Here is a 54,844-nt window from a genome sequence, read left to right as displayed (position 1 = left end):
TGTGGGCGCATCCCGTGGCTGGTTGGCATGGGTTGGTGTTGGCGACATAAAAGCAAACCGCCTGCAACGAAGGTTGCAGGCGGTCTGGTTGCCCCGCGCACGGTCACTGCGGACAGTGCCGGGCGGGGCTGTTTGACGCAGACGGCAGGGTCGAGGTGCCGTGGGGTCGAACGCTTAGTGGAACTGTTCTTCTTCGGTGGAGCCGGTCAGCGCGGTCACCGAGGACTTGCCGCCCTGGATCACGGTGGTCACGTCATCGAAGTAGCCGGTGCCGACTTCCTGCTGGTGCGATACGAAGGTGTAGCCGCGGTCGCGGGCCGCGAATTCCGGCTCCTGCACCTTCTCCACGTAGGCGGACATGCCGCGTGCCACGTAGTCTTGTGCCAGATCGAACATGTTGTACCACATGGAGTGGATGCCGGCCAAAGTGATGAACTGGTACTTGTAGCCCATGGCGCCCAGCTCGCGCTGGAACTTGGCGATGGTGGCATCGTCCAGGTTCTTCTTCCAGTTGAAGGAAGGCGAGCAGTTGTAGGCGAGCAGTTTGCCAGGATGCTTGGCGTGCACGGCTTCGGCGAAGCGGCGGGCAAACTCCAGATCCGGGGTGCCGGTCTCGCACCATACCAGGTCGGCGTAGTCGGCGTAGGCCACGGCGCGGCTGATGGCTTGCTCCAGACCTTTCTTGGTCTTGTAGAAGCCCTCGGCGGTGCGCTCGCCGGTCAGGAACGGCTTGTCGTTCTCGTCGTAGTCGCTGGTCAACAGGTCGGCGGCTTCAGCGTCGGTGCGGGCGATCACCAGGGTTGGCACGCCGTAGACGTCGGCAGCCATACGGGCGGCGATCAGTTTCTGTACCGCTTCCTGGGTCGGAACCAGTACCTTGCCGCCCATGTGGCCGCATTTTTTCACGGAGGCCAGCTGGTCTTCGAAGTGCACGCCACCGGCGCCGGCGCGGATCATCGCCTTCATCAGTTCGTAGGCGTTCAGCACACCGCCGAAACCGGCTTCGGCGTCGGCCACGATAGGCGCGTAGTAGTCAACGAAACCGGCGTCGCCTTTTTCCAGACCCTTGGAGTGCTGGATTTCGTCGGCACGGGTGAAGGCGTTGTTGATGCGCTCAACCACCTTCGGCACCGAGTCCACCGGATACAGCGACTGGTCCGGGTACATGGCGGAGTATTCGTTGTTGTCGGCGGCAACCTGCCAGCCGGACAGGTAGATCGCCTTGATGCCGGCTTTCACCTGTTGCATCGCCTGACCGCCGGTCAGCGCGCCCAGACAGTTGATGTACGGCTCGTTGTTCACCAGATTCCACAGCTTCTCGGCACCGTTGCGGGCCAGGGTGTGCTCTACCTGTACGGAGCCGCGCAGGCGCTCAACGTCAGCAGCGGTGTAGCCACGTTTGATGCCTTTCCAACGCGGGTTGGTATCCCAGTCATGCTGGATGGCGGCGATGCGTTGTTCGCGAGTAGTCATGGTAAACCCTTCACTTGATAGTTTCGTTTTGCCGGATAAACCGGCGCTCCCAGTTTCTTTTGCTGCAGGCCGGTGGTTCCGGTCTTGGTGCGTTGCTACTCCGCCTGTTTCTGGTGGCGGGTCTGACTGCCGGAAACCGCCTCGGATCCAGGGCTGGCGGGCCTTGCAGTCGCGCTGTTGTGGAATCATTTAAGCATAAAAAAATCGCGTTGTGTGCACTGCAGCACAAAAAAATCCTTTGTTTTCAAAAGCTAACAAAGGTGCACAAAAGTGAATCTCGGGTGGGTACCGATTCTGGTCGTTAACGAAAATAAAAGTAAGGAAATGACCATTCACTTATTGTGGGGAAGATCTTGAAAACGGATGGCTTGGCCTAACTTACCAGTGGTCTTTGTGAATTCAGCCAAACGGAAGCGATCATGCAGGAAAATCAAAATCCCCAAGCGGAAGAAGTGCTTGAACAGGTTGCCAACCCGGCCGAAGGCGCCGTTGTCAGTGATGCGGAGCGTATCGCCCAGCTGGAAGTTGAACTTGCAGAAATGAAAGAGCAGTTTTTGCGCGCCAAGGCCGAAACTGAAAACCAGCGCCGCCGTGGCGTGGAAGAAGTGGCCAAGGCACAAAAGTTTGCCATCGAAAAATTCGCCTCCGAACTCATCGCGGTCAAGGACAGCCTGGAAATGGCGCTTCTGGACCAGTCCGGCCAGTTCGAAAACCTCAAATTCGGCGTCGACCTGACGCTGAAGCAGCTGCTGGCCGCTTTCGAGAAGAGCCAGATCAGCGAAATCAATCCGCTGGGCGAGAAGCTGGACCCGCATCGCCACCAGGCGATCAGCACCGAAGAATCCGACGCCGAGCCGAATTCGGTGGTGCGCGTGATGCAAAAAGGCTATCTGATTGCCGATCGCGTGCTGCGCCCGGCGATGGTGGTGGTCGCCAAGGCCAAGAGCTGAGATTGCGGCGACTAACCCTCTTGAAAACGCGGAAATAGCCAATATCTGGCAAGACAACCACCCGGCGCACCACAGGCTGCGACGGGCAAGCAAACAGATTAAATCGAGATCAAATCGAAAGGATTCAGCACTATGGGCAAAATTATCGGTATTGACCTGGGCACCACCAACTCCTGCGTGGCCGTTGTCGAGAACGGCAACCCGCTGGTCATCGAGAACGCCGAAGGCACGCGTACCACTCCGTCCATCATCGCTTACATGGAAGACGGCGAAATCCTGGTGGGCGCCCCGGCAAAACGCCAGGCGGTGACCAACCCGAAAAACACCCTGTACGCGGTGAAGCGCCTGATCGGCCGTCGTTTCGAAGACAAGGAAGTGCAGAAAGACATCGACCTGATGCCTTTCCAGATCAAGAAAGCCGGTAACGGCGATGCGTGGGTTCAGGTGCGCGACAAGGAAATGGCACCGCCGCAAATCTCCGCCGAAGTGCTGCGCAAGATGAAGAAAGCCGCCGAAGACTATCTGGGCGAAGAAGTGACCGAAGCGGTGATCACCGTGCCTGCCTACTTCAACGACAGCCAGCGTCAGGCCACCAAGGACGCCGGCCGCATCGCCGGTTTGGACGTGAAGCGCATCATCAACGAACCGACCGCTGCCGCGCTGGCCTTTGGCCTGGCCAAGCAGGAAGGCGACCGCAAGATTGCCGTGTATGACCTCGGCGGCGGTACCTTCGACGTGTCCATCATCGAAATCGCCGACGTGGACGGCGAGCACCAATTCGAAGTGCTGTCCACCAACGGTGACACCTTCCTGGGCGGTGAGGACTTCGACCAGCGTCTGATCGACTACATCGTGACCGAGTTCAAGAAAGACCAGGGCGTTGATCTGAAGAACGACGTGATGGCCCTGCAGCGTCTGAAGGAAGCCGCGGAAAAGGCCAAGATCGAGCTGTCGTCCGCGACCCAGACCGAAGTGAACCTGCCGTACATCACCATGGACGCCACCGGTCCGAAGCACCTGGCGATGAAGATCACCCGCGCCAAGTTCGAAAGCCTGGTCGACGATCTGGTTCAGCGCTCCATCGAGCCTTGCAAGGTGGCACTGAAAGACGCCGGCGTATCGCTGGCCGACATCACCGACGTGATCCTGGTGGGCGGTCAGACCCGTATGCCGAAAGTACAGGAAGCTGTGAAGGCCTTCTTCGGCAAGGAGCCACGCCGTGACGTGAACCCGGACGAAGCCGTGGCCGTGGGCGCCGCGATCCAGGGTTCGGTCCTGTCCGGCGATCGCAAGGACGTGCTGCTGCTGGACGTGACCCCGCTGTCGCTGGGTATCGAAACCATGGGCGGCATCATGACCAAGCTGATCCAGAAGAACACCACCATCCCGACCAAGGCGTCGCAGGTGTTCTCGACCGCCGAAGACAACCAGACCGCGGTAACCATCCACGTGCTGCAGGGCGAGCGCGAGAAGGCTTCCGCCAACAAGTCGCTGGGCCAGTTCAACCTGGGTGATATCCCTGCCGCCGCCCGTGGCGTGCCGCAGATCGAGGTGGAATTCAACATCGACGCCAACGGCATCCTGCACGTGTCGGCCAAGGACAAGGCCACCGGCAAGCAGGCCAACATCACCATCCAGGCGTCGTCCGGTCTGTCCGAAGACGAAATCCAGCAAATGGTGCGCGACGCCGAGCTGAACGCGGAAGAAGACAAGAAGCTGCACGAGCTGGTGCAGGCCCGCAACCAGGGTGAAGGCCTGATCCACAGCGTGAAAAAATCGCTGACCGAGCACGGCGACAAGATCTCCGCCGAAGAGAAGACCGCGATCGAAGCCGCGCTGAAAGAGGCGGAAGAAGTGGTCAAGGGCGACGACAAGGAAGCCATCGACGCCAAGATCGAAGTGCTGATGAAGGCATCGCACAAACTGGCCGAGCAGATGTACGCGGAGCAGGGTGCGGAAGGTGCCGCCAACACCGAAGCGGACGCAGGCAAGCAGGACGACGGCAACGTGGTCGACGCCGAGTTCGAAGAAGTGAAGAAAGACAAGTAATCGGCTGACGGAAGACAAGGCACAGGGCTCGCGCGCGGGCGCTGTGCTTTTTCATTGGTAAAACTTGCGGCCAACCTTTTGCGGTTGGGCGCACTGGTGAGACAGCATGGCTAAAAAGGACTTTTACGAGGTACTGGGCGTCAATCGCGATGCGTCGGACGACGACATCAAGAAGGCCTATCGCAAGCTGGCGATGAAGTACCACCCGGACCGTAATCCGGACAGCAAGGACGCCGAAGAAAAGTTCAAGGAGGTCAAGGCCGCGTATGAAATCCTGTCGGACGGCCAGAAACGTGCCGCCTACGACCAGTACGGCCACGCCGGGGTAGACCCGCAGGCTGGCATGGGCGGCGGCGGTGCCGGCTTCGGCGGCTTCGATTTCGGCGACATCTTCAGCGACATCTTCGGCGGCCAGCGTGGCGGCGGCGGTGGTCGTTCCAATGTGTATCGCGGTTCCGACCTGCGCTACAACATGGAGATCACGCTGGAAGAAGCGGCGCGCGGCTGCGAGAAGCAGATCCGTATCCCGTCGCACGAAAACTGCGACGTGTGCCACGGCTCCGGTGCCAAGCCGGGTACCCAGCCCAAGACCTGCACCACCTGCGGCGGTCACGGCCAGGTGCGCATGAGCCAGGGCTTCTTCTCCATCCAGCAGAGCTGCCCGACCTGCCACGGCAGCGGCAAGCAGATCACCGATCCGTGCCACAAGTGCCACGGTGCGGGCCAGGTGAAGACGCACAAGACGCTGAACGTGAAGATCCCGGCCGGCGTGGACGAGGGTGACCGCATCCGCCTGTCCGGCGAGGGCGAACCGGGGCAGAACGGCGGCCCGGCCGGCGACCTGTTCGTGGTCACTCACATCAAGAAGCACAGCGTGTTCGAGCGCGACGGCATGGATCTGCATTGTGAAATGCCGATCAGCTTCGCCACCGCGGCGCTGGGCGGCGAGGTGGAAATCCCGACCCTGGACGGCATGGTCAAGGTCAAGATCGCGGCGGAAACGCAGAGCGGCAAGGTCTACCGCGTGCGCGGCAAGGGCGTGAAATCGGTGCGCGGCCATGATGTCGGCGATCTGATGTGCCACGTCATCGTCGAAACGCCGGTCAATCTCACCGAGCGGCAGAAGGAATTGCTGCGCGAATTCGAGGCCATCAGCCAGGGCGATGTTGCGACGCACAACCCGCGTGCCAACTCGTTCATGGACAAACTGAAAGACTTTTTTGGCTGATTAGCATCGCTTTCAGTTGTTTCAAAGACACGCCGTCAAGCAAGTTTGACGGCGTGTTTTGTTTTCTGGCGCAAGGATGTGCCGTTATTTTGCGGATTGTCTGACAAATAATGGCTAATGTATCCAGGCTACTATTCACGCGGAACTTGTTTCAGTAATGTTCAGCTCTCGCGAAACAGGCACATGACCTGTGCGATAGCACGCTACGGCCTACTAGGCTGTGGCGGCCACAACACCGTCGGAGCGGGTACAGACCCTCCCTTGAAACTGAGGAGTAAACATGCAGGCAGCAGTTGATTTTCTGAATGGCTGGATCTGGAGCAAGGGATTGATCTTCCTTTGCCTGGGCGTTGGTTTGTTCTTTTCCATCCGCAGCCGTTTTGCGCAAGTACGCCATTTCGGCGAAATGATCCGTTTGATGTTTGACGGCAAGTCCAGCGACAGCGGCGTGTCGTCGTTCCAGGCGCTGGCCATGACCCTGGCTGGTCGTGTCGGTACCGGTAACATCGCCGGTGTGGCGACCGCGATCACCTTCGGCGGCCCGGGTGCCCTGTTCTGGATGTGGATGGTTGCCTTCCTGGGCGCCAGCTCGGCCTTCGTCGAGTCCACCCTCGGCCAGATCTACAAGGAAAAGATCAACGGCGAGTTCCGTGGCGGTCCGGCCTTCTACATCGAGAAGGGCCTGGGCATGAAGCCGTTCGCGATCGTGTTTGCCATTGCGACCGTGTTTGCCTGCGGCGTGCTGCTGCCGGGCACCCAGTCCAACTCCATCGGTGCCGGCCTGCAGAACGCGCTGGGCATCGACCCGAACGTGACGGCAGCCATCCTCGCGCTGATGCTGGGCTTCATCATCTTCGGTGGCGTGAAGCGTATCGCTTCCTTTGCCGAAATCGTGGTGCCGTTCATGGCACTGGCTTACATCATCGTGGCTTGCGTGATCGTGGCACTGAACATCCATCAGCTGCCTGGCGTACTGACGCTGATCTTCAAGAGCGCTTTCGGTCTTGATGCCGCCTTCGGTGCCATCTTGGGTCTGGCGATCCAGTGGGGCGTGAAGCGTGGCGTGTACTCCAACGAAGCTGGTCAGGGTACCGGCCCGCACGCATCGTCCGCCGCTGCGGTATCGCATCCTGCCAAGCAGGGTCTGGTACAGGCGTTCTCGGTCTACATCGACACCCTGTTCGTGTGCTCCGCTACCGCCTTCATGCTGCTGATTACCGGCCAGTACAACGTACAAGGTCCGGATGGTAATGCGCTGCATACCGGTATCGCCGGTGTAGCTGCTGGTCCTGGCTACGTGCAGACCGCGATGGAAAACATCATGCCTGGCTTCGGTTCCATCTTCGTGGCCGTGGCACTGTTCTTCTTCGCCTTCACCACCATCATCGCCTACTACTACATCGCTGAAACCAACATTGCCTACCTGAGCCGCAAGGTGAACCGTCCTTGGCTGACGCTGGTGCTGAAGATCGGCATCATGGCAACCGTGGTATACGGCACCGTGAAGACCGCCGATCTGGCATGGGGTCTGGGTGATATCGGTGTCGGCATGATGGCCTGGATGAACATCGCCGCCATCCTGCTGCTGCAGAAGCCGGCCTTCATCGCACTGCGCGACTACGAAGCACAGCTGGCCAAAGGCCTGGATCCGGTGTTCCACCCGGAAAAACTGGGCATCAAGGGCGCCGACTACTGGACCGGCCATCAGTCGGAAGACAATCTGGAAGAAGAGCGCAAGCACGGCGGTCAACCGGTCTACGACCGAGTTTGATAGACTTGCTGTCATCCGCATCATCATTGACGCCGGGGAAACCCGGCGTTTTTTCATTGCTGCGCCGCCACGCGGCGATGGCCCGGCAGCGTGCTGCCGGGCCGTGTTCTTTGGTGTGGCTACGTCGTGATGATTGCAGCGCCGCTACTGTTGCCGGGCGCAATCGGCAGTGCCATACGGGATGGTGGCCGCAGGCATCGGTATCGGTGGCGTCAAGCGTGCGGCGCATCCTGTGCCCGCGATTGTCTGCACACGCACAGGGAAAGCCATCCGGTAGCCGGCGCGTCTCGCAAGCTGCTTGCGGCCAACCTTGCTGCACGCTGGGCATCATCGCGGACGAAGTAGGGGGAAACGACGGATAGCGGTGACCCGGTAGGCACATGGAGCCGGGCTCCCCGTCAGACCGAACCCGTGCCGGTCTCTGCGTATTCGGCAGGTGCTGCCAGCGCGATGGGGCTGCCTGCGGCAAGGCAGGGATAGCCGCGAGCTTGCGGGTATGTGCGATAAAAAACGGCGACCTGGAGGGTCGCCGTTTCTGATTGCCGACAGTTCAGATCATGACTGATATGCCGGTTCTGCAGCATCGTCTGCCTGACGGTGGTAGCCCAGCAGGTAGTACAGGGCGACCAGCAGTACCAGCCAGCCCGGCCCGATGATCAGCGCGATGCGTGTCTCCGGGAAGTAGGCCATCAGGCCGATGACCAGCAGCAGGAAGGCCAGCGCGATGTAGGAGCCGTAAGGGAAGAACGGCATGCGGTGTTCCAGCTTGGCGACTTGTCCCGGTGTGAGCATGCGACGGAATTTCAGCTGCGATACCAGGATCACGGCCCAGGTCCAGACCGCGCCAAAGGTGGAAATGGCGGTCAGCCAGGTGAAGACTTCCTTGGGGGCGATGTAGTTCAGCAGCACGCCACCCAGCAACATCGCGACGGAAATCAGCACCGCCATGTTGGGCACGCCGTTCTTGCCGACCTTGCCGAACATCGGCAATGCCTGGCCTTGCTGGGCCAGGTTGTACAGCATGCGGCCAGTACTGAAAATGCCGCTGTTGCAGGAGGACAGCGCGGCAGTCAGCACCACGAAGTTGATGATGCCCGCGGCAGCCGGGATGCCCATTTTTTCAAAGGTCATGACGAAAGGACTGCCGGCGGTGCCGATCTGGTCCCACGGGTAAATCGACATCACGACAAATAGTGCACCGACATAAAAAATCAGAATACGCCAGAAAACGGAATCAACAGCCCTTGCCAGGGTTTTTTTCGGGTTTTTCGCTTCGCCTGCGGTCAGGCCGATCATCTCCACACCCAGATAGGCAAACATCACCATCTGCATCGACATCAGGATGCCCTTGACGCCATGCGGCATGAAGCCGCCGTGCGACCACAGGTTGGAAATGCCGGTGGCAATGCCGCCGTTGCCGATGCCGAAGGCGATCATGCCGACGCTGGACACGATCATCAGCACGATGGTGACGATCTTGATCAGTGCAAACCAGAATTCGAACTCGCCATAAGCCTTCACGGCAATGAAGTTGAGCGAACCCATCATCAGCAGTGCCGAGAGTGCCCAGATCCAGTGCGGCACATCGGGGAACCAGACGCCCATGTAGACGCCGACGGCGGTGATTTCCGCCATGCAGGTGACGATCCACAGGAACCAGTAATTCCAGCCGGTGAGATAACCGGCCAGCGGGCCGATGTAGTTCTGGGCGTAGCGGCTGAACGAGCCTGCTACCGGGTTGTGGATGGCCATTTCGCCCAGGGCGCGCATGATGAGAAAGATGGCCACGCCGCCCAGCGCATAGGAAATCATGATGGCGGGGCCGGCCATCTTGATCGCGCTGGCCGAGCCGAGGAACAGGCCGACGCCGATGGCGGCACCGAGGGCCATCAGGTTGATGTGGCGCTCCTCGAGTCCGCGCTGCAAGTTGTCTTGCTGAGGTTGCATAAAGTAGGGTCTCTCCAGGTTGTGCAAGGCGCAACATCCGGGCCGATCGGGCCTCGGCGTTGCATGCGGCAGGGGCCGGCTGCTTGTCGGTGCCAGTTCTCCCTGCCAGACGCTTCCGGACATTCCCCTGCTTGGGTGGCAGTGGCAATGCCCGAAAGCCGGGATAGTATAAAAATTATCGTTCCCGGTTTTTCACTGAATATTTTGTCTGAATTGACAAAATGCACTTAAATTTCGGTTTTTTCAGGAGCCAGCCGGTGTTTTTTCCGGAACGGGAACGAGGGATGGCTGGGGCGCTGCGCTGCGGGCGGGGGCGGTATTTGGTATCCTGTGGCCTTATCCGCATCAACATCGACGCTGGGTCTGCCCGGCGTTTTGCACTGGATTCCCACCATGGATTTACTGCACAGCACCTGGTTCTGGATCGTGATCATCGGCGCGCCGCTGGGCACCATCATCACCACGCTGGCGCGGCTGTCGCAAAAACAGCCGCCGATCGAGCTGCCGCCGGGTGTGGCGCCGGGCACCTACGCCCGCCGCGAACAGGCCGAACAGGATGAGGACGCGGCGTCGCGCTGACGCCGCGCGGCGTTGCGGCCAACCTTGCGCTGCCGCAAATGCCGCTGAACTTCTGCTGTGCCGGTTGTCCCAGTCTTGCTATCGTTAGCGCCTTCCTTCTGAACCGTTTGCCGCGAAAGACCCTCATGTTTGCCAATCGCTACTTCCCCGCGACCCGTCTGCGTCGCATGCGCCGTGACGACTTCTCCCGCCGCCTGATGCGTGAAAACGTGCTGACCACCAACGACCTGATCTATCCGGTATTCGTGCTGGAAGGCGAGGGGCGCGAGCAGGCGGTGACGTCGATGCCGGGCGTGGTGCGCCAGAGCCTGGACAAGCTGCTGTTTACCGCCGAAGACGCGCTGCAGCTGGGCATCCCGATGCTGTCCATCTTCCCGGTGATTGAAACCGGCAAGGACAACTCCGGCAAGGAAGCCTACAACCCGGACGGGCTGGTGCCGACCGTGGTGCGCGAGCTGAAGGCGCGCTTCCCCGAGCTTGGCATCATGACCGACCTCGCACTCGACCCGTACACCATCCACGGCCAGGACGGCCTGCTCGACGACAGCGGCTACGTGCTGAACGATGAAACCACCGAAGTGCTGGTGCAGCAGGCGCTGTGTCACGCCGAGGCCGGCGCCGACGTGCTCGGCCCGTCCGACATGATGGACGGCCGCATCGGCGCCATCCGCAGCGCGCTGGAAGAAGACGGCTACATCCACACCAAAATCCTGGCCTACAGCGCCAAGTACGCGTCGGCCTTCTACGGCCCGTTCCGCGATGCGGTCGGCTCTGCGGCCAACCTTGGCAAGGCCGACAAGTACACCTACCAGATGGACCCGGCCAACCTCGACGAGGCGATCCAGGAGGTGGCGATGGATCTGGAAGAGGGCGCCGACATGGTGATGATCAAGCCGGGCATGCCCTATCTGGACGTGATCCGTCGCATCAAGGACACCTTCAAGGTGCCGACCTACGCCTACCAGGTGTCCGGCGAATACGCGATGCTGAAGGCGGCGTTCCAGAACGGCTGGCTGGACGAAGAGAAGTGCATGATGGAAAGCCTGCTCGCCTTTAAGCGCGCCGGCGCCGACGGCATCCTCACCTACTTCGCGCTGGACGCGGCACGGCTGCTGCGTCGCTGATACGCGCAGCTGTCACGGCAAAATGCGGCCAACGTTGGCCGCATTTTTTATGGCGCCGGCTGCTGCGCGCGGCGGCAGGTAACGTGATGTAACGCTAAGGGGTGACCACGGCAACATCTGGTTACAGAGTCGCTACATACGGCACCAGGGTGGCCATCTACCATGCAGTTATCAGGTGCAGCATGGTGTTGCACCCGCTCCACTCAAGGTGATGAATCATGAAAAAACTGACGCTACTGACGATGGCTGCCCTGATTGGCCTGAGCTCGGCGGCCACCTTTGCGGCGAACGCCAAACCGGAAGCCAACGCCGCTGTCATCCACAAGGTTGCCTACCAGCCAGAGCACAAGCCTGACATGGCCAAGCCGATGATGCACAAGCATAAAAAAGCGGTGCACCGGAAAGCGCATCACAAGCACGCCATGCACAAGAAAATGATGCACAAGAAAATGGCGCCGCAGCCAGAACACAAGCAGTAAGCCGCGGGCGGCCGGGCCGGCCAAGAGGGGGAGCCCGCCAGATAAAGTTCAAGCGCCATTGCGGCCAGCCTTGCCAGGCTGGCCGTCGTGGTTTGTGGGCGCGGGGGCGCGGGCGGTGAAGGTTACGCAGTCGCGGCCGGTGCTGTCGCGCACGTCCTGCAGCGGCTGGCGCTTGCTCTTGAAGTCCATCGCGCGGCAGCCGTAGGGAAAGCGGGCGTCGTGGGTAATGTAGTAGTGCACACAGTGGCGGCAATGCGCTGGCACAGGCGGCTGGCGGTTCACGGTGACGGCGGGGAAGGGAAAAAGGAGGCATATTGTCGCACAGCCGGGGTGTTGCCGGCCGAGCGGGGGTAACACTCACCCTCTGAAAATCGTGCGCAACTGTCCCTGATAAAGTCGTCGGCGCGGGTCTAGAATGGTGACAGAACATTGCTTGCCGGCACCGCTTGGCGTACCGGCCTCCACGCTGAACCACAGGGACACGCCCGCATGAACCACACCTATCTCGCTCATCTGCAAGCCACGCTGGCGCAAATCCGCGCCGACGGTTTCGAGAAACCGGAACGCGTGATCGCCACGCCGCAACGTGCCGACATCACCCTGTCCGGCGGTCGCGAGGTGCTGAACTTCTGCGCCAACAACTACCTGGGCCTCGCCGACGACGCGCGCCTGATCGCGGCGGCGAAGCAGGGTCTGGACGATTACGGCTACGGCTGCGCCTCGGTGCGTTTCATCTGCGGCACGCAGCAGGTGCACAAGGATCTGGAAGCGGCGATCTCCTGCTTCCTCGGCACCGACGACACCATCCTCTATTCCAGCTGCTTCGACGCCAACGGCGGCGTGTTCGAGACCCTGCTCACCGAAGACGACGCGGTGATCTCCGACGAGCTGAACCACGCCTCCATCATCGACGGCGTGCGCCTGTGCAAGGCCAAGCGTTTCCGCTACAAAAACAACGACATGGCCGATCTGGAAACCCAGCTCAAGGCCGCCGACGCTGCCGGTGCGCGTTTCAAGCTGATCGTCACCGACGGCGTGTTCTCGATGGACGGCATCATCGCCGACCTGAAAACCCTGTGCGACGTGGCCGAACGCTACGGCGCCATCGTGATGGTGGACGATTCGCACGCCGTCGGCTTCATGGGCGAGACCGGCGCCGGCACGCCGGAGCTGTGCGGCGTCAGCGACCGCGTCGACATCTACACCGGCACGCTGGGCAAGGCGCTGGGTGGCGCGTCCGGCGGTTATGTTTCCGGCCGCAAGCCCATCATCGACCTGCTGCGCCAGCGTTCGCGCCCCTACCTGTTCTCCAACACCCTGGCACCGGCCATCGCCGCCGCCAGCCTGAAAGTGCTGCAGATCCTGGCCACCGAAGAGGGCGCCGAGCTGCGCGCCAACCTGAAGCGCAATGCCGACTACTTCCGCAAGGCGATGAGCGAGGCCGGTTTCAGCCTGGTGCCGGGTCAGCACCCGATCATTCCGGTGATGCTGGGTGATGCCAAGCTGGCCGGCGAGATGGCGGCCGCGCTGCTGGCCGAAGGCGTGTTCGTCACCGGCTTCTCCTACCCGGTGGTGCCGAAAGGCAAGGCGCGCATCCGCACCCAGATGTCGGCCGGCCACACGCTGGAGCAGGTGCAGCACACCGTCGCCGCCTTCATCAAGGTTGGCCGCGAACTGGGCGTGATCTGATTTTTGCCGTCGCCACGGCGGCGCCATGCCGCCTGGCGTTTGCGTACCGTTTCATCGTGCCGCCGCCCGGGCGGCGCACTACAGGATAAAACATGAAAGCTCTTGCCAAACTGCAGGCCGCTCCCGGCCTGTCCATGACCGACGTTCCGCATCCTGAAGTCGGCCACAACGACCTGCTGATCAAGATCACCAAGACCGCGATCTGCGGCACCGACATCCACATCTGGAACTGGGACGACTGGGCGCAGAAGACCATTCCGGTGCCGATGCACGTCGGCCACGAGTACGTCGGCGTCGTTGCCGGCATGGGCTCGGAAGTGCAGGGCTTCAAGATCGGCGACCGCGTGTCCGGTGAAGGCCACATCACCTGCGGTCACTGCCGCAACTGTCGCGCCGGCCGTCGCCACCTGTGCCGTAACACCACCGGCGTCGGCGTCAACCGCGAAGGCGCGTTTGCCGAATACCTGGTGATTCCGGCCTTCAACGCCTTCCCGATCCCGGACGACATCTCCGATGATCTGGCGTCCATCTTCGACCCGTTCGGCAACGCGGTGCACACCGCGCTGTCGTTCAACCTGGTCGGCGAGGACGTGCTGATCACCGGCGCCGGCCCGATCGGCATCATGGCGGTGGCCATCGCCAAACACGTCGGCGCCCGCCACGTGGTGATCACCGACGTCAACGAATACCGTCTGGAGCTGGCGCGCAAGATGGGCGCCACCCGCGCGGTGAACGTGGCCAATGAAGACCTGAAGGCGGTGATGCAGGAACTGCACATGAGCGAAGGCTTCGACGTGGGCCTGGAAATGTCCGGCAACCCGCACGCCTTCCGCCAGATGCTGGACGTGATGAACCACGGCGGCAAGGTGGCGCTCTTGGGCATCCCGCCGGCCAACACCTCCATCGACTGGAACCAGGTGATCTTCAAGGGCCTGGAGATCAAGGGTATCTATGGTCGCGAGATGTTCGAGACCTGGTACAAGATGGTGGCGCTGATCCAGTCCGGTCTGGATATTTCGCCGATCATCACCCACCACTTCAAGGTCGACGATTTCGAGGCCGGCTTCGCCGCCATGCTGTCCGGGCAGAGCGGCAAGGTGATTCTGGACTGGCAGTAAGCGGAATATGATGTTTGCGGCCAACCTTTGGCACAAGGTTGGCCGCAATGGATGGCAGAGCAAGGCACGATGCGGTTAGAATCGTGCCTTGTTTTTCATCTTCGAAACGCCGCGACATGCTCACTTTTCAGGAAATCATCCTCACCCTGCAGCACTACTGGAACCGCCAGGGCTGCGCCTTGCTCCAGCCGTACGATACCGAAGTGGGCGCAGGCACCTCGCATACCGCCACCTTTCTGCGCGCCCTCGGCCCGGAACCGTGGAATGCCGCCTACGTGCAGCCCAGCCGTCGCCCGAAAGACGGCCGCTACGGCGAGAACCCCAACCGCCTGTTCCAGCACCACCAGTTCCAGGTGGTACTGAAGCCGTCGCCACCGAATATCCAGGATCTGTACCTCGGCTCGCTGCGCGAACTGGGCATCGATCCGACCATGCACGACATCCGCTTTGTCGAGGACGACTGGGAAAACCCGACCCTCGGCGCCTGGGGTCTGGGCTGGGAAGTGTGGCTCAACGGCATGGAGGTGACGCAGTTCACCTACTTCCAGCAGGTCGGCGGCCTCGATTGCAAGCCGGTGCTGGGCGAGATCACCTACGGTCTGGAACGTCTGGCGATGTACCTGCAGGACATCGAGAACGTCTACGAACTGATCTGGACCCGTCTGCCGGACGGCACGCCGGTCACCTACGGCGACGTGTTCTTCCAGAACGAAGTCGAGCAGTCGCGCTTTGCCTTCGAGCACAGCAATGTCGAGCTGCTGTTCAAGCAGTTTGGCGACTACGAGTCCGAGGCCAAGCGCCTGCTGGACGCCGGCCTGCCGCTGCCGGGCTACGAGATGATCCTGAAGGCCGGCCACACCTTCAACCTGCTGGACGCGCGCGGCGCCATCTCGGTGACCGAACGCGCCGCCTACATCGGCCGCATCCGCAACCTGGCCCGTGGCGTGGCGCAAGCCTACTACGCCGCACGCGAGGTGCTGGGCTTCCCGATGTGCAAGAAAGACTGACATGAAGACGTGGGCAGCGCTGTTCTTTGTGCTGTTGGCCACGTTGGCCGCGCTCAGCTGGTATGTGCGCAGTCAGCAGGCGGAGCCGCAAGCGGAAGGGGAGTTCCAGGTGTACCAGAGCGGTACCGGCCTGGAGCTGTCGCTGGAGCTGGCTTCCATCGCCAACGTCAAGGACGGCCTTGTCCGTTTCGTCAACCAGGAGCGGTTCAGCGAGCGCAAGACCCAGAAAGAGCTGGGCATCCGCTATCACATCCGCCGTCTCGAAGGCCGTGCCGACTGCAACGCGCGCCAGTATGCGTTCATCAGCGCCTCGTACTGGACCGCCAGCGGCCAGCACGTGTACACGCAGATGTTCCCGTTGCAGCGTTTCAACTGGACCTTCGTGCCGGTAGTCGCCGATTCGACGGCCGATACCATGCTGCGCCTGGTGTGCCGACTCGCCCCCAATGCTCCTAGCTTGAAGATTGAATGACCATGACTGCTACCCTGTTGATCGAGCTGCTCACCGAAGAGCTGCCGCCGAAAGCCCTGGAAAAGCTGGCCGCCAGCTTTGCCGATACCATTACCGACGAACTGAAAAAACTGCAGTTCGTCGCCGGCAACGTGCAGTCGCACGTGTTCGCCAGCCCGCGCCGCCTGGCGGTGCAGATCCCGGATGTCGCCGCCATCCAGCCCGAGCAGCACAGCGTGCGCCGCGGCCCGGCGGTCGCCAGCGGCACGAAGGACGGCCAGCCGACTCCGGCACTGGCCGGCTTCGCCCGCTCCTGCGGCGTGGAAGTGAGCCAGCTCATCACCGTGCACGACGGCAAGCAGGACGTGTACGCCTATGAATCGACCAAGGCCGGCGAAAGCCTGTCCGCGGTACTGTCCGGCATCGTCGCCAGCGCGCTGAAAAAACTGCCGGCACCGAAGCTGATGCGCTGGGGCGATCTGGACGTGCAGTTCGTGCGTCCGGTACACGGCCTGATGATGCTGCATGGCGATCAGGTCGTCGCCGGCGAGGTGCTGGGGCTGCAAAGCGGCAACGTCACCCGCGGCCACCGCTTCCTGTCTGCCGGTGAGGTGACCATCCCTAGCGCCGATGCCTACCCGCGCACGCTGGCGGAAGAGGGCAAGGTGATCGCCAGCTTCCTCGCCCGCCGTGAGCTGGTGCGCCAGCGCCTGTCGCACGCCGCCGCCAAGCTGAACGCCACCATTGCCGCACCGGACGCGCTGTTCGACGAGGTGACTGGCCTGGTGGAGTGGCCGGTGGTGCTGGAAGCCGGCTTCGAGGCCGAGTTCCTGAACGTGCCGCAGGAATGCCTGATCCTGACCATGCAGCAGAACCAGAAGTACTTCCCGCTGCTGGACGCCGCCGGCAAGCTGATGAACCGCTTCCTGCTGGTGTCCAACCTGGAAGCTGAAGACCCGCGCTACATCGTGGGCGGTAACGAGCGCGTGCTGCGCGCGCGCCTGTCCGACGCCAAGTTCTTCTACGAACAGGACCAGAAGCACCGTCTCGACAGCCGCCTGCCGCGGCTGGAACACGTGGTCTACCACAACAAGATCGGCAACCAGCTGGAACGCATCACCCGCCTGACCAGCATCGCGTCCGCGATTGCCGCCAAGCTCGGCGCCGACAGCTCGCTGGCCGGCCGCGCCGCGTATCTGGCCAAGGCCGATCTGGTGTCCGACATGGTCGGCGAATTCCCCGAGCTGCAGGGCATCATGGGCCGCTACTACGCGCGCCTGGACGGCGAGGACGACGTGGTGGCCGACGCCATCGAAGGCCACTACCACCCGCGCTTTGCCGGCGACAGCCTGCCGCAGGGCGCCATCGCCACCGCGGTGGCACTGGCTGACAAGCTGGAAACCATCGTCGGCATCTGGGGCATCGGCCTGATCCCGACCGGCGACAAGGACCCGTTCGCGCTGCGCCGTGCCGCGCTGGGCGTGCTGCGCATGGTGCTGGAGGCGCCGCTGGACCTGAAGGCGCTGATCAGCGACGCCGCCGACGCCTTCCCGGCTGGCCTGTTGTCCGCCACCGTGGTCGACGAGGTGTACGCCTTCTGCCTGGAACGCCTGAAGAACTACCTCGCCAACGACTACAAGGGCGACGAGATCGACGCCGTGCTGGCGCTGGCGCCGACGCAGCTGAACGAAGTGGGCGCCATCCTGGCCGCCGTCGCGCAGTTCAAGGCGCTGCCGGAAGCGGCAACGTTGGCCGCAGCCAACAAGCGCGTGAAGAACATCCTGAAGAAGACCGAGGGCGACATCGCGGCGGTGAACCCGGCGCTGTTTGCCGAGGACGCCGAGCGCGCGCTGTTCGCGGCGGTGGAAGCGCTGGCACCGGCGGTGGACGCCAAGTTCGCCGCCCACGACTTCGCCGGCGCGCTGACCCAGCTGGCCTCGCTGCGTGCTCCGGTGGATGCCTTCTTCGACGGCGTGATGGTGATGGCCGACGACTTGGCGGTCCGCGCGAACCGCATCGCGCTGTTGGCAAGGTTGGCCGCACTGTTCAACCGCGTGGCCGACATCTCGCTGCTGGCGGAGTAAGAACTGGCGCCGCCGGCGCCGTTTCCGCCTGAGCGGCGGTATGCAAACCGGGGCATCGCAGGATGCTCCGGTTTGTGTTGCCGGGGTGGAGGGAACGATGGCCGGCGGGGCACTGCCGGTTTTGTGGGGCTTGCGGTCGCGACCGTGGCCAGAACTAGGAGTATTGCTTGAAACTCGTCATCCTCGATCGTGACGGCGTGATCAACGAAGATCGCGACGATTTCGTCAAAAACACCATGGAATGGCAGCCGCTGCCGAAGAGCTGCGACGCCATCGCCAACCTGACTCAGGCCGGCTGGCACGTGGTGGTCGCCACCAACCAGTCCGGCATCGGTCGCGGCCTGTTCGACATGCACGCGCTCAACGCGATGCACGAGAAGATGCACCGCCTGGTGGGGCAGGCCGGCGGCCGCATCGATGCGGTGGTGTTCTGTCCGCACACCGCCGACGACCAGTGTTCCTGCCGCAAGCCGCAGCCGGGCATGGTCGAAGACATCATGGCGCGCTTCAATGTGCGCGGCGACGGCCTGCCGATGGTCGGCGACAGCCTGCGCGACCTGCAGGCGATTGCCGCGGTCGGCGGCCGGCCGCTCTTGGTGAAGACCGGCAAGGGTCTGCGCACGCTGGAAAAGGGCGGCCTGCCGGAGGGCACGCAGGTGTTCGACAACCTGTTCGCCGCCGCCGACTACCTGATTAACCTGGAAAACTGAACCACCCATGTTGCTGATTCGTAACCTGATCTACTGGCTGCTGGTGGCCATCGTCACGCCGCTGTTCTTCCTCGGCCTGTTCATCGGTGCGCCGTTGCCGCGCCGTACCCGACACGTGATCGGCGAGAGCTGGGCGCGGCTGTTGACCTGGCTGCTGTGGCACGTGGTCGGCCTGCGCTACCGCGTGATCGGCGCCGAGAACATCGTCAAGGAGCCGGCGATCATCTGCGCCAAGCACCAGTCCGGCTGGGAAACGCTGGCGCTGCAGGAGATCTTTCCGTCGCAGGTGTTTGTCGCCAAGCAGGAGCTGCTGTGGATTCCGTTCTTCGGCTGGGGGCTGGCGCTGACCAACCCGATCACCATCAACCGTTCCGACCGCGCTAATGCCAACCGCCGCATGCTGGAGCAGGGTACCAACCGCAAGCAGCACGGCTTCTGGATCAGCGTGTTTCCGGAGGGCACCCGCACCCGCCCCGGTGTGGCCGGCAAGTACAAGCTGGGCGCGGCGCGGATGGCGAAGCAGCTGGACATGCCGCTGGTGCCGGTGGCGCACAACGCCGGCGAATTCTGGCCGCGCAATGCCTTCCTCAAGCACCCGGGCGAGATCACGCTGGTGATCGGCCCGGCGATCTATCCGCGCGACGATGTCGGCCCGGAGGCGATGACACGGCAGGCGGAGGCGTGGATCGAGGCGCGCCAGCGCGAGATCGGCGGCGTCGGCCCGTTTGCCCACCCCGATGAACGCAAAGCCCGCGCCGCTTAATCTGCAACTGCCGCACGGCGCGGTGACGGTGCGCCTGATCCGGCGCGCGCGGCAGAGCGTCGGCATCCGCATCAAGCACGGCGAGGTGGAGTTGATCGCCCCGCCGGCGGTGCCGCTGGCCTACCTGCACGAGGTGCTGGCCAGCAAGCGCGACTGGATCGCCCGCCATCTGGCGCGTCACCAAGCGGAGCAGAACGAGCGCGCGCTGACGCAGGGCCAGGTGCTGCTGGGCGGCGAGAGCTACCGCCTGCACTGCATCGCCGCCAGCCGCCACCAGGCGCAGCTGGTCGGCGACACCCTGCATCTGGCCGGGCCGATGCTGGAACAACCGGCGCGGCTGGCCGCCAGCGTGGTCGCTTACCTGCAGCAGCAGGCGCGGCAGCGCTTTGCCGCACGGCTGGCGCTGTGGCAGCCGCGTGCGGCGCGACCGCTGTCCGGCTGGGGCCTGTCCTCGGCGCGCACGCGCTGGGGCAGCTGCACCGGCCGCGGCGTGGTGCGCCTCAACTGGCGGCTGGTGCAGGCCCCGGAATCGGTGCTCGACTACGTGATCGCCCACGAGCTGGCCCACCTCTTGCACATGAACCATTCGCCGGCCTTCTGGGCCGAAGTCGGCCGCCTCTATCCCGGCTGGCACGGCGCGCGGCAGTGGCTGAAGCAGCACGGCGACAGCCTGTTCCGCTACGGCTGAGCGCAAACACACTGTTCTGGCCGGCGCGGGCTTTGCTTTCGCCGGCGCCGTCCCCATCTGATCTGCCTTGCTGCCCGTGCGGCCAACCTTTATCCGGAGAACACCATGCGCCTGTTGCATACCATGATCCGCGTCGGCAACCTCGACCGCTCCATCGCCTTCTACACCGAGGTACTGGGCATGACCCTGCTGCGCCGCCACGACTACCCCGACGGCCGCTTCACCCTCGCCTTTGTCGGCTACGGCGACGAGGACAGCAACAGCGTGATCGAGCTGACCCACAACTGGGATACCGACAGCTACGAGCTGGGCAACGCCTTCGGCCACCTGGCGGTGGAAGTGGCCGACGCCTACGCCGCCTGTGACGCGGTGCGCGCCAAGGGCGGCAAGGTGGTGCGCGAGGCGGGGCCGATGAAGCACGGCACCACCGTGATCGCCTTCGTCGAGGACCCGGACGGCTACAAGATCGAATTCATCCAGCGCGGCACGCGCTAAGCGCCACGAACAAAACCCCCGATCCAGCGTTGCGCCTCCTTGCCGTACGACTTGTACTGTCTGCGTCGGCGCGCCTTGGCTCAGGTGCTCTGCGAGGTTTTGTTAGCGGCTCCAAGTGCCGTCGTGCTCAGGCAGCGGCCAGTCGCAGCGATGCGGCTGGCCGTTTTGCCGCCTGCATGCCGGCGGGCAGCAGCGGCGGCGACTCGGTTACAATGAACGCCATTCGGATAAGGGAAGTGCCGCTTGCATGCTGATCCTCAATCAACGTCAGAAAGACCTGCTGGCCTGGGTTAACCGCGAGGGTTATGTCGCGGTCGAGAAAATGGCCGCCCATTTCGCCGTCACCCACCAGACCATCCGCCGCGACATCACGCTGCTGGCCGAGCACAAGCTGCTGCAGCGCTACCACGGCGGCGCCAGCGTGCTGTCCAGTGTCGAGAACGTCGCCTACGACGCGCGCCAGGTGCTGATGATCGACGAAAAGCGGCGCATCGCACGCGCGCTGGCGGCGGAAATCCCCGACAACGCCTCGCTGTTCATCAACCTCGGCACCACCACCGAGGAGGTCGCCAAGGCGCTCTCCCAGCATCGCGGCCTGCGCGTGATCACCAACAACTTCCACATCGCCAACCTGATGTGCGACTACCCGGACTGCGAGGTGCTGGTCGCCGGCGGCGCGCTGCGCAAGCGCGACCGCGGCCTGACCGGCGAGGCGACGGTGCAGTTCATCCGCCAGTTCAAGGTCGACTACGGCATCATCGGCGTGTCCTGTATCGAGCACGGCGGCGTGCTGCGCGACTACGACTACCGCGAGGTACTGACCACGCAGGCCATCATGCAGCAGTCGCGCCAGGTATGGCTGGCGGCCGACCACTCCAAGTTCGACCGGCCGGCGCTGGTGGAGCTGGGGCACCTGTCGCAGGTGGACGTGCTGTTCACCGACCAGCCGGTGAGTGCGGAAATGGCCGAGGTGCTGGCCGCCGGCGACACCCGGCTGGTGGTGGCGGGCTGAGGCATGGCACAAGACCGCGATGACTGCGAGCGGTTGCTGGCGGAGGTACGCGCCTGCCGGCTGTGCGCCGCGCACCTGCCGCAGGAGCCGCGTCCGCTGCTGCAGCTGGCCCGCGGCGCGCGCATCCTGATCGCCGGCCAGGCTCCGGGGCGCAAGGCGCACGACAGCGGCGTGCCGTTCGACGATGCCAGTGGCGAGCGCCTGCGGCAGTGGCTGGGCGTGGACAAGGCCGCCTTTTACGATCCGCAGCGCATTGCCATCCTGCCAATGGGGCTGTGTTATCCCGGCAGCGGCAAGTCCGGCGACCTGCCGCCGCGGCCGGAGTGCGCGCCACAGTGGCGCAATGCGTTATTAGCGCAGCTGCCGCAATTGCAGCTCACCCTGGTGCTGGGCCAGTACGCGCTGGGCTGGCATCTGCCGCAGTACGACACGGTGACGGCCGCGGTGCAGGCCTGGCAGCAGACCTTGCCGCACGGTGTGCTGGCGCTGCCGCATCCCAGTCCGCGTAATAATCTTTGGCTGCGGCGCAATCCGTGGTTTGAAGCCGAAGTGTTGCCGGCACTGCAGGCGCGGGTGGCGGCTCTGGGCGGCTGAGCCCGGCCTTTGGCTACCGCAGCGGCCGTATTGGCATGGCTGCGGCCACCTTGTTTCCCCTTTCCTGCGCGTTGCCGGTTGGTGCCTCGGTAGCGCTGTGCTCAGCTGGTCGTGAGCAATGGCTTGCCGTTGCCCGCCGGCTGGCTGCGGCGGTAGGCCGCCAGCCAGCGCGCTACCGCGTCCTCGGCGCCGGCCGGCAGGTGCAGGCGCAGCTTGCTGCGCCGCCACAGGATGTCTTCCGCACTCGTCGCCCACTCCTTGTCCACCAGATAGCGCAACTCGGCTTCAAACAGTCCGGGCTGGATTTCTGCACCCAGCGCCGCAAGGTTGGCCGCAGCGCCCAGTAGCGCATGCACGCGACTGCCGTAGGCGCGTGCCAGCCGCGTGGCCAGTGCCGGTGGCAGCCACGGTTTGGCCTGTTGCAGGCTGAGCACGAAGGCGTCGAAGTCGCCGCCGGGCAGGTCGCCGCCGGGCAGATGCTGGCCGGCGGTCCACGCCGGCTGGGTGTTGCCCAGCAGCGGTGCCAGCTGGTCCACCGCCTGTTCCGCCAGTTTGCGGTAGGTGGTGATCTTGCCGCCGAACACCGACAGCAGCGGTGCGCCGTCGTTGTCCAGCTCCAGCGCGTAGTCGCGGGTGACGCCGCTGGCATTGTCGTGCTCGTCGTCCAGCAGCGGGCGCACGCCGGAGTAGGTGGCCACCACGTCGGCGGGGCCGATCTGGCGTTCGAAGTAGCGGTTGCTCATCGCGCACAGGTAGGCGATCTCGTCGCGGTCGATGGCGACCTTGGCGGCATCGTCGTGGTATTCGACGTCGGTGGTGCCGATCAGGGTGAAGTCCTGCTCATAGGGGATGGCGAAGATGATGCGCTTGTCCGGGTTCTGGAAGATGTAGGCAAAGTCGTGATCAAACAGCTTTTTCACGATGATGTGGCTGCCCTTCACCAGCCGGATCGCCTTGCGCGCGGGCGCGTGGATCACGCCGCCCAGGAGCTGCTGCACCCACGGCCCGCCGGCGTTGACCAGCGCGCGGGCGCGCACCTGCTGCTGGCCGTGTTCGCCATCCAGCGTGCACAGCCAGCCGTCGCCGTCGCGCTGTGCGGCGACACAGGCGGTGCGGGTGCGGATGCCGGCGCCACGCTCGGCGGCGTCCATCGCGTTGAGCACCACCAGCCGCGCGTCATTGACCCAGCCGTCGGAGTAGACAAAGCCCTGGTGGTAGCGCGACTTCAGCGGGCTGCCGGCCGGGTGGCGCTCGAAGCGGATGCGCTCGCTGCCGGGCAGGCGGCGACGACGGGCCAGGTGGTCGTACAGGAACAGGCCGCAGCGGATCAGCCACGCCGGGCGCTGTTCGGCGTCGTGCGGCATCACGAAGCGCAGCGGCCACATGATGTGTGGCGCGGCGTCGAGCAGCCCTTCGCGCTCCTGCAGCGCCTTGCGCACCAGCGAGAATTCGTAATATTCGAGATAGCGCAGGCCGCCGTGGATCAGCTTGGTGCTGGCCGACGAGGTGTGCGCCGCCAGATCGTCCTTTTCACAGAGCAGCACTTTCAGGCTGCGACCGGCGGCGTCACGGGCGATGCCGGCACCGTTGATGCCACCACCGATCACGAGCAGATCATAACTTTCCACGAGCTTTCCTTTGCACGGCGCGCCGCCCTGACGGCGTGGCGCTTGTTGTCTCTTGATAATAGAAGATAGATAAAAACGAACACAAAAGCAACATTAAACGATCAAAAATGTTTGTTTTGTGTTTTTGTACGGCGCAAAAAAAGACGCCCGAAGGCGTCGAGGGAGAGTGCAGTCCGTGTGAGACGCCGCGCCGCCGTGGCGCGACTTGTGTCGGGATCAGGCTACGCTGTGGGCCACTGCGGCCAACGTTGCACCCAGCAGCGAGCCGATCACCGGCACCCAGCTGTAGCGCCAGTCGCTGTCGCGCTTGCCCTTGATCGGCAGGATGGCGTGCATGATGCGCGGCGCCAGGTCGCGTGCCGGGCTCATCGCGTAGCCGGTGGTGCCGCCCAGCGATACGCCGATGCCCAGCACCAGCAGGGCCACCGGCAGCGCGTCCATCGCGCCCAGCGACACCTTGGGCGCCACCATGCTGAGGATGGCGAATACCAGCACGAAGGTGGCCAGCACTTCCGACAGCAGGTTGCCGCCGGTGCTGCGGATCGCCGGGCCGGTGCAGAACACCGCCAGCTTGGTGTCGGCGCAGTCGGTATGGTCGAAGTGGTCGCGGTAGATCAGCCACATCAACAGCGCGCCGGCCATGCCGCCCAGCATCTGCGCCGCGATATAGCCGGGGGCGTCGGCCCAGGCAAACTTGCCGGCCACCGCCAGCCCCACGGTGACTGCTGGGTTGAGGTGGGCACCGCTGATGGCGGCGACGCTGAACACGCCGACAAACACCGCCATCGCCCAGCCGAAGGCGATCACGATCAGGCCGCTGTTATGGCCCTTGGTCCCTTTCAGGATCACGTTGGCAACCACGCCGTTGCCGAGCAGCACCAGCAGCGCGGTGCCGATGAATTCGCCGAATAGTGGATTCATGTTGAAACTCCGTAGCGAACGCGGGGCAGCACGCTGCCGCCGCGAGAAAACAGGATGGGGAGGGGCCGCGCCGGCAGCCGTTTGCTGCCGGCACGGCGTCTGGATCAGGCCGCGTCGTTGGCCCAGCTGATCGCGGCGCGGGTGGCGCGCTGCCAGCCGGCGACGTAGCGCTCGACGGTGGCGGCATCCAGCTGCGGCGAGAAGCGGGTGTCCAGCTGCCACTGGCCCTGGATGTCGTCGGTGCCCTGCCAGTAGCCGACGGCGAGGCCGGCAAGATACGCCGCGCCGAGTGCGGTGGTCTCGGTGATCTTCGGCCGTGCGACCTGGGTGCCGAGGATGTCGCTCTGGAACTGCATCAGCACATTGTTGACGCAGGCGCCGCCGTCCACGCGCAGCTCGGCGATGGTGATGCCGGAGTCAGCCTGCATCGCGCCCAGCACGTCCATGGTCTGGAACGCGATGCTGTCCAGCGCGGCACGGGCGATGTGGGCGGCGCCGGTGCCCTGTGTCATGCCGACGAGGGTGCCGCGCGCGTCGGAATTCCAGTGCGGTGCACCCAGCCCGGCGAAGGCCGGTACCAGGTAGACACCGTCGCTGTCCTTCACCTCGGCCGCCAGCGGGCCGACATCGTGCGAGTGCTTGATGATGCCGAGGCCGTCGCGCAGCCATTTCACCACCGAGCCGCCGATGAAGATGCTGCCTTCCAGCGCGTACTGCACCTTGTCGCCGACCTGCCAGGCGATGGTAGTCAGCAGCTTGTTGTGCGAGGGCACCGGTGTGTCGCCGGTGTTCATCATCATGAAGCAGCCGGTGCCGTAGGTGTTCTTCACCATGCCCGGCGTGGTGCACTGTTGGCCGAACAGCGCCGCCTGCTGGTCGCCGGCGACGCCGGCGATCGGGATCGCCACGCCCAGGTGCGCGGCGTGGGTGTGGCCGTAGACCTCGCTGGAACTTTTCACCTGCGGCAGCATGCTGGCCGGGATGCCCATGATGTCCAGCAGCTCGTCGTCCCACTGCAGGCGGTGTATGTCGTACAGCATGGTGCGCGAGGCGTTGGACACGTCGGTGACGTGCACCGCGCCGTGGGTCAGCTGCCAGATCAGCCAGCTGTCGATGGTGCCGAAGGCCAGCTTGCCGGCATTGGCGCGCTCGCGGGCGCCGGGCACGTTGTCCAGAATCCAGCGCACCTTGGTGGCGGAGAAGTAGGAATCGACCAGCAGACCGGTCTTGTTGCGGATGGTGTCGGCCAGGCCGCGCTCGCGGATCTCGTCGCAGAACGGCGCGGTGCGGCGGTCCTGCCACACGATGGCGTTGTACACCGGCTGGCCGGTGTCGCGGTCCCACACCACGGTGGTCTCGCGCTGGTTGGTGATGCCGATGGCGGCGATCTTGCTGCCGGGGATGCCGGCGCGCGCCAGCGCCTCGGCGGCGACGCCGACCTGGCCGGCCCAGATTTCCATCGCGTCGTGCTCGACCCAGCCCGGCTGCGGGTAGATCTGGCGGAATTCCTTCTGTGCCGAGGCGACGATGTCGCCACTGCGGTTGAATACAATTGCCCGGGAGCTGGTCGTGCCCTGATCCAGCGCCAGAATGAATTGATCTTGCATTTGAGAAGTCTCCTCGGCCGCGGGCCGTGTTGTGAGTTGTTTCTTTGTTGTTTGTTTTTGTGTTTATTTTGTTGTTTTTGCTTTCGTTCGAATTGTAGTGCCGCCAAAGTCGCTGTCAATTCGCGTCGTCAAAAAATTGACACAAAGCCGGGATGTTGCGGTGCGGAGTGTGGTGTAGTCGCGCGGTTACAAGTTGTTGCGACGCAAGGCAAAAATGCCGTTTTCCGGTGCGGAAAACGGCATGAAACGCGCAGAACGGGCGTTGTGCGGATGTTGCAGTGCAAAGGTTGGCCGCAGGCGTTGCGGCCAACCTTGTGCGGGGTTCAGAGCGTGTTCACGATCTCGCATGCTCACGCGAGACAAGGCAAAAACGGCTGGGCAAGCATGCCGAAGCCGTTTTCAACGCGGCATTCCCCCCACCGGGATCAAGCCACGGCATAGTGTGAACAGGCTCAGGCTCTCAGGCGTCTAGCCTGGCCAGCAGCGCATGGGCGACGGCTTCGGACGAGGCCGGGTTCTGACCGGTGATCAGCAGGCCGTCCTCGACGACGAAGGGCGCCCAGTCGGGGCCTTTCTCGTAACGGGCGCCGCGCGCCTGCAGCGCGTCTTCCAGCAGCAGCGGCACGATGCTGGTGAGTTGCACCGCCTCTTCCTCGCTGTTGCTGAAGCCGGTGACACGCTTGCCGCCGACCAGCGCCTTGCCGTCGGCGTCCACGACATTGACCATCACCGCCGGCGCGTGGCACACCGCGGCCACCGGTTTGCCGGCAGCGAGGGTGGCGGCGATCAGCCGCTGCGAATCGGCGTTGTCGACCAGATCCCACAGCGGGCCGTGGCCGCCGGGGTAGAACACCGCGTCGTAGTGGCTGGCGTCGATGCTGTCCAGCGGCAGCGTTTCCGCCAGCCGCGCCTGCAGCGTGGCGTCGGCATTGAAGCGCTCGGTGGCCGGGGTGCCGAACGCCGGGTCGGCGCTTTTCGGGTCGATCGGCGGCTGGCCGCCGCGCGGCGAGGCGAGGGTGATGGCGACGCCGGCATCGGCCAGCGCGTAGTAGGGCGCGGCGAATTCCTCGATCCAGAAGCCGGTCTTGTGGCCGCTGTCGCCGAGCCGGTCGTGGCTGGTGAGCACAAACAGTACGTGTTTCATGGGCGTCTCCGTTAAGCGAATGCAAGGTTGGCCGCACGCGGCCAACCTTGCGGGCAGGGCCGGCTGCGGTTTAATCGGCCAGCGCCGGGTAGTCGGTGTAGCCTTCGGCGCCACCGCCGTAGAAGGTTTCCGGACGCGGCGGGTTCAGCTCGGCACCGCGGGCGAAGCGGGCTGGCAGGTCCGGGTTGGCGATGAACGGCCGGCCGAAGGCGACCGCGTCGATCAGCCCGGCGCCGATCAGGCGTTCGGCCTTGTCTACGGTATAGCCGCCGGCGGCGATGATAGGGTGCGGATAGATGGCGCGGATCTTGGCGCGGAACTCGTCCGGCCACGCGGGGCCGCCGGCCCAGTCCGGCTCGGACAGGTGCAGGAAGGCGATGTTGCGCTTGGCGATTTCGCCGATCAGGTACAGCGCCATTTCCTGCTGGTCGGTTTCCGACAGACCGTTAAACACGCCCAGCGGCGACAGGCGGATGCCGACGTGGTCGGCGTCCCATTCGGCGATCACCGCGTCCAGCACTTCCAGCACGATGCGGGCGCGGTTCTCGACGCTGCCGCCGTACTGGTCGGTGCGAACGTTGGCCGCCGGCGACAGGAACTGGTCCAGCAGGTAGCCGTGGGCGCCGTGGATTTCCACCAGGTCGAAACCAGCGCGGCGCGCGTTGTCGGTGGCGCGGCGGTAGTCTTCGATCAGGTCGGCGATCTCGGCGGTTTCCAGCGCGCGCGGGGTGGAGGTGGGGCTGCGCACCAGCTGGCCCATTTCGTCACGGATATTGGTGTTGCTGTCGGCCTTGATGGCGGACGGCGCCAGCGGTGCATCGCCGTTCGGCTGCAGGCTGGTGTGCGAGATGCGGCCGGTGTGCCACAGCTGGATGGCGATCTTGCCGCCCTCGGCATGCACCGCGTCGGTGACCTCGCGCCAGGCGCGCACCTGCTCCTCGCTGTAGATGCCGGGCGCGCCGGCGTAGCCCTTGGCGGTCGGCGAGATGTGGGTACCTTCGTTGATGATCAGGCCGGCACCGGCACGCTGGCGGTAGTATTCGGTCGCCAGTGCGGTCGGCACGTCACCCGGCTCGGTATTGCGCAGGCGGGTCAACGGTGCCATCAGCACGCGGTTGGCGAGGGTAACGGCACCGAGGTGCAGCGGGGTCAGCAGTTTGTCGGCTTGCATGAGGCGTGGTCCTTTTCCGGTTAAAGAGGCGGCGATACGGGGTGTTGCTCTGGCCCCGCCGGTAGGTCGGGGCGCTCGGGTCAAACGGTTTGTGGCCAACGTTGGCCGCACACGGGCATCAAATTTCCCACTCAACTAATAGACCGGTCGTCTATATTTTGTGCGATAAAAAACCGCTCGCCCGCGGCGAACGGTACTGCATCTGTCAGGCGGCGTTGCAGGGCAACAGCAGGCCTTGGGTGTGGATCATCGCCGCCTGTAGCGGCACCAGACTGTGCTGGGTCTTGTACATCAGCGCCGCGCCCAGCCACAGGCAGTACAGCGCGTAGGCGGTGTCATCGGCCGGCAGCTGCGGCTTGATCGAGCCGTCCTGCTGCCCGCTGCGGATGCAGGCCGCCAGCTTGCGCACGATGGCGTCCATGCCCTCGCTCAGCGCCACGCGCATCGGCTCCGACATGTCGGATACCTCGGCCGCCAGTTTCACCGCCAGGCAGCTTTGCGATTCGCAGCTGGCGTGGTTGTCCAGCCATTGCTGGAAGTAGGCCAGTAGTCGCTCGCGGCCGTTGCCGGGCTGGCTGTCGGCCAGCAGATCGCCTACCCGCTCGCGGTACGTGGCGAAATAGCGCGCCAGCAGCGCCACGCCAAAGTCTTCCTTCGACTTGAAGTAGTGATAGAACGACCCCTTCGGTACCTTGGCCTCGGACAGCAGCTCGGACAGGCCCAGCGCGGTAAAACTGCGGCCGTGGATCAGCACCTCGCCGACGGCAAGGATGTGTTCGCGGGTATCGGGGTATAGGCTTTGACGTGACATGTTTTAAATCTATTAGACCAGTCGTCTTGTTGTCAAGCACTGTGTTGGGGCAGGGTGGTTTTCTGGGCAAATGAAGCCAAAAACAAGACACTAAGTTGAAAGCAAGAGCTGGTGGCTTTCTGTGGCCACGAGGCTTTATCCAGTCTTGGTGGTCAACAGTGATCACTGGGGAGCGTCTGAAATTTGGCCTAAGCCGGTCTTGAACCGCTGTTCGGGTTTAGTCGGTAATGTGTCAGATAGCTGTCGGTCAACTGCTTTCAAGGGGCCGTTAGTATCGTTCCGGCTTCCCTGCGCGCAAGCTGGCCACCAGATGATCCACCAGTGCGCGAACCTTGGCGGCTCCATTGGGACCGCTGCGGTGTACCACATGGATGGGCAAGGGTGGTGGCTCGTATTCGGTCAGCAGCACCTGCAGTCGTCCCGCGCTTTCCCATTCCCTGATCTGGTATGAAAGTAGCCGGGTAATGCCCGCACCCCGAGTCGCCGCGACGATGGCCGCGTCGTTACTGCTGACCTGCATACGGGGGTGGATGCGCACTGCCAGAGGCATTCCTTCGGCCTCGAACTTCCACTCAACGGTGGGGCTGACGGCAGAGGCCGAGATAATCTGGTGCGCCAGCAACTGCTCAGGGTGCGTCGGGGTGCCATGCCGTGCCAGATATTCGGGCGAGGCGCAAACCACGCGGCGCACCTCACCCACCCGCTGGGCCCGCAAATCTGAGTCGGGCAATTCGCCGATGCGTACGCCGACGTCGATCCCTTCTTCGAGCATATTGACCACCCGGTCGAGAAACAGCGCTGAAATCTGCAACTGCGGATGCTGTTGCATGAAGTCGACCAGCAGTGGAGTAACGTGAATCCGGCCAAACAGGGTTGGGGCCGTCACGGTCACATGGCCGCGCAGGCTGGCGTTGATCCCGGCGGCGGTGTCGTCGGCCTCGTCGGCCTCGGCGAGAATGCGCTGAGCGTCCTCCAGATAGCGCTGCCCGGCTTCGGTGGTGCGCACCAGGCGGGTAGTCCGGTGTAATAACTTGACCCCGAGACGTGCCTCCAGGGCGGCCACAGCGCGAGTCACTGCCGGTGCCGAGAGTCCCAGACGACGGGCGCCGCCGGCAAAGCTCTCGGCCTCGGCCACCGCGACAAAGGTGCTCATCAGATGAAAGCGGTCCATTTTATTATTCCATTTAACGGAATAATGAATTGTGTTTGATGAGGATTCTTCTTTCAAGTGGAGTTTGGCAAAGTGACGTCACCCGCTGCTGCACAGCTTGTCGTGACGGCGAGGCCCTTCTCATCAAGTCAGGAGAATTACCATGTCCCGTCTGCCTATTCCCGCTGTCGAACACGCTCTACCCGCCGCTCAACCGCTGCTCGCGGCAGTTCATCAACAACTGGGCGTGGTTCCCAATCTGATGAAGCTGGTCGGTAACAGCCCGGCAGCCCTCGAAGGCTACCTGGCGCTCAACGGCGCGCTAGCCAAAGGCTACCTCGATGTGCGCCTGCGCGAGCGGATCGCGCTGACCGTGGCCGAGTTGAACGGCTGCGACTACTGCTTGGCCGCCCATAGCTACTTGGCGACGAACCTGGCCAAGCTTGATGCCGCCGAGGTGGATGCCGCCCGCGACGGGCGCTCCGTAGATGCCAAGGCCGATGCGGTGCTGCGCTTTGCCCGCCGGGTAGTCGAGTCGCGCGGTCAGGTGAGTGATGCCGAACTGGCCGCCTTGCGTGCTTCCGGCTTCGGTCCCGGCGAAGTGGTCGAGATCGTGCTTAACGTGGCCCTCAATCTGCTGACCAACTACGTCAATAACGTGGCCGCCACCGAGGTCGATTTCCCCAAGGTAGAGCCGCGTAAAGCCGCCTGATGTCCGTCGCCCCGCCCGGCGCGGGGCATCTCAACGAGCAGGAGGTCCGCCATGCCCCGCGCCTTTGCCCGCATTGCCTTCACCCCCCGGGTTCTTGCCGCCCAGGAAACCAACGGCAGCCGCCAGGCCTATCGCCCTCTGCTTGAAGGGGCGGATCGGGACGGACCGGAGCCAGGGAGCCAACTGGGCCCTCGCGAGGCTGCCTTCATTGCCGAGCGAAACAGCTTCTACCAGGCCACGGTATCCGAGACCGGCTGGCCTTACGTCCAGCACCGGGGCGGGCCGACCGGTTTCTTGCGGGTGCTCGACGCCAGGACGCTGGCCTACGCCTCCTTCGCCGGTAACCGTCAATACATCAGCGAAGGTAACGTGGCCGGCGATGACCGGGTGGCACTGATCCTGACCGACTACGCCCAGGGGCGCCGCCTCAAACTGTGGGGCCGTGCCTCGCTGCTTGAGGTTGCCGCCGCAGCGCAACTGAGCGAGGCCTGCATCGATCCCGCGTACGATGCTCCGGTCGAGCGACTGGTCCTCATCCGCGTCGAGGCCTTTGACTGGAACTGCCCCAAACACCTGCCCCGGCTTTACGATAAAGCCCAAGTGCGCGCCATCGTCGAGGCCGACCGACAGCGGCGAAAAGACTAGGGAGCCCCCATGATTGTTCTACGAAAACACCTGAGCGCCGCCTTGGCGCGCATCGCCGTGCTCGAAGGCGAACTGGCCGAACGAGATGCCAGATTGGCGCAGACCGGGGCCCAGCACCACGCCAGCGAAACGCAGCGGCAGAGCGCCGAAGCGCGTTATGCGCAAACCCAGCAGTTACTCGAACAACTGCAAAGTGTTGGTACCGCCATGACCCACGCGCAGACCAGCATGGGCGGTCTGGCTCTGGGCATGCGTGCCGAGCGGGACCGTGCCCGCGAAACCTGCGTCGTCGCCGATCAATGCACCATGGAGATCTCTGCCATCGCCGAACAGCTCGGCTACCTGGCCCGGGACTCAGCCGTTGCCGCCGAACAGGTATCCAGCCTGGACGGGCGCGCCCGGCAGATCGGCGGCATTGTGCAACTGATCAAGGACATTGCCGACCAGACCAACCTGCTCGCCCTCAATGCCGCCATCGAGGCGGCCCGCGCAGGCGACGCCGGGCGCGGCTTCGCGGTAGTGGCCGACGAGGTATGCAGGTTGGCAGAGCGAACCACCGGAGCGACCGGCGAAATCGCCGACCTGGTCGCTGCCATGCGTAATGACAGCACTGCCAGCCGCAGCCAGATGGAAATTCTTGCCACGCAAGCGGGGGAATTCAGCCGCAACGGTAAGGCTGCCGCCGTCACCATGAGTCACGTGCTCGAACTGGCACGCATCGCAGAGCGCAGCACGACCGCCTCGTCCCTGCGGGGCTTTTGTGAGGTGGCCAAAATCGACCACCTGCTCTTCAAGTTCCGCGTCTATCGTGTCCTCTTCGGCATGTCGCAAGAAGGCGCACAAGACTTCGTTGACCACACCCAATGTCGCCTTGGCAAGTGGTACTACACCGGCGAGGGGCAGCTGCACTCCCATCTGACCGGCTACAAGGACATGGATGGGCCGCACCTGAGCCTGCACAAACACGTCCAGGATGCTCTGACTGCCCACAGCTGCGGAGACCCTGTCACTACTCTAGCCTCCGTGGTCGCCATGGAAGCCGCCGGTAGCCAGGTACTGGCCGCGCTTGAGACCATGGCGCAGGTGGCGGAGTCGGCTCAGCCAATCAGGAAATTTCATGGTGTCCAGCCTGCCCGGGGGTCTTTTGCTCCCCCTCCATCACTAACCAAGCTCACATGAGCAATGGTGTTTATGTTCGAGTGGACTGGCCACCACTGCACTCAAGCTCACCCGGCAGAACACACCAGTCACATGCGAAGTCCTGGTCTCACCCCTCGCATCCGTTGAGCGTTGTCCGTCATCCCGGCATGGACTAAGCCGTAAGGAGTATTGAGTGGCGTTATGTATCTGGCTATATTGCGATGAAAGACGACCATCAGGGAGATGTCATGAAGTCCGCTTTGAAAGTAATCGCAAGTGCCGCACTGCTCATGACCGGCAACCTTGCTGCCGCGGGCGATGTCACCGTTTCGGCGGCTGCCAGCCTGACCAATGCCTTCAAGGAGGTGGCGCAGTCATTCGAGGCAAAAAATCCCGGCACCAAGATCCTTCTGAATTTCGGCGCCTCGGGCGCGCTGCTGCAGCAGATGGCCAAGGGGGCACCGGTGGACGTCTTTGCGTCGGCGGATCAGGAGACCATGGACCTGGCCGTCAAGCAGGCGATGGTGGTTTCCAGTAGCCGGCGTGACTTTGTGCGCAACACCTTGGTGCTGACCGTGCCGTCCGACAGCAAGCTGGCGATCAAGAGCCTGAAGGATCTGACCCAGCCGGGCGTGGTCAAGGTCGCCATCGGCAACCCTGCCAGCGTGCCGGTTGGCCGCTATACGCAAGCGGCGCTGGAGGCGGCCAAATTGTGGCCGGCAGTCAGTGCCAAGGCCATCAATACCCAGAACGTGCGCCAGTCCCTGGACTACGTGGCTCGCGGCGAGGTTGAGGCTGGCTTCGTGTACGCCACCGATGCGGCCGTGATGCCGGACAAGGTCAAAGTGGCGTTTACCGTGCCGCTCAACGAAGTGATCAGTTACCCGATCGCGGCGAGTGCCGGCAGTAGCAATGCCAAGGAAGCCAAGAGCTTCATCGACTACGTCCTGTCTCCTGCCGGCCAAACCATTCTTGGCAAGTACGGCTTCTTGAAACCCTGACCTGAAAGAGTAGCCTGCAGATGGAATCGGTATGGGTCGCCTTGGCCTTGTCGTTGAAAGTGGCCGGGCTGGCCACGGCCATCACCACCGTTCTCGGGGTGGCGGCAGGGTTTGTGCTGGCCAGGGGCAGATTCCCGGGGCGTAATGTGCTGGACACGCTGCTGACCCTGCCCATGGTGCTGCCGCCCACCGTGCTGGGCTACTACCTGCTGGTCCTGCTGGGGCGTCGCAGCCCTTTTGGCGCATGGCTGTTCGATGTGTTCGGCGTTAACCTGATCTTCACTTGGCAGGGCGCGGTCATCGCGGCCTCCACGGTTGCCTTTCCCCTGGTGTTCAAGCCGGCGCGGGCGGCTTTCGAGTCCGTGGATGGTCAGCTGGAGCAAGCCGCCAGGGTACTGGGGATCAGCAATATTGCCGTCTTTTTCCGGGTGACCCTGCCACTGGCGTGGCGTGGCATCCTGGCCGGGGTACTGCTCGCCTTCGCCAGGGCGCTGGGCGAGTTCGGCGCCACGCTCATGGTGGCCGGCAGTATTCCCGGCAAGACGCAGACCCTGTCCGTCGCCGTCTACGAAGCGGTGCAGGCCGGGCAGGACGATCTGGCCAACATGCTGGTGTACATCATCTCCGCCGTATGCGTCGCGGTACTGTTGACGGCGGGCTATCTGGCGCCCGGGCGCATTGTGCGGCGTTGAGTGAGGCAGGGAATGCAGCTTGATATCGATATCTACAAGACCTTGCGTGCTGGCAAACGCAGTTTCACGCTGGACGTGCAGCTACAGTCCAGCAGCCAGCGCAACGTGATCTATGGGCCGTCCGGCGCCGGGAAGAGCCTGACCTTGAAGGCGATTGCCGGCCTGCTCACGCCGGAGCGCGGCCATATCCGGCTCAATGGCCACACGGTTTTCGACTCCCGAGCCGGGGTGGACCTGGCGCCGCAAGCGCGCCGGGTTGGCTATCTGTTCCAGGACTATGCGCTCTTTCCCCACCTCAACGTGCGTCAGAACATTGCATTCGGCCTGAGTCACCGCTGGTTCAATCCGCGGGCGCGGGAGCGGCACGAGCAGGTGGAGTACTGGATTCGCGCCTTCGGCCTGGAGGCGATGGCGCACCAGTTGCCGGATGATCTGTCCGGCGGACAGCGGCAACGTGTCGCCCTGGCCAGGGCCATCGTCGCCGAGCCGCAGGCGTTGCTGCTGGATGAGCCATTCGCGGCACTCGACCCCTCGCTGCGCAACACCATGCGTCGGGAACTGAGCGACTTGCAGCAGCTGCTGCAAATCCCGATGGTGCTGATTACCCATGATCCGCAGGACGTACAAACCTTTGGTGACCATGTCGTCGAGCTGCGTGACAGCGAGCCGGATAAGCAGATACGGGCGTCTTGTCACCACAAAGCCAATGAGGCCACTTCATGCAAGGACACTTCCATTCGCTAGGTGAGGGCACCGTGCCGGCGGATCGCGTCGCCCACCTCTTGCGGCGCAGCCTGGCGGCCGTGTTGCGCGGCGCACAGGACGGCAATCTGCCACTGTTCACCTGGACGCTGGGGCTGCCCCAGGCGCAGCTGCTTGACATGCTTGGCGAGATCTTCCCCGAGCTGGCGAGCGGTCTTGAACCGCTGACGGAGACGCAGTACGCCCATTTTCTGAAGAGCACTCCGGATGATTTTACGGATCTGGTCAACATGCTCTGCGTCCGGCGCTCCGCGTCCACCCATGGCCGGCTCGGGGAGTGGCTGGCGCGTGTCATCGCTGCGGCGAGCTTTGGCAGTCGCCACTTGTGGCAAGACATGGGGCTTGCTTGCCGGGAGGAGGTGGACGAGTTGCTGGCCAGCTGTTTCTTGCCCTTGTATCAAGCAAATGCGGCCAACCTGAAGTGGAAACGTTTCCTGTTTTCCGAGCTGGGTAAGTCGAAAGGTGTGGTTGCACTACGCCCTCCGGGCTGCCGGCACTGTGACCAATTCCTGATATGCTTTCCGAATTGACCACGCGCAGAGGCGAAGGTATGGACGCGACAGACAAGCCAATCCAGTTGCAGGGCTCGCTATGGCTGACCGTGGATGGTCAGAATTTCGGCGGTGCCGACCGGATTACCCTGCTCGCCAAGATTGCCGAGTGCGGCTCCATCACGCAAGCCGCCAAGGCGGCACGGATGAGCTACAAGACCGCCTGGGACGCCATCGACACGATGAACAACCTGGCTGGCGAGCCACTGGTGGAAAGGCTAACGGGCGGCAAGGGCGGAGGCGGGACCCGGCTGACACAGCGCGGGGTGCAGCTGGTCGCGAACTTCCAGTCTATCCAGCGCGAGCATCAGAATTTTGTCAGTCAGTTGGCGCAGCAGGCAGAAGCCCTGGCCGACGACTACTTGTTGATCAGGAGAATGGCAATGAAAACCAGTGCACGCAATCAATTCCTCGGCAAGGTCACGGCGGTCAAGGTGGGGGCGGTGAATGACGAGATCGAGCTTCAAACCGCCAGCGGTCAGAGCATCGTTGCCATCGTGACACATGAAAGCACCGAGAGCCTGGGGCTGAAACCGGGCGCGGAGGCTTTTGCGCTGATCAAGTCCTCCTCCATTATCGTGGTGACCGACGAGGAAGGCGCACGCTTCTCCGCCCGCAACAAGTTGAGCGGTGTGATTACCCGGGTGCAACCCGGTGCCGTTAACACGGAGGTTGTGATTGATCTGGCAGGCGGTGGCAGTGTCGCGGCCATCGTGACCAATGACAGCTGCAATAGCCTGGAGTTGGCTGCAGGTAAAACCGCCTCGGCCATTTTCAAGGCATCCAGCGTGGTGATTGCCGTACCGGCGTAAGCTATTTCAGCACAGCAGAGCCTGGCTGACACCAATACTCATGGTTTCGGCATCGGGTTCCGCTTTCATGCTTGATGGCTGTCTCCGTCCATGGTGACAGCCATCATTTCAGCGCAAATCCAGAGAGATCGATCCACGATTGCCCGGAGTCTCGATCCCCTCATTGCCAGAATGGCCGGCGCCTGTTCGGTCCACCTGAACAAGGCGAGCCGCGCTATCACGGCTTCTTTTCCGATAACGGCCATGCCGTAATCCGCACTCTGCACCAAGGCAGGGGTAGATTCACCCCCTCCGCTGCGACGCCTTTCTTGCTGGGCGCCTGACTGTCGTGCCGTGAGCAGGGTGTGGAGAGCCTGCCGAGCCTCCAACTTGCCGGTGGCCGCGATCGTACCCCACCGCTCGGCCGGCGCCCGGCATTCAACAACCCGGTGGGGTGGTTGCGCTAGCAGGCGATGCCGCAAAAGACCCGGCCGTTGTCGATGGCGAAGTGGCCTTCCAGCGGTGGCAGCTTTGCCTGCAATGCCGCGCGGCCAAGCGGCAGCACGCGAAACCGGGTGCTGCCTGCTGGCATCGGGGCAAGTTCCACGTCAAGAAAGTCGAGATCGCAGCCCAGCTGCGGGAAGACGGCCTTGTAATAGGCCTCCTTGGCTGAAAAGCGGAGCGTGGTCTCTGCCGCCGCGTCGCGCGATGCCGCCAGCTGTGTGCGCTCGGCGGCGGTCAGGCACACCTCGCAGACGGCCGCACAGCCGGGCTCGTCCAGCACCGGCTCCACGTCGATACCCAGCCAGCGGTAGTCGTGGCGGTGTGCCACCAGCGCCAGGGCGCCGTGGGCGTCGTGCGTGATCGAGCCGAGCATGCCTGCCGGCCAGCGTGGCGCGCCCCCGCTGTCCTGTCCGACCGCATGGCGGTTGCCACCCAGCGCCTCAAGTGCCGCCTCGGCGCACAGGCGTCCGGCCAGGTGAGCCAGCTGGCGGCTGCGCACGGCCTGCGCACAGTTCGGCACGACGCCCGCCAGCGGCAGCTCGTGCACGAGCGCCGCCAGCCGTGGCAGCGACAGCTGGCGCAGCATGGTGCCCGGCCATGCCGGCAGGCGGGCGGCTTCCGGCGCGGCGAACAGCTGCGCCAAGCTGCCCGGGCGCAGTTGTTCCAGGCGCTGGCTGACGAGGCTAGCGCCCATCCGCCGCGCGGCATGATGCAAGGTTGGCCGCAGCGCTCACGCGGGGCAGGCCGCCCCGGCTGCGATGCGGCTGGCAATATGGGCCGCGTCTTCGGCCACACCGGCCAAGAGCCCGGATTTCTGCTTGTGCAGCCACGGCAGGCCAACGAAGAACAGGCCCGGCTGCGCCGTCTCGCCACGCTGCTGGATCGGGTAACCGTCCTCGTCGAAGACCGGGAATTTCACCATGCTGAAATCGAAGCGGTAACCGATGGTCCAGATGATGGTGCGGATGCCGCTGGCTGCCAGATCCAGCTCGCGCACGATTTCCCGGGCATAGCCGTCCTGAGATTGCGGCAGCGTCTCGGCCGGCGCCTCGATGCCGTTCTGGGCGATGAAGGCATCGATGCCCTGCAGCATGTCGGCCTCGAATTTGTCGGCCTTGGCCAGGTTGTCGTGCAGGTCGCCGGCCAGCTGCAGCTTGCCGTCCTGCACGTCCTGCAGGCGGCCCAGCAGCTGGATGCCGTCGCGGGCGAACTGGTGCAGGTTCAGGCTGCCGCCGTCGCTCTTGCCGGCCATGTGCGGGTTGGCGGCAAACTTGGCCTTGGGGCTGGGCAGCTGGTCGACGGTGCGGTCGGAAAAGCCCATCTGCGCCGCCCAGGCGAAGATGTCGCGGCCGCGATAGGTGCGCGGAATGCGTCCCGCGCCGCTGGTGCACAGGTAGACCGGATGACCGCTCTGGTGCAGCTCCTGGGCGATCTGGCAGCCGGATTGCGAGCTGCCGACCACCAGCACGCCACCTGGAGGCAGCTGCGACGGGTTGCGGTAGTTGTCCGAGTTCAGTTGCAGGATGTCGGCCGGCGTGCGCGCGGCAAAGGCCGGCAGGCGCGGCGTCTGGAACAGGCCAGTGGCCATCACCACATGGCGCGCCTGGTAGGTGGTGTCCGCGGTGCGCACCAGGAAGCCGCCGTCCGCGCCGGCCTCGACGGCGGTGACCCGCGTGTTGGTGCGCAGCGGCAGGCCGAATTTTTCGGCGTAGCCGGCGAAAATGGCGACCACTTCGTCGCGCTTGAGAAAGCCGGCCGGCTGCTCGCCGCTGTATTCGGCGCCGGGCAGGCGGAAGGCCCAGTTCGGGGTCACCAGGGTGAACGAATCCCAGCGCCCGTCGCGCCAGGCACTGCCGGCCTGGTCGGATTTTTCCAGAATCAGGTGTTCGCGGCCCTGCTGTTTCAGGTAGTAACTGGTGGCGAGGCCGCCTTGGCCTGCGCCGATGATGATGGTGTCGATGCTTTGAATCATGGTGAGTTGCTCGCTAATAGGGATGAGGGCGTGTCTGCCGGATGGCGGGGCTTACTTCTGGGCGACCGGTTTTCTGCCGGCCAGCGCGCACATCGGGCAGAAGCCGATGAAGCCGAAGAACAGGAAGGCACCGGCGCTGGCGATGAGCAGCGCGCTCAGCCAGCCGCTCAGCGACAGCGACAGGGTGATGGCAATCGCGATACTGCCTGCCAGCACGCGCAGGACCCGCTCCCGAAGCGGCAGGTTTTTCTGATAGAACATGTGGTTAACCGTTGGTAATGGATGATGTGGGGGGCGGACGAAGGTTGGCCGCAACGCTTAGCCGGCGGCAGCCGGCGTCGTGTCCTGCCAGCCGCCGCCCAGTGCGTAGATCAGCTGGGTCGAGGCCAGCAGCCCCTTCAGGTGATTGCTGCGCACATTGAGCTCGGCGTTCGACAGCTCGCGCTCGGCCTCGGCCACTTCCAGATAGTTCACCGCGCCCTTGTCGTAGCGCGCCTTCGCCAGCAGCGCCACGCGTCGGGCGGAGAGCAGCGCCGCCTGCAGCAGCGCATCCTGGTTGCGGGATGCTTCCACCTCGCTCAGCGCGTCGTCCACCTCGCGCAGTGCGATCAGCAGCTGCACCTTGTGCACGTTGACCGCCTCCTGGTAGCGCGCGTCGGCCACTGTCTGGCTGGCGCGGATGCGGCCGCCATCGAGGATGGGCAGCGAAATGGCCACCGGCCCCAGCGAGAACTGGCGCGAGTCGCCATTGGTCAGGTTGCGCAGGTCCAGCGAGGCGAAGCCGAAGTTGCCGGTCAGGCTGATGGACGGATAGAACGCGCTGTCGGCGATTTCCTTCTGCGCCAGCAGGGCGCGGATGTTCTGTGCCGACTGGGCTAGGTCCGGGCGCCGCTGCAGGATGGCGGCCGGCAGGCCGGGGCTGATGGCGGGGATCTCCGGCAAGCGGTAGGCGGCCTGCTGCGGCACGCTGAACTGCGCCACCGGCTTGACGGCCAGGGTCGCGAGTTCATGCTCGGCATGGCTCATGCGTTCCTTCGCGCCTTCGATGTCGACATCGGCGTTGCGCAGCGCGAGGCGCGCGCGCGCCAGGTCCAGCTCGCTGATCAGCCCAGCCGCGTGGCGGCCGGCGAGCACGCTTTCGGCCTCGGCCCGCTGCTGGCGAATGCGTCTAAACAGCGCCAGCTCCGCTTCGGCCAGCCGGTACTGCCAATAGGTGATCGCCACCTCCCAGCTGAGCGTTTGTTCCACCATGCGCGCGTAGGCGCGTTCGGCCTCGATGCCGGCATCGGCGGCGGCCACCGCGTAGCCGACGCGGTTCCAGACATCGAGCTGCCAGGCCGCGTCGAAGCCCAGGGTGTACTTGTCGCCGCTGATGGTGCGGTAGCCGAGGATCTCGCCCAGCGCGGTATTGGTGGAGGTGCGCGCGTTGCTGAAGCCGGCGGCGGCGCCCAGTTGCGGCAGGCGGTTGGCATTGGCCTGCTGTTTCTGCGCCTCGGCGGCGATCATGCGCAGGTGGGCCACCCGGGTGTAGGGGTTGTCGCGCAGCGTGGCGTCCACCAGCCGGTTCAGGGTGTCGTCATGGTACAGCTGCCACCACTGGCGCGGGACATCGTTCTGCGATTGCGCCGTCGCGTGCTTGTAGCTGGCGGGCAGCACCTCGTCATGCTGTGGCGCGGGGAGCGAGACATGGGCACAGCCGGCCAGCAAGGCGGCCAGCGCGGTACAGCTCAGGGTTTTTTTCAACATGGTCATTCTCTAGTGATTCGTTGTGCCGGGGCCTATTTGCCGCCGGCCACGACCCGGTCGGCCAGCCACATCACGGCAATCGCACCCAACAGCACGCAGCCCAGAATGAAGAAGCTGTCGTTGTAGGCCATGACGTAGGCTTCGCGCCGTACCAGGTGGTCGAGGGCGGTCAGCGCCTGCTGCTGGGCGGCCACCGGGTCGCCGCTGTGGGCGAGGAACTGGTTGCCAAGCTGCGCCAGCCGTGCCTGCATCGCGTCGGAAAACAGCGTCACCGACTCGCCGATGCGGGCCGAGTGGAAGTGTTCGCGCCAGGGCTTTGTTGCATTAATCGGGACTTGCTCACACCCGGTAGAATGGCCGCATGAGCAAGCCCCTCCCTCCCAAGTACCAAACCATCAACTGGCAGTCCTACAACCAGTCTCTCAAGCAACGAGGGCAACTCCTCCTCTGGCTCGACAAAGACATGCACTGGCAGGCACCTGCTACTGGCAAACGGGGACGGCAGCCAACTTTCTCCGACGCCGCCATTCAGTTCTGCCTCACCATCAAATGCCTCTTTGGCCTGGCGCTACGGCAAGCCACAGGCATGGTCGAAAGCATGTTGCGCCTGGCTGGACTTGCCTGGGCCGTTCCCGACTTCAGTACGCTTTCCCGCCGGCAGAAAGACCTGCAGGTGCGCATCCCGGTACAGAAGAAGCAGGGTTGTCTGCATCTCTTGGTGGATAGCACCGGCATCAAGATGATGGGTGAAGGCGAGTGGAAGGTGAAAAAGCATGGCGCTGACTACCGCCGCCAATGGCGCAAGCTGCACCTGGGAATTGATGCGCAAACGCTGGAAATCCGGGCAATGGAAGTGACCGACAATCGCACCGGCGATGCCACGATGCTGCCAGAGCTGCTATCGCAAATTCCGGCGGCAGAGGGACTGGTGACGGTAACCACGGATGGGGCGTACGACACTCGCCTATGTCACGCAGCGATTGCGGAGCGCGGGGCGGCTGCCATCATTCCTCCGCGTCGAAACGGCCAATTCTGGAAAGGAAATTCACTGGGCAATCAGGCTCGCAATGAGTCGCTACGCTCAGTGAAGTATCTGGGGCGGACGCTCTGGAAAAAGTGGAGTGGCTACCATCGCCGCAGTCTGGTCGAAACGAAGATGCACTGTTTCAAATTGCTGGCAGACCGGGTTAAGTCACGGGACTTTGACCGGCAGGTGGCGGAGCTTCAAATCTGTGCAGCGATTCTGAATCGCTTCACAGCACTGGGCACGCCGCAAACGGTACGCATGGGATAAGTCCGTCTGGGGATTGGGGTAGCTCGGCCATTCGTTGATTTACGCAACAAAGCCTCCTACGCCGGGCCGCTGGTGATCTTTTTTCACGCCGCTGAAGTCGGGCACTTCAGCCACGCGATGGTGGCGTCGTGGGTGTGGGCGATTTCGATCGGCGCCGCGCTGTCCGGCATCTTCCTGAGCTGGCGCAGCCGGGTGCCGGTGATCACGGCCTGGTCGGCCCCCGGCACCGCGCTGCTGGTGACGCTGTTTCCGGCGCTGCCGCTGCCGCAGGTGGTGGGCGCCTACATCACCGCGGCGCTGATCCTCTTTTTGATCGGCTGTTCCGGCTACTTCGACCGCATCATGGAGCGGATTCCCCGCGGCATCGCGGCGGGGATGATGGCCGGTATCCTGTTCCAGTTCGGGGCGAAGGCGTTCAGCTCGGCGACAGCGGCGCCGCTCCTCGGGGGCAGCATGGTGCTGGCCTACTTGCTGTTCCGCCGCCTGTTGCCGCGCTACTGCGTCGTGCTGGTGTTGCTGGTCGGCGTGCTGCTGTCGCTGACGACCGGCACGCTGCATGACGGCGGCGCGAGCTTCAGTCTGACGCGGCCGCAGTTCATTGCGCCGCAGTGGAGCATCGCGGCGACGCTGAGCCTGGCCATCCCGCTGGTCATCGTCAGCCTTACCGGGCAGTTCCTGCCGGGCATGGCCATTCTGCGCGGTGCCGGCTATGCCATTCCGGCACGACCTATCCTGCTGGTCACCAGCGTGGCCTCGCTGCTGGTCGCCTGTTTTGGCGGGGTGACCATCGTGGTGGCGGCGATCACGGCGGCGCTGTGCACCGGCAAGGACGCGCACGAGGATCCGGACAAGCGCTATGTGGCGGGGATCGCCAATGGCGTGTTCTATCTGCTGGGTGGCTTGTTTTCGGGGGCGATCGTGCTGCTGTTCGCGGCACTGTCCAAGGCGCTGGTCGCCATACTGGCCGGGCTGGCGCTGATCGGGGCGATTACGACCAATCTGCTGGCGGTGCTGCAGGACGAGGAGCAGCGCGAAGCCGCCATGATCACCTTCCTCGCGACCGCCTCCGGCATGAGCTACGCCGGACTCGGCGCCGCGTTCTGGGGCGTGCTGATCGGCAGCATCGCCAGCTGGGTGCTGCGCAAGCCCAAGGCCTAGTCTTCGCCGCCAGCGGCGCTGGTTTGGCGTGCGGACGCGGTCAGCTCCGCGGCTTGCAGGTGCTGCAGGATCACCTGCCCGCCGCACAGGATGTCGTCGCTGATGGCGCGGGCGGCGGCCGGGCCGTCGTGGGCGCGGATGGCGGCCAGCACCGGGTAGTGGAAATCGAGCATGTCGTCGCCGCCGGCGCCATAAACATCGGCGATCAGTGGTCCCATCTGCAGCCAGATGCGGTACAGGATGCCCTGCAGGAAGGGCATGCCGGCGATGTCGACCAGCGCGAAGTGGAAGCGCTGGTTCAGGTCGCAGCCGCGGGCGGTATCACCGTCGGCAATCGCCTGTTCGTTCTGCCGCACCAGCTCTTCCAGCAGCGCGATCTGTTCGGCGCTTGCATTCTGCGCCGCCATTTCTGCGGCCAACCCTTCCAGCTTGATGCGGATGGCGCGGATCTCCAGATAGCGCGCCACCGTCATGTGCGGCACGCGGATGTCGCGCGCCGACTTCATCGCCAGCGCCTGTTCCTGCACCAGCCGCAGGATGGCATCGCGTACCGGAGTGACGCTGGTGCCCAGCCGCGCCGCCAGCTCGCGGATTTTCAGCCGCTCGCCGGGCTTCAGCTTGCCCTGGATCAGGGCATTGCACAGCAGGTGGTAGACGGTGCTGCCCAAGTTGTCGTGTTCCAGCGTGTCCAGCGCGTCGGTCATGGTGGGGCGTGCCGCAAGATTGAGTGGCCAGATTCTAGCATCGGCGCCTGCATATATGATGCATCAAATAAGCAAAAATGATCGCTTGCGTACACAAGCAAGGTTGGCCGCATGGCTGGCCGGCCAGCTGCGGTCGCGCCGAGGATGGGGAAAGGCAAATGCGCCGGAATGGACGGAGACATGCTTGCAATCAAAAAATACAACAAATATGATGCATCATAATTTGTGTGCCGTGCTGCCACGATAAATTGACCAGCGCCGCGCGACCGGGATAAGCCCGCGATGTGCCGGGGCCAGCGCCCAATCAACCAGGAGTCTGCCATGCCGGATAAAAAGCGTTACATGCTGTTGACGGGGGCCAGCCGCGGCATCGGGCACGCCACCGTCAAGCTGTTCCAGGAACACAACTGGCACATCTTCACCGTGTCGCGGCAGCCGTTTTCCGAGGACTGCCGCTGGCCGTCGGCGCGCGCCAGCCATGTGCAGGCCGATCTGGCCGACCTGTCCTGCCTCGATGCGCTGGTGGCCGAGGTGCGCAGCCGGCTGCCGGATGGCGAGCTGCACGCGCTGGTGAACAACGCCGGCATCTCGCCCAAGGGGCCGAATGGCGCGCGGCTGGGCATTCTGGACAGCGATATGGATACCTGGGGCCGGGTGCTGAACGTCAATCTGGTGTCCACCGCGCTGCTGGCGCGGGGGCTGTTTCCGGAGCTGAAAAAAGGGCAGGGCAGCATCGTCAACGTCACCTCCATCGCCGGTTCGCGCGTGCACCCGTTTGCCGGCGTCGCCTACGCCGCGTCCAAGGCCGGGCTGGCGGCGCTGACCCGCGAGCTGGCGCACGAATTCGCGCCGCACGGCATCCGCGCCAATGCCATCGCCCCCGGCGAGATCGACACCGCCATCCTGTCGCCGGACACCGCCAAAATCGTCGAACATGACGTGCCGATGCAGCGGCTGGGCACGCCGCACGAGGTGGCGGAGGCGATCTACTTTCTGTGCTCCAACCGTTCTTCCTATATCAACGGCTCGGAAATCCACATCAACGGAGGTCAGCATGTCTGACAGTATCGACCAGCTGTTTTCCACCATGGGCAGCGCCACCTCGGAGGATGCCGCCAGCGCGCTGCTGTGGCAGCACTACGGCCTGCGCGGCAGCGCCAGCGTGCTGAACAGCGAGCGCGACCAGAACTTCCACATCCGCGGCGACGACGGCCGGCAGTACGTGCTGAAGCTGACGCACCCGGCCGAGGCGCGCGGCGTCACCGATTTCCAGACCCGCGCGCTGCTGCATGCCGCCAGCCGCGACCCGGCGCTGCCGATCCCGCGCGTGATCCCGCGGCTGGATGGCGAGCCGTATGCGGCGATTACGCTGGCAGATGGCACGCAGCGGGTGCTGCGCCTGCTCAGCTATCTGGACGGCCAACCCTTGCACCAGATCACGCGCAGCGCCGCCCAGCGCCGCCATCTGGGACAGACGCTGGCGCGGCTGGACCTGGCGCTCAGCGACTTCCACCACCCGTCCGCCGACCACGCGCTGCTGTGGGACATCCAGCACAGCGAGCGGCTGCAGCCGCTGCTGGCCGAGCTGCCGCCGGGGCCGCAAACCGACACACTGGCGGCGTTCGTCGCGCATTTCCAGCGCGAGATCCAGCCGGCGCTGGCCGGCCTGCGCCGGCAGGTGATCCACAACGATCTCAACCCCTACAACGTGCTGGTGGATGCGCAGGACCAGATCACCACCTGCGGGCTGATCGACTTCGGAGACATGGTGCAGGCGCCGCTGATATGCGAGCTGGCGGTGGCCTGTTCCTACCAGCTGTCCGGCAATGCCAATCCGCTGGATAGCGCCGCCGAGCTGATCGCCGGCTACCATCAGACCAATCCGCTGCGGCGCGAAGAAATACTGCTGCTGTACGAGCTGATCCTCACCCGCTTGTGCATGACGGTGACCATCACCGGCTGGCGCGCCGCGCGCTATCCGGAAAACCAGACCTACATCCTGCGCAACAACGGCCTGAGCTGGGACGGGCTGCAACGGCTGCAAGCCGTCGGCCGCGAGCAGGCGCAGGCATTTTTGCTGCAGGTGTGCGGCATGAAAGGACAAGCATGAGCAAGGACCAACGCATGGCCAATGCCTTCGATCCGGGCACCGTCGCCGCGCTGCCGGCGCGCGAGCAGGCGCTGATCCAGCGCCGGCAGCAGGTGCTGGGCCAGGCCTACCGGCTGTTCTACGAGCAGCCGCTGCACGTAGTGCGCGGCGAGGGCGTATGGCTGTACGACCCGGACGGCAACGCCTATCTCGACGTCTACAACAACGTTGCCTCGGTCGGGCACAGCCACCCGCGGGTGGTGGACGCCATCGCCCGCCAGGCGGCGACGCTGAACACCCACACCCGCTATCTCAACGACAGCATCCTCGATTACGCCGAACGGCTGCTGGCGACGCTGCCGGCGGCGGTGAGCCAGGCGATGTTCACCTGCACCGGCAGCGAGGCCAACGATCTGGCGCTGCGGCTGGCGACCAACTACAGCGGCGGGCAAGGTGTGATCGTCAGCAGCCATGCCTATCACGGCGTCACCAGCAGCGTGGCGGCGTGCTCGCCGGCCTTCGGTCACAACGTGCCGCTGGGCGTGCATGTGCGCACCGTGCCGGCGCCCGATGCCTATCGTCACCCGGACGAGGATGTGGGCGCACGCTTTACCCGCCACGTGGAGCAGGCCATTGCCGACCTGCAGCGGCACGGCATCCGGCCGGCGGCGTTGCTGGTGGATACGCTGTTTACCAGCGATGGCGTGTTTGCCGAGCCGGCGGGTTTTCTCGCCGGTGCGGTGGAAGCGATCCGTGCCGCCGGCGGGCTGTTTATCGCCGACGAAGTGCAGGCCGGTTTTGCCCGTAGCGGCAGCCAGTTCTGGGGTTTTCAGCGCCACGGCGTCACCCCGGACATCGTTACCATGGGCAAGCCGATGGGCAACGGCCACCCGCTGGCCGGATTGGCGGCACGGCCGGAGATCATCGACGCCTTCGGCCGCCAGGTGCGCTATTTCAATACCTTCGGCGGCAACCCGGTGTCGTGTGCCGCCGGCATGGCGGTGCTGGACATCATCCGCGACGAAGGCCTGCAGCAGAATGCGCACGACACCGGCGCCTATCTCAAGGCCGGCTTCGAAAGGTTGGCCGCAAGGCATGAGTTGATCGGCGATGTGCGCGGCGCCGGTTTCTTCCTGGGGGTGGAGCTGGTGAGCGACCGGCAGCGCAAGACGGCGGCCACGGCGGAGACCGGCCGCATCGTCAACGCGCTGCGCCAGCGCCGCATCCTGCTCAGCGCCACCGGCTCGGCCGGCAACATCCTCAAGGTGCGGCCGCAGCTGCCGTTCTCGCGCGCCAACGCCGACTTGCTGCTGGGCACGCTGGACGAGGTGCTGGCCGGGCTGTAGCGCGGGGTCTCAGCCGCCGAGCAGGGCCAGCACTTCCTCGTCCTCCACCTGCGGGAAGTGGCGGTAGAACTGGCCGACGGCCTGGAAGTAGTATGGCGCGTGCAGGCAGACCACATCGTCGGCCTGCGGGCGGACCAGTTCCAGCGCGTCGGGGGAGGCCACTGGCACGGCGCAGACCAGCCGGGCCGGTTTGTGGTGGCGCAGCGCATGCAGCGCCGCCAGCATGGTGGCGCCGGTCGCCAGGCCGTCGTCGACCACGATCACCACCCGGCCGGCGGGATCCAGCGGCGCTCGGATCGGGGTGTAGCTCTGCCGCCGCGCACGGATGGCCGCCAGCTGGGTCTGGGTTTCTTGCTCGATATAGTCCTGGTCCGCACCCATTGCCGCCGCGTACGGTGCCACATAGCGCCAGCCACTTTCGTCGACGGCGCCGATGGCGGTTTCCGCGTGCCGCGGCGAGCGCAGCTTGCGCACCAGCACGACATCAAGCTCTCCGTCCAGCTCGTCGGCAAGCAGCCGGGCCATCGGTACCGCGCCGCGCGGGATGGCCAGCAGCAGCGGGTGCTGGCCCCGGTAGGCGTGCAGCCGCGCGGCCAGCTGGCGCGCGGCGTCAATGCGGTCTTCAAACATGATCCTGCTCGTCCGCTCTTGTGGCGCGTGCCGGCTGCAGCAGCTCAATGCGGAAGTCGCTCTCGAACGGCGGCACATGGCACTCGATGATGTCCGTGGGCGCGATCTCCAGCCGGGTGCCGACCACGTCGGCAGCCAGCGGCAGGCAGCGGCCGGCCCGCTCCGCCAGCACGGCGACGCGGATGGCGGCCGGCTGTTTCTGCACCAGATAGTTCAGCACCTTCAGGATGGAGTGGCCGGTGTAGAGCACGTCGTCCACCAGCAGCAGGGTGTAGCCGGAGAGATCCAGCGTCGCGTGCTGCGCCTGTTCGGTGAGCTGCGTTTCCGGGTGCAGCAGGGTGAGGTCGTCGGCGTAGCGCTTGACCAGCAGATCCAGCCGTAATGGCGGCGCCATGCCGTGCGTCGCGATCAATCGCTCGGTGAGCCGGTCGGCCAGTGGCGCGCCGCGGCGGCGGATGCCGATCACCGCCACGCGTTGCCGGCCGCGTAGCAAGCTGGCGCAGCGCTCGGCCATGTTGTCGAGCAGCACGGCCAGCTGCGCCTCGTCGAACAGGCAGGTTCGTAAACCGGGAATCATGACGGAGTCACCTCGCGGTAAGTTGTCACCCGCGGCCGCATCGAAAAGGTTGGCCGCAAGCGCGGCAGCGTCCTGGTCGATGCGGGGTCGATGCGGGCTGCCCTGTGTATAGCAAGCACCTCCGGCGCGGGCAAGGCGACAGCGGTCCGCCCGCTGCTGGCGCGCATTGCGGTCCGCATGACGCCCCCTTATAAAGAACCTAGCGGCCAGATTGCCCTTCACGGGCCGCCAGCAGCCAGGAGACGTGTCATGCCGCAGCCGCCGGACCATGCCCTGATACACAAGCCCGCGTCGCTGCGGCCAGATCCCAATCTGGCCGATTACGCACAGACCGCCGCGCAGTTCCGCTGGGAAGATGCGGCCAAGCTGCTGGACGGGCTGCCGGGCGGTGCCGGGCTGAATATCGCCTACGAGGCAGTGGATCGCCACCTGGCACATGGCCGTGGCGACAAGGTCGCCTTGCGCTGGCTGGGGCGCAATGGCGAGCGCAGCGAGCTGAGCTACGCCAAGCTGGCGCAGGCCAGCAACCGCTTTGCCAATGTGTTGCACAGCCTGGGGGTGCAGCCGGGCGAGGGTGTGTTTTTGCTGCTGGGCCGCCTGCCACAGCTGTACGTGGCACTGCTGGGGGCGCTCAAGGCACGCTGCGTGGTGACGCCGCTGTTTTCGGCATTCGGGCCGGAGCCGATTGCCACCCGTGCCGAGATGGGCGATGCGCGCGTGCTGGTTACCACGCCGGAGTTGTACCAGCGCAAGGTGCAGGGGCTGCGCCAGCGGCTGCCCGGCCTGCAGCATGTGATCGTGGTGGGGGAGGCGCCGGCTGGCGATGCCAGCGTGCACAGCTGGGCGGCGCTGCTGGATGCGGCCAACCCGGAATACACCATCGCCCCAACCGACCCGGAAACCGTCAGCCTGCTGCATTTCACCAGCGGTACCACCGGCAGACCCAAGGGCGCCATGCATGTGCACGCGGCGGTGCTGGCGCACGCGGTGACCGGCCGCTACGCGCTGGATCTGCACGATGACGACGTGTACTGGTGCACCGCCGACCCCGGCTGGGTAACCGGCACCAGCTACGGCATCATTGCGCCGCTGGTGTGCGGTGTGACCAATGTGGTGGTGGAGGCGGAGTTCGACGCGCAGAGCTGGTATGGCGTACTGGCCAGCGAGCATGTCACGGTGTGGTACACCGCCCCCACCGCCATCCGCATGATGATGAAACTGGGTGCCGAGGCGCTGCAGGGCTACGACCTGTCGGCGCTGCGCTTCATGGCCAGCGTGGGCGAACCGCTGAACCCGGAGGCGGTGCTGTGGGGGCAGCAGGCGTTTGGCCTGCCGTTCCACGACAACTGGTGGCAGACCGAGACCGGCGGCATCATGATCGCCAACTACGCCGCCATGGACATCAAGCCCGGCTCCATGGGCAAGCCGCTGCCCGGCATTACCGCCGCCATCGTGCAGCGCGACAGCAGCGGCCTGCGGCTGATCGACACGCCGGATACCGATGGCGAGCTGGCGCTGAAAGTGCCGTGGCCGTCGATGATGCGCGGCTACCTGCACGAGGATGAGCGCTACCGCAAATGCTTTGTCGACGGCTGGTATCTCACCGGCGACCTGGCGCGGCGCGATGCCGATGGCTACTACTGGTTTGTTGGCCGTGCCGATGACGTGATCAAGTCCTCCGGCCACCTGATCGGCCCGTTCGAAGTGGAAAGCGCGCTGCTGGAGCACCCGGCGGTGGCCGAGGCCGGGGTGATCGGCATTCCCGACCCGATGGCGGGCGAGGTGGTGAAGGCCTTCGTGGCACTGAAGCCCGGCTTTGTTGCCGACGAGACCCTGCGCAGCGAGTTGCTGGGCCATGCCCGCAAGCGGTTGGGTGCGGCGGTGGCTCCCAAGCAGATCGAATTCCGCAACAACCTGCCCAAGACCCGCAGCGGCAAGATCATGCGCCGCCTGCTGAAGGCGCGCGAGCTGGGGTTGCCGGAGGGGGATCTGTCCACCCTGGAAAGCGACGAGAAATGAGGGCCGGCCGATGAGCGACAAACTGCACCTGGATCGCGCCAGCCTGCACCAGCTGTACCGGCAGATGCTGCGCATCCGCAACTTCGAGGCCCGCTGCGTCGAGCTGTACCAGGCGCAGCAGATCCGTGGCTTCCTGCACCTGTACGACGGCCAGGAGGCGGTGGCGGTGGGCGTTACCTCGGCACTGCGGGATGGAGATGCGGTACTGGCGACCTATCGCGAGCATGGCCATGCGCTGGCCAAGGGCGTGCCGATGGACACGCTGATGGCCGAGATGCTGGGCAAGCAGCAGGGCTGTTGCCGTGGCCGTGGCGGTTCCATGCACATCTTCGACCAGCCGCGGCGCTTCTATGGTGGCAACGCCATTGTCGGCGGCGGCTTGCCGCTGGCGGTCGGCATTGCCATGGCGGACCAGCAGCTGCGCCCGGGGGCGGTGACGGTGTGCTTCTTTGGCGAGGGCGCAGTGGCCGAGGGCGCGTTTCACGAAAGCCTGAACCTGGCCGCGCTGTGGCGGCTGCCGCTCTTGTTCGTGTGCGAGAACAACCTGTATGCCATGGGGGTGCCACTGGCCGAATCCGATGCCCAGCCCGAGGTGTACCGCAAGGCCGAAGCCTACCGAGTGACCGCCGCACAGGTGGATGGCATGGACCCGGTGCAGGTGGCCGCTGCCGCCAGTCTGGCGATAGCGGAACTGCGCGCCGGGCACGGCCCCTGGCTGCTGGAATGCCGCACCTATCGCTACCGCGCGCACTCCATGTTCGATACCCAGGCTTACCGCAGCAAGGACGAGGTAGAGCAGTGGCGCCAGCAGGACCCGATCGCCCGGCTGCAGCAGTGGCTGCTGGCCAACCAGCAGATCAGTCCGGAAGAGGTTGGCCGCATCGATGCCGACATCCGCGCCGAAATCGATGCGGCGGTGGCGTTTGCCGAGGCTGGTACACCAGAGCCGCTGGCCGAACTGACACGCTTTGTGCTGATGGACAGCGTGGTACAGGAGCAGGCGCCATGAGCCGTATCACCTATCGCGAAGCGTGCCGTCAGGCCATCCGCGCCGCCTTGCTGGCCGACCCGCGCTGCTTTGTCATGGGCGAGGATGTTGGTCGCTACGGTGGCTGCTATGCGGTGACCAAGGGCCTGCTGGAAGAGTTCGGCCCGCAGCGCATCCGGGACACCCCGCTGGCCGAGAACGGCATTGCCGGCGCCGGCGTGGGCGCGGCACTGGCCGGGCTGCGACCGATTGTCGAGATCATGACCTGTAACTTCAGCCTGCTGGCGCTGGACCAGATCATGAACAACGCGGCCAGCCTGTCGCACATGTCCGGCGGCCAGTTTGCCGTGCCGCTGGTGATCCGCATGGCTACCGGTGGCGGCCGCCAGCTGGCGGCGCAGCACTCGCACAGCCTGGAAGGCTGGTACGCCCACATCCCGGGGCTGAAGGTGCTGGTGCCTGCCACGGTGGAGGATGCGCGCCACATGTTGGCCGCCGCGCTGGCCGACCCCAACCCGGTTCTGATTTTCGAGCACATCGTGCTGTACAACGCCGAAGGCGAGCTCGATGACACGGTGACGGCGGTGGACATCGCCCATGCCAAAGTGCGGCGCAGCGGCAGCGACATCAGCCTGGTGAGCTACGGCAACAGCCTGCCCAAATGCCTGGCCGCCGCCGAGCAGCTGGCCGGCGAAGGCATCCAGGCCGATGTAATCGACCTGCGCGTGCTGCGGCCACTGGACGGCGCCACCATCATCGAATCGGTGCGCCGCACCCACCGCTGCCTGATTGTGGATGAAGGCTGGCGCAGCGGTTCCATTTCGGCGGAAATCGCCGCTCGCCTCGCCGACGAGGCGCTGTACGAGCTGGATGCACCGGTACGGCGCGTGTGCAGTGCCGAAGTGCCGGTGCCTTACGCAGCACAGATGGAAGCGGCGGCACTGCCGCAGGTGGCGGACATCGTGGCCGCTGCCCGCGCACTGTTGCGGCCAGCGGGGTAGCGCGCATGGCGGATTTCCTGATGCCCTCGCTGGGCGCCGACATGGAGACCGGCAAGCTGGTGCAGTGGCTGGTCAAGGCGGGCGATCGTGTCAAATCCGGCGACGTGGTGGCCGTGGTGGAAACCCACAAGGGCGCCATCGACGTGGAGATATTCCTGGATGGCATCATCGACAACCTCGCTGCAGTGGACAAGGAAGTGCCGGTAGGCACGGTGCTGGCCACGGTGCGGCCGCCGGGCGAAACGGCAATCATGCCAGCACCAGGCGCCGCACCGGCTGTGCTTGCCACGCCGGTGTCAGTCGTGACGCCATCCGAGGTGGCGCCGCGCATTGCGGCCAACCTTGGCCGCACGCGCATCAGCCCGGCGGCGCGGCTGCGGGCGCAGCAGCTTGGCGTGGATGTGGCCGCACTGGGGGCCGGCTCCGGCGAAGGCGGCGCCATCGGCCTGCGAGATGTCGAGGCGGCGGCCAGGCCGCTGCCGGCAAGCCCGCCACCCTCCGCCGGCAGCACGGTGCACTGTGGTTTCGACCCGGCGCAGATGCGGCTGGCCATTGCCGCCGCCATGGGGCGCTCCAAGCGCGAGATACCGCATTACTACCTGACCGACAGCATCGATTTCACCGCCGCCACGCAGTGGTTGGCCGCGTGGAATGCCGGCCAGCCGCCCGAACAGCGCCTGCTGCCAGCGGTGCTGCTGTTGAAGGCCTGTGCCAGGGCGCTGCAGGCCTATCCGCAGTTCAACGGCTTTTATCTGGATGGTGGCTTTCAGGCCGGTAAGGGCATACACATCGGCTGGGCCATTGCCCTGCGTGGGGGCGGACTGGTGGCACCGGCCATTCATGATGTGGATCGCCAGGGCCTGCCGCAGCTGATGACGGCCATGCGCGAGCTGGTGCAGCGGGCGCGGGCAGGGGGGCTGCGCAGCTCGGAACTGGGCGACCCGACCATTACCGTTACCAGCCTGGGCGAGCGCGGTGCGGAAAGCGTGCTGGGGGTGATCTATCCGCCGCAGGTGGTGATTATCGGCTTTGGCCGCGTGCAGCCACGGCCATGGGTGGTTAACGGTCAGCTGGCGGTGCGCGATGTGCTGGCAGTGAGCTTGGCCGCGGATCACCGGGTGACTGACGGCCACCTGGGCGGGCAGCTGTTGGCGGCGATCAACGAGGCGCTGCAGCATCCGGATATCTTGTGAGCCAAGAGCAGGAGGAGCGCGATATGAACAGGGATGAAGTGATGGCGTTGGTGGCTCGTGTGCTGGGCGGCATTGCCCCGGAGGCCGACCTGGCCGGGGTCGACGAAAACGAGGATCTGCGCGCGGCGCTGGATCTGGATTCTATGGACTTTCTCAACTTCATCATTGGTCTGAGCCAGGGCAGTGGCGTGGAGATCGCCGAGAGAGACTATCCACAGTTTTTTACCCTCAAGGGCATTCATTGCTACTTCGCGAAGGATGCCGCAAGACCTGTCGGCTAAAGCGGAATGGCCTGAATATTTCAATAATCGGGTAATCAAAAAAATCCGGCGTAAAAAGGCAGTATTTGAATATTTGGCGGGCGGTGTGGGTAACGGTTTGGCGGCTGGCAGGGCGGTTTTGCGGTTTTCTGCAAAATAGTCTGATCAGGTAATTGTTTGTAAATCAGCCGGTTATTGGTGGTTTTTGTCAAAACCCCTGTTTTTCCGCAAAAAACCGGTTGACGCGGGTTTAGGGGTTCGCTATAGTTCGCCTCCTCAGCTGACGCCGCAAACGAAACGCGGTACGGCACTGCTCTTTAACAAAACGAATAACCGATAGGTGTAAGTGTCTGGCCAAGCCAAATACTTGCACTGTCAAGATTCAAGAAACGATGTTTCTTTGAACTTGCGTGCCAAAAAATTGCT

At 64.5% G+C, this 54,844-nt stretch carries 54 protein-coding genes and 1 pseudogene; 37 read left to right on the top strand and 18 right to left on the bottom strand.

Going from position 1 to position 54,844, the window contains the following annotated elements; translation table 11 throughout:
• Positions 1-174: 174 nt before the first annotated feature.
• Positions 175-1,473 carry an isocitrate lyase gene (gene aceA / locus PQU96_RS15585; RefSeq protein WP_272773324.1) on the bottom strand — a complete coding sequence of 433 codons (1,299 nt, stop codon included), beginning with the start codon at positions 1,471-1,473 and terminating at the stop codon, positions 175-177.
• Between the two features lie 419 nt (positions 1,474-1,892).
• Here aceA and grpE point away from each other — a divergent pair, with 419 nt between their 5' ends.
• From grpE to PQU96_RS15565, 4 genes are all read left to right on the top strand, one after another.
• Positions 1,893-2,423, top strand: a complete 531-nt coding sequence (gene grpE, locus PQU96_RS15580; protein WP_272773323.1) for a nucleotide exchange factor GrpE — start codon at positions 1,893-1,895, stop codon at positions 2,421-2,423.
• Positions 2,424-2,555: 132 nt separating this feature from the next.
• Positions 2,556-4,472: a molecular chaperone DnaK gene (gene dnaK / locus PQU96_RS15575; RefSeq protein ID WP_272773322.1), complete on the top strand. Its 1,917-nt coding sequence runs from the start codon at positions 2,556-2,558 to the stop codon at positions 4,470-4,472.
• A gap of 106 nt (positions 4,473-4,578) precedes the next feature.
• Positions 4,579-5,700 (top strand): molecular chaperone DnaJ, encoded by a 1,122-nt coding sequence (dnaJ, locus tag PQU96_RS15570; RefSeq protein ID WP_272773321.1) that lies wholly within the window; start codon positions 4,579-4,581, stop codon positions 5,698-5,700.
• Positions 5,701-5,980: 280 nt separating this feature from the next.
• Entirely contained in the window at positions 5,981-7,471 is a 1,491-nt protein-coding gene (locus PQU96_RS15565) for an alanine/glycine:cation symporter family protein (RefSeq protein WP_272773320.1), read from the top strand.
• 555 nt (positions 7,472-8,026) lie between these two features.
• On the opposite strand, the gene PQU96_RS15560 is transcribed toward PQU96_RS15565, so the two are convergent.
• Positions 8,027-9,418: an amino acid permease gene (locus PQU96_RS15560; protein ID WP_272773319.1), complete on the bottom strand. Its 1,392-nt coding sequence runs from the start codon at positions 9,416-9,418 to the stop codon at positions 8,027-8,029.
• A gap of 393 nt (positions 9,419-9,811) precedes the next feature.
• On the opposite strand from PQU96_RS15560, the gene PQU96_RS15555 reads away from it, so the two are divergent.
• The 3 genes from PQU96_RS15555 (at position 9,812) to PQU96_RS15545 (ending at position 11,600) form a co-directional block, all read left to right on the top strand.
• Positions 9,812-9,997, top strand: a complete 186-nt coding sequence (locus tag PQU96_RS15555; RefSeq protein ID WP_272773318.1) for a hypothetical protein — start codon at positions 9,812-9,814, stop codon at positions 9,995-9,997.
• 125 nt (positions 9,998-10,122) lie between these two features.
• Positions 10,123-11,121: a porphobilinogen synthase gene (hemB, locus tag PQU96_RS15550; RefSeq protein ID WP_272773317.1), complete on the top strand. Its 999-nt coding sequence runs from the start codon at positions 10,123-10,125 to the stop codon at positions 11,119-11,121.
• 218 nt (positions 11,122-11,339) lie between these two features.
• Positions 11,340-11,600 carry a hypothetical protein gene (locus PQU96_RS15545; protein ID WP_272773316.1) on the top strand — a complete coding sequence of 87 codons (261 nt, stop codon included), beginning with the start codon at positions 11,340-11,342 and terminating at the stop codon, positions 11,598-11,600.
• A 48-nt stretch (positions 11,601-11,648) separates the two neighbouring features.
• Here the strand turns inward: PQU96_RS15545 and PQU96_RS15540 are convergent, their stop codons facing one another.
• Complete coding sequence (locus PQU96_RS15540; protein WP_272773315.1) at positions 11,649-11,840, bottom strand: hypothetical protein; 192 nt, start codon at positions 11,838-11,840, stop codon at positions 11,649-11,651.
• A gap of 249 nt (positions 11,841-12,089) precedes the next feature.
• Between PQU96_RS15540 and PQU96_RS15535 the strand changes: the two genes are divergently transcribed.
• The 11 genes from PQU96_RS15535 (at position 12,090) to PQU96_RS15485 (ending at position 22,211) form a co-directional block, all read left to right on the top strand.
• Complete coding sequence (locus PQU96_RS15535; protein WP_272773314.1) at positions 12,090-13,289, top strand: glycine C-acetyltransferase; 1,200 nt, start codon at positions 12,090-12,092, stop codon at positions 13,287-13,289.
• A gap of 92 nt (positions 13,290-13,381) precedes the next feature.
• Positions 13,382-14,407 carry an L-threonine 3-dehydrogenase gene (gene tdh / locus PQU96_RS15530; protein WP_272773313.1) on the top strand — a complete coding sequence of 342 codons (1,026 nt, stop codon included), beginning with the start codon at positions 13,382-13,384 and terminating at the stop codon, positions 14,405-14,407.
• 116 nt (positions 14,408-14,523) lie between these two features.
• Positions 14,524-15,414, top strand: coding sequence for a glycine--tRNA ligase subunit alpha (gene glyQ / locus PQU96_RS15525; protein WP_272773312.1), 891 nt, complete (start codon positions 14,524-14,526; stop codon positions 15,412-15,414).
• Position 15,415: 1 nt separating this feature from the next.
• Positions 15,416-15,886 (top strand): surface-adhesin E family protein, encoded by a 471-nt coding sequence (locus PQU96_RS15520; RefSeq protein WP_272773311.1) that lies wholly within the window; start codon positions 15,416-15,418, stop codon positions 15,884-15,886.
• A 2-nt stretch (positions 15,887-15,888) separates the two neighbouring features.
• Positions 15,889-17,949, top strand: a complete 2,061-nt coding sequence (glyS, locus tag PQU96_RS15515; RefSeq protein WP_373316302.1) for a glycine--tRNA ligase subunit beta — start codon at positions 15,889-15,891, stop codon at positions 17,947-17,949.
• Between the two features lie 167 nt (positions 17,950-18,116).
• Complete coding sequence (gene gmhB / locus PQU96_RS15510; RefSeq protein ID WP_272773309.1) at positions 18,117-18,659, top strand: D-glycero-beta-D-manno-heptose 1,7-bisphosphate 7-phosphatase; 543 nt, start codon at positions 18,117-18,119, stop codon at positions 18,657-18,659.
• Between the two features lie 7 nt (positions 18,660-18,666).
• On the top strand, positions 18,667-19,422 hold the full coding sequence (locus tag PQU96_RS15505) for a lysophospholipid acyltransferase family protein (RefSeq protein ID WP_189372040.1): 756 nt from the start codon (positions 18,667-18,669) through the stop codon (positions 19,420-19,422).
• A complete protein-coding gene (locus PQU96_RS15500) occupies positions 19,397-20,110 on the top strand; it encodes a M48 family metallopeptidase (protein ID WP_272773308.1) in 714 nt (237 codons plus the stop codon). The genes PQU96_RS15505 and PQU96_RS15500 overlap by 26 nt, the downstream gene beginning before the upstream one ends.
• 105 nt (positions 20,111-20,215) lie before the next feature.
• Positions 20,216-20,605, top strand: a complete 390-nt coding sequence (gene gloA / locus PQU96_RS15495) for a lactoylglutathione lyase (RefSeq protein ID WP_272773307.1) — start codon at positions 20,216-20,218, stop codon at positions 20,603-20,605.
• A gap of 247 nt (positions 20,606-20,852) precedes the next feature.
• Positions 20,853-21,617 (top strand): DeoR/GlpR family DNA-binding transcription regulator, encoded by a 765-nt coding sequence (locus tag PQU96_RS15490; RefSeq protein ID WP_272773306.1) that lies wholly within the window; start codon positions 20,853-20,855, stop codon positions 21,615-21,617.
• Positions 21,618-21,620: 3 nt separating this feature from the next.
• Entirely contained in the window at positions 21,621-22,211 is a 591-nt protein-coding gene (locus PQU96_RS15485) for a uracil-DNA glycosylase family protein (protein ID WP_272773305.1), read from the top strand.
• 101 nt (positions 22,212-22,312) lie between these two features.
• Here PQU96_RS15485 and glpD read toward each other — a convergent pair whose 3' ends face one another.
• The 7 genes from glpD to PQU96_RS15450 form a co-directional block, all read right to left on the bottom strand.
• On the bottom strand, positions 22,313-23,839 hold the full coding sequence (gene glpD / locus PQU96_RS15480; protein WP_272773304.1) for a glycerol-3-phosphate dehydrogenase: 1,527 nt from the start codon (positions 23,837-23,839) through the stop codon (positions 22,313-22,315).
• Positions 23,840-24,055: 216 nt separating this feature from the next.
• Positions 24,056-24,760 carry an MIP/aquaporin family protein gene (locus PQU96_RS15475; RefSeq protein WP_272773303.1) on the bottom strand — a complete coding sequence of 235 codons (705 nt, stop codon included), beginning with the start codon at positions 24,758-24,760 and terminating at the stop codon, positions 24,056-24,058.
• A 104-nt stretch (positions 24,761-24,864) separates the two neighbouring features.
• Positions 24,865-26,367, bottom strand: coding sequence for a glycerol kinase GlpK (gene glpK / locus PQU96_RS15470; RefSeq protein ID WP_272773302.1), 1,503 nt, complete (start codon positions 26,365-26,367; stop codon positions 24,865-24,867).
• 460 nt (positions 26,368-26,827) lie between these two features.
• Positions 26,828-27,511, bottom strand: coding sequence for a type 1 glutamine amidotransferase domain-containing protein (locus tag PQU96_RS15465; protein ID WP_272773301.1), 684 nt, complete (start codon positions 27,509-27,511; stop codon positions 26,828-26,830).
• A 70-nt stretch (positions 27,512-27,581) separates the two neighbouring features.
• Positions 27,582-28,682, bottom strand: a complete 1,101-nt coding sequence (locus PQU96_RS15460) for an alkene reductase (RefSeq protein WP_272773300.1) — start codon at positions 28,680-28,682, stop codon at positions 27,582-27,584.
• 205 nt (positions 28,683-28,887) lie between these two features.
• On the bottom strand, positions 28,888-29,493 hold the full coding sequence (locus PQU96_RS15455; RefSeq protein WP_272773299.1) for a TetR/AcrR family transcriptional regulator: 606 nt from the start codon (positions 29,491-29,493) through the stop codon (positions 28,888-28,890).
• A gap of 268 nt (positions 29,494-29,761) precedes the next feature.
• Positions 29,762-30,664 carry a LysR family transcriptional regulator gene (locus PQU96_RS15450; RefSeq protein WP_272773298.1) on the bottom strand — a complete coding sequence of 301 codons (903 nt, stop codon included), beginning with the start codon at positions 30,662-30,664 and terminating at the stop codon, positions 29,762-29,764.
• Between the two features lie 142 nt (positions 30,665-30,806).
• On the opposite strand from PQU96_RS15450, the gene PQU96_RS15445 reads away from it, so the two are divergent.
• The 9 genes and pseudogenes from PQU96_RS15445 to PQU96_RS15410 all read left to right on the top strand — a co-directional run bounded on the left by PQU96_RS15445 (position 30,807) and on the right by PQU96_RS15410 (position 36,958).
• Entirely contained in the window at positions 30,807-31,355 is a 549-nt protein-coding gene (locus tag PQU96_RS15445) for a carboxymuconolactone decarboxylase family protein (RefSeq protein ID WP_272773297.1), read from the top strand.
• A gap of 51 nt (positions 31,356-31,406) precedes the next feature.
• On the top strand, positions 31,407-32,000 hold the full coding sequence (locus tag PQU96_RS15440; protein ID WP_272773296.1) for a pyridoxamine 5'-phosphate oxidase family protein: 594 nt from the start codon (positions 31,407-31,409) through the stop codon (positions 31,998-32,000).
• A 417-nt stretch (positions 32,001-32,417) separates the two neighbouring features.
• A pseudogene (locus tag PQU96_RS16005) lies at positions 32,418-32,648 on the top strand (methyl-accepting chemotaxis protein); the annotation flags it as partial.
• Complete coding sequence (locus PQU96_RS16000; RefSeq protein ID WP_506016907.1) at positions 32,628-33,179, top strand: CZB domain-containing protein; 552 nt, start codon at positions 32,628-32,630, stop codon at positions 33,177-33,179. The pseudogene PQU96_RS16005 and the gene PQU96_RS16000, both read left to right, overlap by 21 nt.
• Before the next feature lie 209 nt (positions 33,180-33,388).
• The gene (gene modA, locus PQU96_RS15430; protein ID WP_272773294.1) at positions 33,389-34,141 is read left to right on the top strand and encodes a molybdate ABC transporter substrate-binding protein; all 753 of its coding nucleotides are present in this window, start codon (positions 33,389-33,391) and stop codon (positions 34,139-34,141) included.
• Between the two features lie 20 nt (positions 34,142-34,161).
• Positions 34,162-34,833, top strand: a complete 672-nt coding sequence (gene modB, locus PQU96_RS15425) for a molybdate ABC transporter permease subunit (RefSeq protein ID WP_272773293.1) — start codon at positions 34,162-34,164, stop codon at positions 34,831-34,833.
• A 12-nt stretch (positions 34,834-34,845) separates the two neighbouring features.
• A complete protein-coding gene (locus PQU96_RS15420; RefSeq protein ID WP_272773292.1) occupies positions 34,846-35,577 on the top strand; it encodes an ABC transporter ATP-binding protein in 732 nt (243 codons plus the stop codon).
• Positions 35,553-36,125: a nitrogen fixation protein NifQ gene (locus PQU96_RS15415; RefSeq protein ID WP_272773291.1), complete on the top strand. Its 573-nt coding sequence runs from the start codon at positions 35,553-35,555 to the stop codon at positions 36,123-36,125. Before PQU96_RS15420 ends, PQU96_RS15415 begins: the two co-directional genes overlap by 25 nt.
• 20 nt (positions 36,126-36,145) lie before the next feature.
• Positions 36,146-36,958, top strand: coding sequence for a TOBE domain-containing protein (locus PQU96_RS15410; protein WP_272773290.1), 813 nt, complete (start codon positions 36,146-36,148; stop codon positions 36,956-36,958).
• A 442-nt stretch (positions 36,959-37,400) separates the two neighbouring features.
• Here the strand turns inward: PQU96_RS15410 and PQU96_RS15405 are convergent, their stop codons facing one another.
• From PQU96_RS15405 to PQU96_RS15385, 5 genes are read right to left on the bottom strand one after another with little or no spacing between them, the layout of a single operon-like run.
• Entirely contained in the window at positions 37,401-38,135 is a 735-nt protein-coding gene (locus tag PQU96_RS15405) for a 4'-phosphopantetheinyl transferase family protein (protein ID WP_272773289.1), read from the bottom strand.
• 36 nt (positions 38,136-38,171) lie between these two features.
• On the bottom strand, positions 38,172-39,413 hold the full coding sequence (locus PQU96_RS15400) for an NAD(P)-binding domain-containing protein (RefSeq protein ID WP_272773288.1): 1,242 nt from the start codon (positions 39,411-39,413) through the stop codon (positions 38,172-38,174).
• Between the two features lie 51 nt (positions 39,414-39,464).
• A complete protein-coding gene (locus PQU96_RS15395) occupies positions 39,465-39,674 on the bottom strand; it encodes a YgaP family membrane protein (protein ID WP_272773287.1) in 210 nt (69 codons plus the stop codon).
• A 57-nt stretch (positions 39,675-39,731) separates the two neighbouring features.
• Complete coding sequence (locus PQU96_RS15390; RefSeq protein ID WP_272773286.1) at positions 39,732-41,159, bottom strand: efflux transporter outer membrane subunit; 1,428 nt, start codon at positions 41,157-41,159, stop codon at positions 39,732-39,734.
• A 32-nt stretch (positions 41,160-41,191) separates the two neighbouring features.
• Complete coding sequence (locus PQU96_RS15385; protein ID WP_272773285.1) at positions 41,192-41,431, bottom strand: hypothetical protein; 240 nt, start codon at positions 41,429-41,431, stop codon at positions 41,192-41,194.
• An 89-nt stretch (positions 41,432-41,520) separates the two neighbouring features.
• Between PQU96_RS15385 and PQU96_RS15380 the strand changes: the two genes are divergently transcribed.
• Both PQU96_RS15380 and PQU96_RS15375 read left to right on the top strand, forming a co-directional pair.
• On the top strand, positions 41,521-42,453 hold the full coding sequence (locus PQU96_RS15380; protein WP_272773284.1) for an IS5 family transposase: 933 nt from the start codon (positions 41,521-41,523) through the stop codon (positions 42,451-42,453).
• A 6-nt stretch (positions 42,454-42,459) separates the two neighbouring features.
• Positions 42,460-43,611 carry a benzoate/H(+) symporter BenE family transporter gene (locus tag PQU96_RS15375; RefSeq protein ID WP_308446631.1) on the top strand — a complete coding sequence of 384 codons (1,152 nt, stop codon included), beginning with the start codon at positions 42,460-42,462 and terminating at the stop codon, positions 43,609-43,611.
• Here the strand turns inward: PQU96_RS15375 and PQU96_RS15370 are convergent.
• Positions 43,608-44,315: a GntR family transcriptional regulator gene (locus PQU96_RS15370; RefSeq protein WP_272773283.1), complete on the bottom strand. Its 708-nt coding sequence runs from the start codon at positions 44,313-44,315 to the stop codon at positions 43,608-43,610. The genes PQU96_RS15375 and PQU96_RS15370 overlap by 4 nt on opposite strands.
• A 321-nt stretch (positions 44,316-44,636) precedes the next feature.
• Here PQU96_RS15370 and PQU96_RS15365 point away from each other — a divergent pair, with 321 nt between their 5' ends.
• From PQU96_RS15365 to PQU96_RS15355, 3 genes are read left to right on the top strand one after another with little or no spacing between them, the layout of a single operon-like run.
• The gene (locus PQU96_RS15365; RefSeq protein WP_272773282.1) at positions 44,637-45,377 is read left to right on the top strand and encodes an SDR family NAD(P)-dependent oxidoreductase; all 741 of its coding nucleotides are present in this window, start codon (positions 44,637-44,639) and stop codon (positions 45,375-45,377) included.
• Entirely contained in the window at positions 45,370-46,425 is a 1,056-nt protein-coding gene (locus PQU96_RS15360) for a phosphotransferase (RefSeq protein WP_272773281.1), read from the top strand. The genes PQU96_RS15365 and PQU96_RS15360 overlap by 8 nt, the downstream gene beginning before the upstream one ends.
• Positions 46,422-47,750, top strand: a complete 1,329-nt coding sequence (locus tag PQU96_RS15355) for an aspartate aminotransferase family protein (protein WP_272773280.1) — start codon at positions 46,422-46,424, stop codon at positions 47,748-47,750. Before PQU96_RS15360 ends, PQU96_RS15355 begins: the two co-directional genes overlap by 4 nt.
• A gap of 9 nt (positions 47,751-47,759) precedes the next feature.
• On the opposite strand, the gene PQU96_RS15350 is transcribed toward PQU96_RS15355, so the two are convergent.
• Both PQU96_RS15350 and PQU96_RS15345 read right to left on the bottom strand, forming a co-directional pair.
• Complete coding sequence (locus PQU96_RS15350; RefSeq protein ID WP_272773279.1) at positions 47,760-48,380, bottom strand: phosphoribosyltransferase; 621 nt, start codon at positions 48,378-48,380, stop codon at positions 47,760-47,762.
• The gene (locus tag PQU96_RS15345) at positions 48,373-48,957 is read right to left on the bottom strand and encodes a phosphoribosyltransferase family protein (protein WP_272773278.1); all 585 of its coding nucleotides are present in this window, start codon (positions 48,955-48,957) and stop codon (positions 48,373-48,375) included. The genes PQU96_RS15350 and PQU96_RS15345 overlap by 8 nt, the downstream gene beginning before the upstream one ends.
• A 249-nt stretch (positions 48,958-49,206) precedes the next feature.
• On the opposite strand from PQU96_RS15345, the gene acsA reads away from it, so the two are divergent.
• The 5 genes from acsA to PQU96_RS15320 are packed head-to-tail and all read left to right on the top strand — an operon-like array spanning position 49,207 to position 54,439.
• Entirely contained in the window at positions 49,207-50,976 is a 1,770-nt protein-coding gene (gene acsA / locus PQU96_RS15340) for an acetate--CoA ligase (protein ID WP_272773277.1), read from the top strand.
• A gap of 10 nt (positions 50,977-50,986) precedes the next feature.
• Positions 50,987-51,985 carry a pyruvate dehydrogenase (acetyl-transferring) E1 component subunit alpha gene (pdhA, locus tag PQU96_RS15335; RefSeq protein WP_272773276.1) on the top strand — a complete coding sequence of 333 codons (999 nt, stop codon included), beginning with the start codon at positions 50,987-50,989 and terminating at the stop codon, positions 51,983-51,985.
• The gene (locus PQU96_RS15330; protein WP_272773275.1) at positions 51,982-52,965 is read left to right on the top strand and encodes an alpha-ketoacid dehydrogenase subunit beta; all 984 of its coding nucleotides are present in this window, start codon (positions 51,982-51,984) and stop codon (positions 52,963-52,965) included. Before pdhA ends, PQU96_RS15330 begins: the two co-directional genes overlap by 4 nt.
• A gap of 5 nt (positions 52,966-52,970) precedes the next feature.
• Positions 52,971-54,158 (top strand): dihydrolipoamide acetyltransferase family protein, encoded by a 1,188-nt coding sequence (locus PQU96_RS15325; protein WP_272773274.1) that lies wholly within the window; start codon positions 52,971-52,973, stop codon positions 54,156-54,158.
• Entirely contained in the window at positions 54,155-54,439 is a 285-nt protein-coding gene (locus PQU96_RS15320) for an acyl carrier protein (RefSeq protein WP_272773273.1), read from the top strand. The genes PQU96_RS15325 and PQU96_RS15320 overlap by 4 nt, the downstream gene beginning before the upstream one ends.
• The last annotated feature ends 405 nt before the right edge of the window (positions 54,440-54,844 follow it).

Source organism: Vogesella margarita (assembly GCF_028548475.1).
Classification (GTDB): Bacteria; Pseudomonadota; Gammaproteobacteria; order Burkholderiales; family Chromobacteriaceae; genus Vogesella; species Vogesella margarita.
The sequence above is the reverse complement of the archived record's forward strand: the minus strand, read 5'-3'. Positions and strand labels throughout refer to the sequence as shown.

Excerpts from the sequence above, each read along its gene's own strand:
- aceA (WP_272773324.1), bottom strand. The coding sequence starts at position 1,473 with ATGACTACTCGCGAACAACGCATCGCCGCCATCCAGCATGACTGGGAT.
- grpE (WP_272773323.1), top strand. The coding sequence starts at position 1,893 with ATGCAGGAAAATCAAAATCCCCAAGCGGAAGAAGTGCTTGAACAGGTT.
- dnaK (WP_272773322.1), top strand. The coding sequence starts at position 2,556 with ATGGGCAAAATTATCGGTATTGACCTGGGCACCACCAACTCCTGCGTG.
- dnaJ (WP_272773321.1), top strand. The coding sequence starts at position 4,579 with ATGGCTAAAAAGGACTTTTACGAGGTACTGGGCGTCAATCGCGATGCG.
- PQU96_RS15565 (WP_272773320.1), top strand. The coding sequence starts at position 5,981 with ATGCAGGCAGCAGTTGATTTTCTGAATGGCTGGATCTGGAGCAAGGGA.
- PQU96_RS15560 (WP_272773319.1), bottom strand. The coding sequence starts at position 9,418 with ATGCAACCTCAGCAAGACAACTTGCAGCGCGGACTCGAGGAGCGCCAC.
- PQU96_RS15555 (WP_272773318.1), top strand. The coding sequence starts at position 9,812 with ATGGATTTACTGCACAGCACCTGGTTCTGGATCGTGATCATCGGCGCG.
- hemB (WP_272773317.1), top strand. The coding sequence starts at position 10,123 with ATGTTTGCCAATCGCTACTTCCCCGCGACCCGTCTGCGTCGCATGCGC.
- PQU96_RS15545 (WP_272773316.1), top strand. The coding sequence starts at position 11,340 with ATGAAAAAACTGACGCTACTGACGATGGCTGCCCTGATTGGCCTGAGC.
- PQU96_RS15535 (WP_272773314.1), top strand. The coding sequence starts at position 12,090 with ATGAACCACACCTATCTCGCTCATCTGCAAGCCACGCTGGCGCAAATC.
- tdh (WP_272773313.1), top strand. The coding sequence starts at position 13,382 with ATGAAAGCTCTTGCCAAACTGCAGGCCGCTCCCGGCCTGTCCATGACC.
- glyQ (WP_272773312.1), top strand. The coding sequence starts at position 14,524 with ATGCTCACTTTTCAGGAAATCATCCTCACCCTGCAGCACTACTGGAAC.
- PQU96_RS15520 (WP_272773311.1), top strand. The coding sequence starts at position 15,416 with ATGAAGACGTGGGCAGCGCTGTTCTTTGTGCTGTTGGCCACGTTGGCC.
- glyS (WP_373316302.1), top strand. The coding sequence starts at position 15,889 with ATGACTGCTACCCTGTTGATCGAGCTGCTCACCGAAGAGCTGCCGCCG.
- PQU96_RS15505 (WP_189372040.1), top strand. The coding sequence starts at position 18,667 with ATGTTGCTGATTCGTAACCTGATCTACTGGCTGCTGGTGGCCATCGTC.
- PQU96_RS15500 (WP_272773308.1), top strand. The coding sequence starts at position 19,397 with ATGAACGCAAAGCCCGCGCCGCTTAATCTGCAACTGCCGCACGGCGCG.
- gloA (WP_272773307.1), top strand. The coding sequence starts at position 20,216 with ATGCGCCTGTTGCATACCATGATCCGCGTCGGCAACCTCGACCGCTCC.
- PQU96_RS15490 (WP_272773306.1), top strand. The coding sequence starts at position 20,853 with ATGCTGATCCTCAATCAACGTCAGAAAGACCTGCTGGCCTGGGTTAAC.
- PQU96_RS15485 (WP_272773305.1), top strand. The coding sequence starts at position 21,621 with ATGGCACAAGACCGCGATGACTGCGAGCGGTTGCTGGCGGAGGTACGC.
- PQU96_RS15475 (WP_272773303.1), bottom strand. The coding sequence starts at position 24,760 with ATGAATCCACTATTCGGCGAATTCATCGGCACCGCGCTGCTGGTGCTG.
- glpK (WP_272773302.1), bottom strand. The coding sequence starts at position 26,367 with ATGCAAGATCAATTCATTCTGGCGCTGGATCAGGGCACGACCAGCTCC.
- PQU96_RS15465 (WP_272773301.1), bottom strand. The coding sequence starts at position 27,511 with ATGAAACACGTACTGTTTGTGCTCACCAGCCACGACCGGCTCGGCGAC.
- PQU96_RS15460 (WP_272773300.1), bottom strand. The coding sequence starts at position 28,682 with ATGCAAGCCGACAAACTGCTGACCCCGCTGCACCTCGGTGCCGTTACC.
- PQU96_RS15455 (WP_272773299.1), bottom strand. The coding sequence starts at position 29,493 with ATGTCACGTCAAAGCCTATACCCCGATACCCGCGAACACATCCTTGCC.
- PQU96_RS15450 (WP_272773298.1), bottom strand. The coding sequence starts at position 30,664 with ATGGACCGCTTTCATCTGATGAGCACCTTTGTCGCGGTGGCCGAGGCC.
- PQU96_RS15445 (WP_272773297.1), top strand. The coding sequence starts at position 30,807 with ATGTCCCGTCTGCCTATTCCCGCTGTCGAACACGCTCTACCCGCCGCT.
- PQU96_RS15440 (WP_272773296.1), top strand. The coding sequence starts at position 31,407 with ATGCCCCGCGCCTTTGCCCGCATTGCCTTCACCCCCCGGGTTCTTGCC.
- PQU96_RS16000 (WP_506016907.1), top strand. The coding sequence starts at position 32,628 with ATGGAAATTCTTGCCACGCAAGCGGGGGAATTCAGCCGCAACGGTAAG.
- modA (WP_272773294.1), top strand. The coding sequence starts at position 33,389 with ATGAAGTCCGCTTTGAAAGTAATCGCAAGTGCCGCACTGCTCATGACC.
- modB (WP_272773293.1), top strand. The coding sequence starts at position 34,162 with ATGGAATCGGTATGGGTCGCCTTGGCCTTGTCGTTGAAAGTGGCCGGG.
- PQU96_RS15420 (WP_272773292.1), top strand. The coding sequence starts at position 34,846 with ATGCAGCTTGATATCGATATCTACAAGACCTTGCGTGCTGGCAAACGC.
- PQU96_RS15415 (WP_272773291.1), top strand. The coding sequence starts at position 35,553 with ATGCAAGGACACTTCCATTCGCTAGGTGAGGGCACCGTGCCGGCGGAT.
- PQU96_RS15410 (WP_272773290.1), top strand. The coding sequence starts at position 36,146 with ATGGACGCGACAGACAAGCCAATCCAGTTGCAGGGCTCGCTATGGCTG.
- PQU96_RS15405 (WP_272773289.1), bottom strand. The coding sequence starts at position 38,135 with ATGGGCGCTAGCCTCGTCAGCCAGCGCCTGGAACAACTGCGCCCGGGC.
- PQU96_RS15400 (WP_272773288.1), bottom strand. The coding sequence starts at position 39,413 with ATGATTCAAAGCATCGACACCATCATCATCGGCGCAGGCCAAGGCGGC.
- PQU96_RS15395 (WP_272773287.1), bottom strand. The coding sequence starts at position 39,674 with ATGTTCTATCAGAAAAACCTGCCGCTTCGGGAGCGGGTCCTGCGCGTG.
- PQU96_RS15390 (WP_272773286.1), bottom strand. The coding sequence starts at position 41,159 with ATGTTGAAAAAAACCCTGAGCTGTACCGCGCTGGCCGCCTTGCTGGCC.
- PQU96_RS15380 (WP_272773284.1), top strand. The coding sequence starts at position 41,521 with ATGAGCAAGCCCCTCCCTCCCAAGTACCAAACCATCAACTGGCAGTCC.
- PQU96_RS15370 (WP_272773283.1), bottom strand. The coding sequence starts at position 44,315 with ATGACCGACGCGCTGGACACGCTGGAACACGACAACTTGGGCAGCACC.
- PQU96_RS15365 (WP_272773282.1), top strand. The coding sequence starts at position 44,637 with ATGCCGGATAAAAAGCGTTACATGCTGTTGACGGGGGCCAGCCGCGGC.
- PQU96_RS15360 (WP_272773281.1), top strand. The coding sequence starts at position 45,370 with ATGTCTGACAGTATCGACCAGCTGTTTTCCACCATGGGCAGCGCCACC.
- PQU96_RS15355 (WP_272773280.1), top strand. The coding sequence starts at position 46,422 with ATGAGCAAGGACCAACGCATGGCCAATGCCTTCGATCCGGGCACCGTC.
- PQU96_RS15350 (WP_272773279.1), bottom strand. The coding sequence starts at position 48,380 with ATGTTTGAAGACCGCATTGACGCCGCGCGCCAGCTGGCCGCGCGGCTG.
- PQU96_RS15345 (WP_272773278.1), bottom strand. The coding sequence starts at position 48,957 with ATGATTCCCGGTTTACGAACCTGCCTGTTCGACGAGGCGCAGCTGGCC.
- acsA (WP_272773277.1), top strand. The coding sequence starts at position 49,207 with ATGCCGCAGCCGCCGGACCATGCCCTGATACACAAGCCCGCGTCGCTG.
- pdhA (WP_272773276.1), top strand. The coding sequence starts at position 50,987 with ATGAGCGACAAACTGCACCTGGATCGCGCCAGCCTGCACCAGCTGTAC.
- PQU96_RS15330 (WP_272773275.1), top strand. The coding sequence starts at position 51,982 with ATGAGCCGTATCACCTATCGCGAAGCGTGCCGTCAGGCCATCCGCGCC.
- PQU96_RS15325 (WP_272773274.1), top strand. The coding sequence starts at position 52,971 with ATGGCGGATTTCCTGATGCCCTCGCTGGGCGCCGACATGGAGACCGGC.